Source organism: Idiomarina piscisalsi (assembly GCF_002211765.1).
In the GTDB taxonomy this organism is placed as follows: Bacteria; Pseudomonadota; Gammaproteobacteria; order Enterobacterales; family Alteromonadaceae; genus Idiomarina; species Idiomarina piscisalsi_A.
In genome coordinates this window covers 1-57,671 of sequence record NZ_CP022133.1, presented here as the reverse complement: position 1 = coordinate 57,671, position 57,671 = coordinate 1, and the positions used below count along the sequence as shown (strand labels likewise).

At 46.5% G+C, this 57,671-nt stretch carries 54 protein-coding genes (1 of these 54 running past the window's edge); 13 read left to right on the top strand and 41 right to left on the bottom strand.

The window, feature by feature from the left end:
- The 3 genes in view from CEW91_RS00270 to CEW91_RS00260 are tightly spaced (at most 27 nt apart) and all read right to left on the bottom strand, a layout consistent with a single transcriptional unit that may run on beyond the window.
- Positions 1 to 2,292: the 5' portion of an error-prone DNA polymerase gene (locus CEW91_RS00270; protein ID WP_088767147.1), read on the bottom strand. Its footprint begins 789 nt before the window's first position; only the first 2,292 of its 3,081 coding nucleotides appear in the window; it begins with the start codon at positions 2,290 to 2,292; its stop codon lies beyond the left edge, outside the window.
- Positions 2,293 to 2,319: 27 nt separating this feature from the next.
- Positions 2,320 to 3,729 (bottom strand): Y-family DNA polymerase, encoded by a 1,410-nt coding sequence (locus tag CEW91_RS00265; RefSeq protein WP_088767146.1) that lies wholly within the window; start codon positions 3,727 to 3,729, stop codon positions 2,320 to 2,322.
- On the bottom strand, positions 3,729 to 4,331 hold the full coding sequence (locus tag CEW91_RS00260) for an ImuA family protein (protein WP_088767145.1): 603 nt from the start codon (positions 4,329 to 4,331) through the stop codon (positions 3,729 to 3,731). The genes CEW91_RS00265 and CEW91_RS00260 overlap by 1 nt, the downstream gene beginning before the upstream one ends.
- A gap of 124 nt (positions 4,332 to 4,455) precedes the next feature.
- On the opposite strand from CEW91_RS00260, the gene CEW91_RS00255 reads away from it, so the two are divergent.
- Together CEW91_RS00255 and CEW91_RS00250 are read left to right on the top strand one after the other, a co-directional pair.
- Complete coding sequence (locus CEW91_RS00255; RefSeq protein WP_088767144.1) at positions 4,456 to 5,367, top strand: acyltransferase; 912 nt, start codon at positions 4,456 to 4,458, stop codon at positions 5,365 to 5,367.
- 11 nt (positions 5,368 to 5,378) lie between these two features.
- The gene (locus CEW91_RS00250) at positions 5,379 to 6,614 is read left to right on the top strand and encodes a mechanosensitive ion channel family protein (RefSeq protein WP_088767143.1); all 1,236 of its coding nucleotides are present in this window, start codon (positions 5,379 to 5,381) and stop codon (positions 6,612 to 6,614) included.
- 12 nt (positions 6,615 to 6,626) lie between these two features.
- On the opposite strand, the gene CEW91_RS00245 is transcribed toward CEW91_RS00250, so the two are convergent.
- The 6 genes from CEW91_RS00245 to CEW91_RS00220 all read right to left on the bottom strand — a co-directional run bounded on the left by CEW91_RS00245 (position 6,627) and on the right by CEW91_RS00220 (position 12,231).
- Complete coding sequence (locus tag CEW91_RS00245; protein ID WP_088767142.1) at positions 6,627 to 7,244, bottom strand: thiol:disulfide interchange protein DsbA/DsbL; 618 nt, start codon at positions 7,242 to 7,244, stop codon at positions 6,627 to 6,629.
- 38 nt (positions 7,245 to 7,282) lie between these two features.
- A complete protein-coding gene (locus CEW91_RS00240) occupies positions 7,283 to 8,287 on the bottom strand; it encodes a serine/threonine protein kinase (RefSeq protein ID WP_088767141.1) in 1,005 nt (334 codons plus the stop codon).
- Entirely contained in the window at positions 8,280 to 9,716 is a 1,437-nt protein-coding gene (ccoG, locus tag CEW91_RS00235; protein ID WP_088767140.1) for a cytochrome c oxidase accessory protein CcoG, read from the bottom strand. The genes CEW91_RS00240 and ccoG overlap by 8 nt, the downstream gene beginning before the upstream one ends.
- A 66-nt stretch (positions 9,717 to 9,782) precedes the next feature.
- Entirely contained in the window at positions 9,783 to 11,015 is a 1,233-nt protein-coding gene (locus tag CEW91_RS00230; protein WP_088767139.1) for a Zn-dependent hydrolase, read from the bottom strand.
- A 128-nt stretch (positions 11,016 to 11,143) separates the two neighbouring features.
- A complete protein-coding gene (locus CEW91_RS00225; RefSeq protein ID WP_088767138.1) occupies positions 11,144 to 11,671 on the bottom strand; it encodes a carboxymuconolactone decarboxylase family protein in 528 nt (175 codons plus the stop codon).
- A 14-nt stretch (positions 11,672 to 11,685) separates the two neighbouring features.
- The gene (locus CEW91_RS00220) at positions 11,686 to 12,231 is read right to left on the bottom strand and encodes a peroxiredoxin (RefSeq protein ID WP_053954553.1); all 546 of its coding nucleotides are present in this window, start codon (positions 12,229 to 12,231) and stop codon (positions 11,686 to 11,688) included.
- A gap of 147 nt (positions 12,232 to 12,378) precedes the next feature.
- Here CEW91_RS00220 and CEW91_RS00215 point away from each other — a divergent pair, with 147 nt between their 5' ends.
- Complete coding sequence (locus tag CEW91_RS00215) at positions 12,379 to 13,293, top strand: hydrogen peroxide-inducible genes activator (RefSeq protein ID WP_088767137.1); 915 nt, start codon at positions 12,379 to 12,381, stop codon at positions 13,291 to 13,293.
- 10 nt (positions 13,294 to 13,303) lie between these two features.
- Here CEW91_RS00215 and CEW91_RS00210 read toward each other — a convergent pair whose 3' ends face one another.
- Positions 13,304 to 14,815 (bottom strand): FMN-binding glutamate synthase family protein, encoded by a 1,512-nt coding sequence (locus tag CEW91_RS00210; RefSeq protein WP_088767136.1) that lies wholly within the window; start codon positions 14,813 to 14,815, stop codon positions 13,304 to 13,306.
- Positions 14,816 to 14,944: 129 nt separating this feature from the next.
- On the opposite strand from CEW91_RS00210, the gene CEW91_RS00205 reads away from it, so the two are divergent.
- Together CEW91_RS00205 and CEW91_RS00200 are read left to right on the top strand one after the other, a co-directional pair.
- Positions 14,945 to 16,078: a PQQ-dependent sugar dehydrogenase gene (locus tag CEW91_RS00205; protein WP_088767135.1), complete on the top strand. Its 1,134-nt coding sequence runs from the start codon at positions 14,945 to 14,947 to the stop codon at positions 16,076 to 16,078.
- Positions 16,079 to 16,080: 2 nt separating this feature from the next.
- On the top strand, positions 16,081 to 18,132 hold the full coding sequence (locus CEW91_RS00200) for a TonB-dependent receptor family protein (protein ID WP_088767134.1): 2,052 nt from the start codon (positions 16,081 to 16,083) through the stop codon (positions 18,130 to 18,132).
- A gap of 6 nt (positions 18,133 to 18,138) precedes the next feature.
- On the opposite strand, the gene CEW91_RS00195 is transcribed toward CEW91_RS00200, so the two are convergent.
- The 3 genes from CEW91_RS00195 to CEW91_RS00185 all read right to left on the bottom strand — a co-directional run bounded on the left by CEW91_RS00195 (position 18,139) and on the right by CEW91_RS00185 (position 21,727).
- On the bottom strand, positions 18,139 to 18,825 hold the full coding sequence (locus tag CEW91_RS00195; RefSeq protein WP_088767133.1) for a type 1 glutamine amidotransferase domain-containing protein: 687 nt from the start codon (positions 18,823 to 18,825) through the stop codon (positions 18,139 to 18,141).
- Between the two features lie 74 nt (positions 18,826 to 18,899).
- Positions 18,900 to 20,240 (bottom strand): sigma-54-dependent transcriptional regulator, encoded by a 1,341-nt coding sequence (locus CEW91_RS00190; protein ID WP_088767132.1) that lies wholly within the window; start codon positions 20,238 to 20,240, stop codon positions 18,900 to 18,902.
- On the bottom strand, positions 20,240 to 21,727 hold the full coding sequence (locus CEW91_RS00185; protein ID WP_232506988.1) for a sensor histidine kinase: 1,488 nt from the start codon (positions 21,725 to 21,727) through the stop codon (positions 20,240 to 20,242). The genes CEW91_RS00190 and CEW91_RS00185 overlap by 1 nt, the downstream gene beginning before the upstream one ends.
- 169 nt (positions 21,728 to 21,896) lie before the next feature.
- On the opposite strand from CEW91_RS00185, the gene CEW91_RS00180 reads away from it, so the two are divergent.
- The 3 genes from CEW91_RS00180 (at position 21,897) to CEW91_RS00170 (ending at position 26,846) form a co-directional block, all read left to right on the top strand.
- The gene (locus tag CEW91_RS00180) at positions 21,897 to 22,268 is read left to right on the top strand and encodes a DUF4168 domain-containing protein (protein WP_088767131.1); all 372 of its coding nucleotides are present in this window, start codon (positions 21,897 to 21,899) and stop codon (positions 22,266 to 22,268) included.
- Between the two features lie 223 nt (positions 22,269 to 22,491).
- Positions 22,492 to 25,059 (top strand): TonB-dependent receptor, encoded by a 2,568-nt coding sequence (locus CEW91_RS00175; RefSeq protein ID WP_088767130.1) that lies wholly within the window; start codon positions 22,492 to 22,494, stop codon positions 25,057 to 25,059.
- Between the two features lie 128 nt (positions 25,060 to 25,187).
- Entirely contained in the window at positions 25,188 to 26,846 is a 1,659-nt protein-coding gene (locus CEW91_RS00170; protein WP_088767129.1) for an acetolactate synthase large subunit, read from the top strand.
- Here CEW91_RS00170 and CEW91_RS00165 read toward each other — a convergent pair.
- Both CEW91_RS00165 and CEW91_RS00160 read right to left on the bottom strand, forming a co-directional pair.
- A complete protein-coding gene (locus tag CEW91_RS00165; RefSeq protein ID WP_088767128.1) occupies positions 26,843 to 27,415 on the bottom strand; it encodes a glutathione S-transferase family protein in 573 nt (190 codons plus the stop codon). The genes CEW91_RS00170 and CEW91_RS00165 overlap by 4 nt on opposite strands.
- Before the next feature lie 12 nt (positions 27,416 to 27,427).
- The gene (locus CEW91_RS00160; RefSeq protein ID WP_088767127.1) at positions 27,428 to 28,303 is read right to left on the bottom strand and encodes a cation diffusion facilitator family transporter; all 876 of its coding nucleotides are present in this window, start codon (positions 28,301 to 28,303) and stop codon (positions 27,428 to 27,430) included.
- A gap of 190 nt (positions 28,304 to 28,493) precedes the next feature.
- Between CEW91_RS00160 and CEW91_RS00155 the strand changes: the two genes are divergently transcribed.
- Positions 28,494 to 29,642, top strand: a complete 1,149-nt coding sequence (locus CEW91_RS00155; RefSeq protein WP_088767126.1) for a hypothetical protein — start codon at positions 28,494 to 28,496, stop codon at positions 29,640 to 29,642.
- A 6-nt stretch (positions 29,643 to 29,648) separates the two neighbouring features.
- Positions 29,649 to 30,047, top strand: coding sequence for a phosphate ABC transporter substrate-binding protein (locus CEW91_RS00150; protein ID WP_157803478.1), 399 nt, complete (start codon positions 29,649 to 29,651; stop codon positions 30,045 to 30,047).
- Between the two features lie 38 nt (positions 30,048 to 30,085).
- Here CEW91_RS00150 and CEW91_RS00145 read toward each other — a convergent pair whose 3' ends face one another.
- From CEW91_RS00145 to CEW91_RS00055, 19 genes are all read right to left on the bottom strand, one after another.
- Positions 30,086 to 31,087 carry a GGDEF domain-containing protein gene (locus CEW91_RS00145; RefSeq protein WP_088767124.1) on the bottom strand — a complete coding sequence of 334 codons (1,002 nt, stop codon included), beginning with the start codon at positions 31,085 to 31,087 and terminating at the stop codon, positions 30,086 to 30,088.
- Positions 31,020 to 32,012, bottom strand: coding sequence for a response regulator (locus CEW91_RS00140; RefSeq protein WP_088767123.1), 993 nt, complete (start codon positions 32,010 to 32,012; stop codon positions 31,020 to 31,022). Before CEW91_RS00140 ends, CEW91_RS00145 begins: the two co-directional genes overlap by 68 nt.
- A gap of 42 nt (positions 32,013 to 32,054) precedes the next feature.
- Positions 32,055 to 33,266, bottom strand: coding sequence for a permease (locus tag CEW91_RS00135; protein ID WP_088767122.1), 1,212 nt, complete (start codon positions 33,264 to 33,266; stop codon positions 32,055 to 32,057).
- 103 nt (positions 33,267 to 33,369) lie between these two features.
- The gene (gene glmS, locus CEW91_RS00130; protein WP_088767121.1) at positions 33,370 to 35,202 is read right to left on the bottom strand and encodes a glutamine--fructose-6-phosphate transaminase (isomerizing); all 1,833 of its coding nucleotides are present in this window, start codon (positions 35,200 to 35,202) and stop codon (positions 33,370 to 33,372) included.
- 3 nt (positions 35,203 to 35,205) lie between these two features.
- Complete coding sequence (gene glmU, locus CEW91_RS00125; protein ID WP_088767120.1) at positions 35,206 to 36,573, bottom strand: bifunctional UDP-N-acetylglucosamine diphosphorylase/glucosamine-1-phosphate N-acetyltransferase GlmU; 1,368 nt, start codon at positions 36,571 to 36,573, stop codon at positions 35,206 to 35,208.
- 102 nt (positions 36,574 to 36,675) lie between these two features.
- Positions 36,676 to 37,092 (bottom strand): F0F1 ATP synthase subunit epsilon, encoded by a 417-nt coding sequence (locus CEW91_RS00120; RefSeq protein WP_088767119.1) that lies wholly within the window; start codon positions 37,090 to 37,092, stop codon positions 36,676 to 36,678.
- Between the two features lie 17 nt (positions 37,093 to 37,109).
- A complete protein-coding gene (atpD, locus tag CEW91_RS00115; protein WP_088767118.1) occupies positions 37,110 to 38,495 on the bottom strand; it encodes a F0F1 ATP synthase subunit beta in 1,386 nt (461 codons plus the stop codon).
- A 42-nt stretch (positions 38,496 to 38,537) separates the two neighbouring features.
- A complete protein-coding gene (gene atpG / locus CEW91_RS00110) occupies positions 38,538 to 39,401 on the bottom strand; it encodes a F0F1 ATP synthase subunit gamma (protein WP_054488982.1) in 864 nt (287 codons plus the stop codon).
- A gap of 54 nt (positions 39,402 to 39,455) precedes the next feature.
- Positions 39,456 to 40,997, bottom strand: a complete 1,542-nt coding sequence (atpA, locus tag CEW91_RS00105; RefSeq protein ID WP_088767117.1) for a F0F1 ATP synthase subunit alpha — start codon at positions 40,995 to 40,997, stop codon at positions 39,456 to 39,458.
- Between the two features lie 14 nt (positions 40,998 to 41,011).
- Positions 41,012 to 41,545, bottom strand: coding sequence for a F0F1 ATP synthase subunit delta (atpH, locus tag CEW91_RS00100; protein ID WP_088767116.1), 534 nt, complete (start codon positions 41,543 to 41,545; stop codon positions 41,012 to 41,014).
- An 18-nt stretch (positions 41,546 to 41,563) separates the two neighbouring features.
- Positions 41,564 to 42,034 (bottom strand): F0F1 ATP synthase subunit B, encoded by a 471-nt coding sequence (atpF, locus tag CEW91_RS00095; protein ID WP_053954489.1) that lies wholly within the window; start codon positions 42,032 to 42,034, stop codon positions 41,564 to 41,566.
- 37 nt (positions 42,035 to 42,071) lie between these two features.
- Complete coding sequence (gene atpE / locus CEW91_RS00090; RefSeq protein WP_053954488.1) at positions 42,072 to 42,326, bottom strand: F0F1 ATP synthase subunit C; 255 nt, start codon at positions 42,324 to 42,326, stop codon at positions 42,072 to 42,074.
- A gap of 74 nt (positions 42,327 to 42,400) precedes the next feature.
- On the bottom strand, positions 42,401 to 43,198 hold the full coding sequence (atpB, locus tag CEW91_RS00085; protein WP_088767115.1) for a F0F1 ATP synthase subunit A: 798 nt from the start codon (positions 43,196 to 43,198) through the stop codon (positions 42,401 to 42,403).
- A 12-nt stretch (positions 43,199 to 43,210) separates the two neighbouring features.
- Positions 43,211 to 43,633 (bottom strand): ATP synthase subunit I, encoded by a 423-nt coding sequence (locus CEW91_RS00080; RefSeq protein ID WP_232506987.1) that lies wholly within the window; start codon positions 43,631 to 43,633, stop codon positions 43,211 to 43,213.
- Positions 43,634 to 43,767: 134 nt separating this feature from the next.
- Entirely contained in the window at positions 43,768 to 44,646 is an 879-nt protein-coding gene (locus tag CEW91_RS00075; RefSeq protein ID WP_088767113.1) for a ParB/RepB/Spo0J family partition protein, read from the bottom strand.
- An 18-nt stretch (positions 44,647 to 44,664) separates the two neighbouring features.
- Positions 44,665 to 45,459 (bottom strand): ParA family protein, encoded by a 795-nt coding sequence (locus CEW91_RS00070; protein ID WP_088767112.1) that lies wholly within the window; start codon positions 45,457 to 45,459, stop codon positions 44,665 to 44,667.
- Positions 45,460 to 45,504: 45 nt separating this feature from the next.
- Positions 45,505 to 46,125: a 16S rRNA (guanine(527)-N(7))-methyltransferase RsmG gene (rsmG, locus tag CEW91_RS00065; RefSeq protein ID WP_088767111.1), complete on the bottom strand. Its 621-nt coding sequence runs from the start codon at positions 46,123 to 46,125 to the stop codon at positions 45,505 to 45,507.
- Positions 46,126 to 46,134: 9 nt separating this feature from the next.
- Positions 46,135 to 48,030, bottom strand: coding sequence for a tRNA uridine-5-carboxymethylaminomethyl(34) synthesis enzyme MnmG (gene mnmG, locus CEW91_RS00060; RefSeq protein ID WP_088767110.1), 1,896 nt, complete (start codon positions 48,028 to 48,030; stop codon positions 46,135 to 46,137).
- Between the two features lie 389 nt (positions 48,031 to 48,419).
- Positions 48,420 to 48,869 (bottom strand): flavodoxin domain-containing protein, encoded by a 450-nt coding sequence (locus CEW91_RS00055; protein WP_088767109.1) that lies wholly within the window; start codon positions 48,867 to 48,869, stop codon positions 48,420 to 48,422.
- A 55-nt stretch (positions 48,870 to 48,924) separates the two neighbouring features.
- Between CEW91_RS00055 and CEW91_RS00050 the strand changes: the two genes are divergently transcribed.
- Entirely contained in the window at positions 48,925 to 49,419 is a 495-nt protein-coding gene (locus CEW91_RS00050; RefSeq protein WP_088767108.1) for a phosphatase domain-containing putative toxin, read from the top strand.
- Between the two features lie 60 nt (positions 49,420 to 49,479).
- Here the strand turns inward: CEW91_RS00050 and gloA are convergent, their stop codons facing one another.
- Positions 49,480 to 50,031, bottom strand: a complete 552-nt coding sequence (gloA, locus tag CEW91_RS00045) for a lactoylglutathione lyase (protein WP_058576464.1) — start codon at positions 50,029 to 50,031, stop codon at positions 49,480 to 49,482.
- A 76-nt stretch (positions 50,032 to 50,107) separates the two neighbouring features.
- Between gloA and CEW91_RS00040 the strand changes: the two genes are divergently transcribed.
- Complete coding sequence (locus CEW91_RS00040) at positions 50,108 to 50,359, top strand: GIY-YIG nuclease family protein (RefSeq protein WP_088767107.1); 252 nt, start codon at positions 50,108 to 50,110, stop codon at positions 50,357 to 50,359.
- Here CEW91_RS00040 and CEW91_RS00035 read toward each other — a convergent pair.
- From CEW91_RS00035 to rpmH, 6 genes are read right to left on the bottom strand one after another with little or no spacing between them, the layout of a single operon-like run.
- A complete protein-coding gene (locus CEW91_RS00035) occupies positions 50,342 to 52,021 on the bottom strand; it encodes an FUSC family protein (protein WP_088767106.1) in 1,680 nt (559 codons plus the stop codon). The genes CEW91_RS00040 and CEW91_RS00035 overlap by 18 nt on opposite strands.
- A 25-nt stretch (positions 52,022 to 52,046) precedes the next feature.
- Positions 52,047 to 53,420 carry a tRNA uridine-5-carboxymethylaminomethyl(34) synthesis GTPase MnmE gene (gene mnmE / locus CEW91_RS00030; RefSeq protein ID WP_088769316.1) on the bottom strand — a complete coding sequence of 458 codons (1,374 nt, stop codon included), beginning with the start codon at positions 53,418 to 53,420 and terminating at the stop codon, positions 52,047 to 52,049.
- 17 nt (positions 53,421 to 53,437) lie between these two features.
- A complete protein-coding gene (gene yidC / locus CEW91_RS00025; RefSeq protein WP_088767105.1) occupies positions 53,438 to 55,108 on the bottom strand; it encodes a membrane protein insertase YidC in 1,671 nt (556 codons plus the stop codon).
- Positions 55,105 to 55,416, bottom strand: a complete 312-nt coding sequence (yidD, locus tag CEW91_RS00020) for a membrane protein insertion efficiency factor YidD (RefSeq protein WP_088767104.1) — start codon at positions 55,414 to 55,416, stop codon at positions 55,105 to 55,107. The genes yidC and yidD overlap by 4 nt, the downstream gene beginning before the upstream one ends.
- Positions 55,371 to 55,745, bottom strand: a complete 375-nt coding sequence (rnpA, locus tag CEW91_RS00015; protein ID WP_088767103.1) for a ribonuclease P protein component — start codon at positions 55,743 to 55,745, stop codon at positions 55,371 to 55,373. Before rnpA ends, yidD begins: the two co-directional genes overlap by 46 nt.
- Positions 55,738 to 55,872, bottom strand: coding sequence for a 50S ribosomal protein L34 (gene rpmH, locus CEW91_RS00010; RefSeq protein ID WP_011235863.1), 135 nt, complete (start codon positions 55,870 to 55,872; stop codon positions 55,738 to 55,740). Before rpmH ends, rnpA begins: the two co-directional genes overlap by 8 nt.
- A 425-nt stretch (positions 55,873 to 56,297) precedes the next feature.
- Between rpmH and dnaA the strand changes: the two genes are divergently transcribed.
- Positions 56,298 to 57,671, top strand: a complete 1,374-nt coding sequence (dnaA, locus tag CEW91_RS00005; RefSeq protein WP_088767102.1) for a chromosomal replication initiator protein DnaA — start codon at positions 56,298 to 56,300, stop codon at positions 57,669 to 57,671.

The window sequence follows — 57,671 nt, the reverse complement described above, 5'->3', positions numbered from 1 at the left end:
CTGTACCAACTGCGATGCTGAATAGAAGCCCATCGGCAAGCTATTCAGTAAACCGACATAAAATGCGGCAGGATAATGCGTTTTAAACCAGGCTGACGCATAGGCAAGGTTGGCAAAACTGGCAGAATGGGACTCAGGGAAGCCGTACTGCCCGAAACCACAAATTTGCCGAAATAAGCGCTCTGCAAAGTCCCGCGTATAGCCTCGCTCCAGCATTCCTTTTATAAGCTTATGCTCGAAATGCGTCAGTTGCCCCCGCTTCCCCCAAGAGGCCATAGCCCGGCGCAGCTGATCAGCCTCTCCACCAGTAAAGCCCGCCGCAACCATAGCCAGTTTAATAACTTGCTCCTGAAAAATAGGAACGCCTAACGTGCGCTTTAATACCGACTTCACTTCTCTGCTCGGGTAATCGACTTGCTCAAGACCATCTCTACGTCGCAAATAAGGGTGAACCATATCGCCCTGAATAGGGCCCGGTCTGACGATAGCTATTTGAATCACCAAGTCGTAAAACGTTTTGGGCTTCAGCCTTGGCAACATCGTCATTTGAGCTCTCGACTCAATTTGGAAAATGCCCATAGAATCGGCTTGGTGCAGCTGCTGATAAACGCGTTGATCTTCTTGTGGGATACGAGCAAGTGTTAACGGCTGACTATCGATTAAGCCTTTTTCATTCACTAGCGCCAGCATCTTTCGTAAGGCAGTGAGCATACCCAGCGCCAGCACATCGACCTTTAAAAGACCCAGTGTTTCTAAGTCGGTCTTATCCCACTGAATAACAGTGCGCTCGGGCATGGACGCATTTTCCACCGGCACTAACCGGGCAACATCGTCAGAAGCTATAACAAAACCACCAACATGCTGAGACAAATGTCGTGGCGTCCCTTTTAGCTGTTCAACCAATGACAACAGTAGTGTGCCTTTTTTAGACCGAAACACACCTGGATGTTGCTGTATTAGCTGCTCCTGCCAACTGTCTTCTTTATCTCTGGTATCTAGGTTTTGGCTGTAAAACTGCAATTGTTGCTCAGAAAAGCCCAATGCTTTGCCTACATCACGGAAGGCGCTTTTAAACCGATAAGTAATCACTGTTGCCGCCAATGCAGCTCGCTTTCGAGTGTATTTCTGGTAAATATACTGAATGATTTCTTCCCGGCGCTCGTGTTCAAAGTCGACATCAATGTCCGGCGGTTCGTTACGCTCCTTAGAAATAAACCGCTCGAACAGCACTTCAATTTGCGATGGGTTAACTGCAGTAATGCCTAAACAAAAGCAAACTACCGAGTTAGCCGCTGAGCCTCGCCCCTGATATAAAATACCTTGGTTACTGGCAAACTGAACCAGGTCGTAGATGGTTAGAAAAAATGCTTCGTATTGCATTTCCCGTATAAGTGCCAGCTCTTTCTCATACTGTGCTTGAACGCTTTCAGGAATACCTTCCGGGTAACGTCGCCGAGCCCCATCTTCTGTTAGCTGTCGTAGGTAATGGGTCGCGGACATGCCTCTTGGGGTAAGCTCCGCAGGGTATTCATAACGAAGTTCGGACAAACAAAAGCGGCATTGCTCTGCAATATCCACAGACTCTTTCATCCATGCGGCGGGATAGCATTGTTTTAACTCTTGCAGGCTCCGCAGGTGACGTTCTGCATTGGCACTTGCGACCCCACTATTTTCGTATAGGTTTTGGCCACTACCTATGGCTCGCATAGTATCCAGCAGTGGCTGTTCGTGTTCTGCGGCCATCACCACACCGGTTGCACAGACCACTTTTGCATGCAGCGACTTCTTAAGTTCCACTAGTGCGCTGAATGTTTCACTGTCATCGGCCTGATAGTGACGTTCATACAATAGCCAAAACCGTGACGACCAGACGCTGCTAAGCTTTTTCCCAGTTGCCACTAATTGCGGTTGGCGAAGGTCAGGAAGCCATAATAATAGGCACTCACCAAAACCAGAGAAGAAATCATCTATGCTTGCCTGATAGTGACCCTTCTTTGAGCGCCCCCGAAACTCGGTAATTTTCTGACTCAACTCAGCATAGGCATCCCGGGTTGGCGCAATAACAACAAAAGTGCCGTAATCAGCAATACGAAACTCGCTGCCTATAATCAGTTTAATGTCTCGCTGCTGGGCTTCTTCGTAAGCTTTTACCACCCCAGCAACAGAGCACTCATCGGTAATGGCTATAGCGGCGTACTCCAATTCATCCGCCCGGCGCACTAAAGCTTCCGGCGCAGCGGATGAGCGCAGAAAACTGTAATGACTCAGTGCATGTAACTCTGCGAACGCCATAATTCAGCCTCACGTTTCACCGGCAGCTCAGCTAAACCAGCCCTGCAAATACCAATGCCCTGACTCATAGAAAAGCCAACCTTTGCGATGCTGTGTATCCATCGCTAACCAGTAATCCCGCTGTATAGGCTGAGAGTCCCACCAACCACAATGTTTTCTTTCTGGTCCCTCCTGTAAACGCCATTCATTCAAATTGACTGACTGTGGCTCTCGTTGTAACCAAAGAGGTCTCTTAATTGGCGTTATAGAGGGCGCTTGGGAACGGCAGGGTGGCTGTCGACATTCATTAAAACCGGGTCTGGGATCATCGCTAATGGCCGGGGTATAAACCGCACGCTCGCCCAGTTTCACCTGTAACTTGCCAATAAGCGGAAATAAGCTCTGGGTATCCTGAGCCTCATGAAAAAAGTGCTGACTTTTTGCACTCAGTTGCGAGAACTCGGATGCCTTTAAAGAAAGCTCCAAAACAGGAGCGGCTAAAGGCGAACGCTCCATTTTCAGTTGCAACAATGACCAAAAGCTTTGAGCGCGCCAACTGGCCGTAGCTGTTGATACACTCAACTCTGTACAGTGGTTATCCCGTTGGAAAAGTTGAAACGTGATATGTTGAACCGCCTTTTGGCGTTGGTATAAAAAGCTCTCCAAGTCATTAAGCAAGCGTTTCATAGGGAAACGCAAGCCTTGCCAATTAGAGACCTCTGAGACTAAATCGATTTGTTGAAAGAAGTATTCTGATGGCTCATAAAAGTGATTAGCCCGCTGAATGTTCAGGTCATCTCTTAACGCTTGCACATACACCAATGTTTCTTTTCCGAACTGACGGCCAATATCACTAGCGGGAATAGTCAGTAAATCACCAATGGAAAAAATACCCACCGATAAACAATTCCGAATTGTTTTATTCGGCAACCCGCTATTTTTTATGGATAAATCTTTTAACTGACGCTCGGCTTGCGCTTTATTAATAACCAGTGGTGTGTTTGCCTGAGCCAAAACTCTGGCTGCTAGTGTATTCTTCGCAACGGCTCGCTGGCACTGGAAACCCAACTGTTGAACGGCCAAGTTCAGTGTTCTGACCGTATTCGACAAACCTCCATACAGCTTTTCGATGCTCTTCAGCTCTAGGTATATTCCTTGTGGCGGATCCAAAATCAATTTCGCCGCCCATTGATAAAGGTGATCGGCGACCGCTGAAAGGAGCATTTCTTCTTTTTCTGCTTCATACTCTTTCAGTAACAACGCCTCATAAAGTGCTATTGCCATAACACTGGAAATGCCGCGACTGACACCGGCCTCTTGCGCAACCAAATTAGTTTGTTCAATAAGAGATTGTCCATTTTTCACCCGGTAAAGCGCTACCGCCTGTTTTGCAAATTCAGGCTGAGATATCAGTAAGTTATCCAGCTGTAATTGGGGGAAATGACAATATAACCACATTACTTCAACTCTATATTCTCAACAGGCCAACCCGACTTGCGCTTTAAAATATCCAGAGCGAAACCACCTTCCGTTAAACGTACTTTTAATCGGTTACTATAGGGACGAGCCTCAAGATTATGGCTAAATTCAGTAATGACTATGCCCGTTTGCCCGGATTCCGCCGCTTTATACCAACGCCGGACGTTTGAGGCCGTCGTCTCTTTTTGCGAAAGCCAGGCAAAAGCCATGGTGTTTTTGGTTCGCAATATCTGCTCAAGTGCCCAGCACGCATCACTCTGTTTGGCTTCAACCACGATATGCATCGCATTACCTAAGTCATGATAATGAAGGCCAGCCGCGGACAACTGCGCTGGTGGGTTCACCCAGAATACAGCGAGCCCCTGTTCAATAGCTTGTTGCGCCAACGGCAACAACAACCGCTGTTCAGAAAATGAGTCATTCAATTGCCACTCATGCAAACCGGGAGTTTGCCAGCCGCCACCTAACAGTTCATCAAGCTTTGAAAAACCTGTTTTTACATAGCCGGTCGTTTGCTCTGCTTTTGTCTGCCCTTGCCAAACAACCCCTTGTTCTATGAGTCGCTGTAGATTTGGCTGCATACTAACCCCTCAATACTGTACATATATACAGTATCATTATTTTTTACCCTTTCGCAACAGACATAAAGCACGGCTTAAGTTATTATTTCTGAAACTATTCACTTTTAGGAAGGCACCAGTAAATATGCTGACATCGTTACTTATTCCCTTCAGAGTCGTCGCTCACTTGCTGTGGGGAGTTATCACAACCGCTATTATTGGCGTTTCGATTATCGGTGTTGGTGTTTTCAAAATTCTTTTGCCTTTTCCTGTAACTCAGCGTTTGTGTTCAGCCGCTGCTAACGGTCTATTCCGCATCTGGGCTTACTGTATGTCAATGATGTTCCAACTGACTCAACGCATGGAATGGCATATAAAAGGCGACTTAGATCTTCACGAAAACGGCTGGTACATGGTCATGGCAAACCACCGCAGCTGGGTGGATGTGCTTGTGCTGATGCACCTCACTCGCCGCCATATGCCAACACCCCGCTTCTTCCTGAAATCTCAGCTTATGTGGATACCGGTTATCGGTTGGGGTTGCTGGGTCCTAGACATGCCTTTTATGAAGCGCTACTCAAAGGAACTGATAAAGAAAAAGCCTCATCTTAAAGGCAAAGATATCGCAACCACGACACGCTCGTGCGCTAAATTCCGACATATTCCGACAACCGTCGTTAATTTCTGCGAAGGTACTCGTTTCACACCAGAGAAACATAAGAAAAAGAACAGCCCGTTTAAAAATCTACTTCCTCCAAAAGCGGGCGGCACCGCTTTTTCTATGCAAATCATGGGCGAACAGTTTGAGGCCATTTTAGACGTCACTATTGTTTACCCGGGTAACGACTCGCGTCCCGTTGTTTGGCATTTACTGACCGGGCGACTCAAAAACGTTTATGTGGATATCAAAACGCTGCCGGTTACAGCAGACTTAATTGGCGACTACGCTAATGATCCAGAGTTTAAAGAGCACTTTCAAAACTGGCTTAACTTGCGTTGGCACGAGAAAGATCAAACCATTAGTGCTATCCGTAAAACCATCACGGAAAACCGATAAGGAACGTTGCAATGGACTTTAAGTTTATAAAGCAATGGCTGGAAAGTATGGGCATCGAGAACAATTTGCAGGGGCTCAGCCTGGTCATCGGTGTCACTATTATCTTGGTCGCAAGCTATATTACTTACACGATTGCTCGCTGGGTGTTTGATCATGCAATTGAACGCGCCTTACGAAAAGCGCCGGAACGCTGGTATCGCGCACTGGTCGATAGCGGATTCTTTAAGCGTTGTGCTAACTTAGCACCGGTCGTTATTATTAACAGCTTTATTCCGGTTCTGTTCACTGATGACTTCGAAAGCTGGCAGTCTCCGCTGCAAACCGCTGTTGGTATTTATCTTACCTGGGTTATCACTAGTATTCTGACCTCTATTGCTAACTTTGTGTCGATAGCTTACGACTACACGCCAAAAACACGAGATGTGCCAATAACAGGCGTTATCCAGGTTGTTAAATTGGTTCTGGTGCTAATGGCCATTATTATTACCGTGGCTATTATCATGAATAAGTCCCCCATGTACTTACTCAGCGGTTTCGGCGCCATGACTGCCATTCTCATGGTAGTGTTCAGAGACACACTGATGGGCTTTGTCGCTGGTGTACAGCTGGCTACGAACCGCATGGTCGCTATTGGAGACTGGATAGAACTGCCTGATCACAACGTGGATGGCACCATACAAGAAGTTGGCCTTATCACCCTGAAAGTAGAAAACTGGGATAAAACCATTGTTTACCTGCCAACCTATGTATTAATTCATCAGTCGTTTAAAAATTGGCAGGGCATGATCGAAACCGGCGGTCGCCGTATGAAACGATCATTGATGATTGACTTAGACAGCTCTAAGCTTCTTTCCGATGATGAACTCGACAACATTACTGATACGTATTTCGGAAAATCAGTCGATGAGTGGCTCAAAGAGAATGACTTAGAAAAGCCGATCAGTAACCTGACAGCGTTTCGAATCTTTGCCGATGGTTACTTGAAGAACCACCCGAAAGTGCGCGAAGACTTAACTTGCATGGCAAGGCTAATGCAGCCTACAGCCGCAGGGATTCCCTTAGAAATTTACGCCTTTTCAAAAGAAACGGCCTGGACAAAATACGAAGCGATTCAAAGCTCTATCATTGAGCATTTATACAGTGTGTTACCTGAATTTGGCTTAAGAAATTATCAGTATCTTAATAACCAAAACGCCTTCTCCAAAAATGAAGAAGGCGCTTATTGTAACTACAAGCCTAAAAGCTAATAACCAAGCGGTTTACTTTTCGAGTAAGTAACCCGCTAAGTCAGTAAAATCACCAACAAAATCATCGCTGTCGCGGAACCCCTGCGGCAGCATTTTGTACTTACCGTTGACGATAAAAGTTGGCGTCGCATTAACACCCAAATTAGTCGCTCGGCGATCCATTCTTGCGGCTGCTGTTCTTACCGTGAAGCTTTTCATTGCTTTATCAAACTCTTCGCCAGAAACACCGTTCACAATAAATACGTTACGAATGTCTTCTTTGCTGGTCAGCATATTATTCTTGTTGAAGTTGTAATCAAAAATAGCGGCTGACAATTCGTCGCTTTTACCCAGCTTTTCCGCTACCACAAACGCCTGAGTCATTTCCTCGCCGACATTACCGCGCGGGCTAATAAAGGACACATGCGCTTTTTGAAACGCATTTGGATATTCAGATTTCATCTCTTTCGCAATAGGTTCAAAGCGGAAGCAATGCACACAGTAAAAAGAGAAGAACTCTGTAATTTCAGGCTTGCTGGTCGCTTCGTCTGCAATCACTTCGTAGTGTACACCTTCCTCAAAGTCCTGAGCCTGAGCGACACCAACCACTAACAATAAAGAGCCAATAATACTGACTAACCAATTCTTCATTACATCTTCCTGTTATCTGTTAAAACTACTCGTTAAAATTATCCGTTAAAACCAAGGTTTAGCGGTGCATCGTCAAGCCCCGCCAGTTGTTCTTTGAGCGCAAGAATTTGCTGCTCCCAATAACGACTTTCCGCAAACCACGGAAATGCCCGCTGAAATGCACTGTCTTGCCAACGCCGCGACAACCATGCCATATATTGAATGATTCTGAAACTGCGCAAAGGTTCAATTAAAACCACTTGTTCGGTGTCAAAATCGCAAAAATCTTCATAACCACAGACTAACGCATCGAGTTGCAGCGTCTGCTCTTCTTTAGGTCCGCTCAGCATCATCCAGAGATCCTGCAACGCCGGGCCGGAGCGACAATCATCGAAGTCGACAAAAGTCAGTTTGTCATCGTATTGAAGAATGTTGCCGATATGGCAGTCTCCGTGCAAGCGTTGAAACTCGAATTGATTCAAAGGCGTGTCTTTCAGGCGCTCCGCTAAGGGGTCTAAAATGGCAAAGAAGGCCTCTTTAAGCTCCGCTGGCAACAATTCAGATTGCTTCAGTTCAACCACTGACTGCGCAACGAAGCCGTCATAAGTCATTGTCTCACGGCTTTCAAAACGGCCAGCTTTTGCTACCGCATGCATACGACCAATTTGGCGACCCAGGCGCTCTAACTCGTCTAAATCATTCGGCTCAAAAGCGCGTCCACCAACACTTGGGTAAACACAAAAGCGATAGCCATCGAATTCATGCAGGCGCTGACCTTGCAGCGCCAAAGCCGATACCGCCGGTACTTCCGCTTGCGCCAATTCTTCAGCAAAGTTTAGCTCTTCTTGTATTTGCTCTGTGGTCCAGCGACTGGGACGATAGAATTTCGCGACATAACGTTTGCGGTCGTCATCGGTGAATTGATACACACGGTTTTCATAACTGTTAAGCGCCAGCAATCCCGAAGCAGGATACAGTCCGACAGATTCCAGCGCATTAACAACAATATCTGGCGTCAGACCCTGAAATGCAAAGTCTGACGAATGATCCAGCAAATTACTCATATAAGAAACGGCTTTGGTGCTCAGTTGTGATGTCCGCATTATCAACGGCTGTCACCACAAAGTAAAACTCTGTCACCTGACCATCGAGTAACGTCGGAGGTACCGCCAATGTCACCGGCATTGTACCTACCTCACCAGCAGAAACGTCTTTCGTGGTTTCACCGATGAGCTCAAACTCTTCAAAGCCTTTTACTTCTATGCGATAGGTTTGATCCTGCTGAGATTTATTCACCAACTTCAACGTGAATACATTCTCAATCTGCCCTTCGATGTTCTCACGATACAACTGATTACGGTCACGCAGTACATCAACTTCCAAAGGTATACGCGTCGCCACATCCCAGATTAAAACGGCACTTACCGCCAGCAACATAATGAAGTAACCAATACTTTTCATGCGCCATGGATTGGTCTTCTGCTTTTTCTCTTTTGCCGCCAAGTTGCGCTCGGTGGTGAAGCGAATAAGCCCTCGTGGATAGTTCATTTTATCCATTACTTCATTACAGGCATCAATACAGGCTCCGCAGTCAATGCACTCGTACTGGAGCCCGTTACGGATATCAATGCCTGTGGGGCAAACCTGCACACACATATAACAGTCTATACAGTGACCTAACCCTTTCTCCTCCGGGTCTGCTTTACGAGAACGAGGTCCGCGCGGTTCGCCACGCTCTGCATCATAAGAGACCGTGTAGGTGTCTTTGTCGAACATGGCGGACTGGAAGCGCGCGTACGGGCACATGTGCGTACACATAATCTCGCGCATGTAACCGGCGTTTCCGTAGGTGCAAAAGGTGAAGAAAAGCACACTGAAGGTTGCCCAGAAGCCGGCATCTAATGTGAAGAAGTTAATAAAGAGTTCGCGAATATCGGTAAAGTAACCAACGAACGTCATGGATGTCAGCAAAGCGACCAACACCCAGCTTAGTTGCTTACCGGTTTTGCGCCACAGCTTGTCAAAATCCATTTTTCGTTCATCAAGCTTTATACGCTTATTTCGCGGACCTTCAAATTTCTTTTCAAACCACATAAAAATAAAGGTCCAGGTGGTTTGGGGGCACATAAAACCGCACCAAACTCGGCCAAATATCGTGGTCACAAAAAACAACGCAACGGCCGCGACAATGGCAAACCAGGCAACAACGGTGAAGTCCTGCGGCCACAGCGTCAGACCGTAAATACGGAAGCGTTGCTCCATAATGTCGAGCAAAATGGCTTGCTCGCCCTGATAAGTAAGCCAGGGCAGCAGCGCAAATACGCCCAGAAGAATAAAGCCAAAGCTACGCCTAAAGTACTCTAGAGCACCTTTTACGCTACGCACATAAATGCGACTACGGGGGGAGTAATTATTGTTGTGCTTTTGTCCGTCGGGACGCTGGATTTTGACTTTGTCCGCAGACTGAACCGTTATCTTTTGCTTTTGTTCCATGAACAATACCACTTAGTGTCACGGCGAGGTGCGCCTAGTATAACGGATCATACTGAGAAGCGCAGCTCACTGAGCTGAATCAATTATACAATCAAAAAGTATGTTACAACCTGCTTCCACATCGTGCCAGTGCGACCACTCGTCCGGCGCATGGCTGACACCATTAACAGACGGAATAAAAATAAGCCCGGCATCGGTTAATTCCGCCAAAAACTGTGTGTCGTGACCGGCACCGCTGGGCATTTTCAAACACGAATATTTACGTGCTTTCGCCTTATCCATAATTTTCTGAGTCAATGCCTTTGAACAATCTTTAGGATCAAGCCAACTGACTTCTTCATACTCAAACTTCAGCCGGTGTTTTCGCGCAATGGCTGACAGGGCTTTATTGCACGAGTCAGCCAGCTCTTTCATCACCTCATTGCTCATATCACGCCCGACAATGGTAAAAATGGCTTCCCCCGGCACGGTATGGGGACTGCCGGGTTTTAAGTCGACTTTACCCACGGTAATTCGGGTTTTATCGGTACCATCCTCGGCAATAATCCGGTCAATTTCATGGGCAAAGTCCGCCAGACCCATAAACGCATCACTGCGCATATTCATAGGCGCCGTACCGGCATGATCCGCTTTGCCTTTCAAGTGCACTATCCATTTAAACACACCGGAAATACCTTCCACGGCACCAATGGTTATTTCTTTTTGAAACAACACCGGGCCTTGCTCAATATGCAGCTCATAAAACGCTTTCAGTCGCTCCGGCGGCCAGGCGGCATCCAACACATCCATGACATTCATACTGTGCGCCGCCATCGCGTCTTTTAAATACACATTATCGGCATCGTGTGCTGACATTAGCCAGTCTGGATTGATAACACCAGCGATTGCCTGTGAGCCCATCATACCACCGAATCGGCCTTCTTCTTCGGCAGTACCAACGACCCATACAGGATGCTTCAATTTAATGTCGTTTTCTTTGATCGAGCGCAAAACTTCGAAGCCGGCCAGCACACCTAAAGCACCATCGAAAATACCACCAGCGGGAACCGTATCAAGGTGAGATCCGGTTAGCACTGCGGGCTTTTTAGTAAAATCACCAATACCGAAAAAAACATTACCGGCGCCATCCATAAAGGTTTCAAAACCCTCGGCTTTGGCTTGTTCCATCATCCATTGTCGAGCTTCCATATCGGCGTCGGTAAAACCCCACCGGTAAACACCGTGGTCATTGTCGTTATAGCCAATATTGGATAATTCCAGAACGGATTTTTTTAAGCGATCAGCATTAATGCCTTGCATAGTTCCTCCTTCGCCTTTGTTTTAAGCTTAGGACAAAACCTGCATAGCAACCAAACAAACATAAAAAAGCCCGCACCATGACAGTGCGGGCAAGCGTTGCATGGGGCAAAGGGGAGCCCCTAGAGGGTTTACGACAGTTTGCGTGCAGTTAAGGCTGCATTAAGTACCGCCGCCAACTTAATGGATGATTGAATCGCTTGTGCTGTTACGTCATGTTTCATTAACGTTTGCACGTGCGAGTCAATGCACATTCCACATCCGTTCAGTGCTGACACCGCCAGTGAGAAAAGCTCAAAGTCGGCTTTATCAACACCCGGGTTAGCCATTGCATTCATGCGCAGACCGGCTGGCATTTTGCCAAACTGCTTATCGCTAGATAAGTGCAGGAACCGGTAATACACGTTGTTCATGGCCATTAAAGACGCCGCAGTTTTTGCCGCTGTCTTCACATTGTCTTCGATTTTACCTTCGGCTTCTTCTTCCACAGCTTCGATAAGTTCGTTATCCGCCAAGCTGTACACCAAAGACAGTGCTGTACCGTAAAACTGGTCTGTTGTTAAACCTGATGCGTCTACGTTAGAGAACAGGCTCGACAAGTTCAGCTTGGTGTCTTTGCTGTGATCACCGAGTAACTGTTTATAATCGGCAATTGACATGAATTAACTCCTTATTAAAGCGTGTCACCACCAACGGCTCGGTTACATGGGCACAGTTCGTCTGTTTGTAAGCCGTCTAAAATACGCAGAATTTCTGCTGGATTACGACCCACGTTCAGGTTGTTTACCGATACGTGTTGAATCACGTTGTGTGGGTCAACAACGAAAGTTGCGCGCAAAGCGACGTTCTCTTCTTTGTCACGTACGCCCAGACCGTCGACTAAAGAGCCGTTGTCCGCGAAAGAGTACTGGTTCAAACGATCAAGATCCGGGTGCTCGCGGCGCCATGCTAATTTCACAAATTCGTTGTCTGTGCTGCCGCCCATAACAACCGCGTCACGATCTGCGAAGTCTTCGTTCAATTTTGCGAACTCAACAATCTCAGTTGGGCAAACGAACGTGAAGTCTTTTGGGTAGAAGAAAATAATTTTCCATTTACCGGCAAAGCTGCTGTTATCGATGGTTTCAAACGCGCTCTCGCCGTTTTCTTCAGGCATGTTGAACTTAGGTTTTGCTGCAACAACGCTGAATTCTGGTAACTTATCGCCTACTGTTAACATAAGGTGTCTCCTTAAATTGGGATTTAAATTTATTCGTTCCTTAACGAGTCGAGAGCTAGTGTACGGATGGGGGAATATTGGATAAAACGAATAAAACGGATTATGATAATCGGAAATACCAATTAAGTTCATTGCAAAGGGAAAACCATGAGCAAATTACCCAGTTTAAAAAACCTCAGTTATTTGCTGGCGTTGCATCAAGAGCAAAACTTTAATCGCGCGGCAGCTGAATGTAATGTCAGCCAGTCCACATTAAGCAGCGGTATTCAAAACTTAGAAGAGCAATTGGGCTGTCAGCTCATCGAGCGTGACCACAAGTCGTTTTTGTTTACGGCATTAGGTGAAGAAGTGGTTGAGCGTGCGCGGCAGATTCTCAGTGCAGCCGAAGAACTGAGCCATTACGCCCAGGGCCAGGGCAATGTGATGGAAGGTCCATTGCGCTTAGGGGTTATACCCACTATCGCACCTTTTATCATTGGCCAGTTAAGCAAGCAGTTGCAGGATTTATACCCTAAGTTGCTATTGCAGATTTCCGAAGACACAACTCAGAACTTATTGCTGCGACTGAAAAACGGTGAGCTCGATATTTTACTACTGGCACTCCCCATGGACATCCAGGGCAATCAAAAATGGGTACTCGGCCGCGACCCCTTTAAACTGGTTGTCCACAAAGACCTGGCGGACAACCTTGGTGAACCTGTCGACTACGACAAGCTTCCGGACAGAAGCATATTCCTGCTGGAAAAAGAGCATTGCATGACCGGTCACGCGGTAGCGGCGTGTCAGTTAACCGACTCGATAAAAATGAATCCATTTACCGCCACCAGCCTGCACAGCCTGGTGCAAATGGCAGACGCTCGTTTAGGGGCAACCTTTATTCCGCAAATGGCGATAGACCGGGGCATCCTCAGCAATACCGACTTAGTGCCGTTAAAACCGACCGGACAAGAGGCGTCTCGTGATATTGGCTTGGTATACCGGCCAACCACCAGTCGCCGTCAAACATTCCGCAAAGTTGCGGAAGAAATCGCTCAACTACTGCCAATTAATACCTTGCGCTAACCGCAAGCGGTTAGCGTCTTCTTGCCGGCGGCAGAGGGTATCTTTCTGCCAGACTGATACTCTCGCCGTCCGGTTTAATCACCCGGGCATGGCGTCGATTGAGCTGGCGTGGATCGGTCACGCCACAAGAGTGCGCAATGATGTTTACCCCGTATTCCATGTATTTATGATAGTTTGCGACGCGAACGCACTTGTCCGTTGGATCGAGCCCTTTCATCAGTTTAGGGTCGTCAGTTGTCACACCGGTGGGACAGGTGTTTTTATTGCATTGCATAGCTTGAATACAACCTAACGAGAACATAAAACCTCGGGCAGACGTAACAAAGTCAGCTCCCATCGCAATCGCCCAGGCCACATCAGCCGGCGTTATCATTTTACCGGAAACAACCACTCGAACCCGCCCATGCAAGCCCGCTTCCGTGAGCTTATCAACCAAAACCGGAAGGCTCTCAGATACTTTTAGTCCAACGTAGTCCATCAGCGGTTGTGGTGCCGCACCAGTGCCTCCGTCCGCGCTGTCGAGCGTAATGAAGTCAGGCGCGGATTCAACGCCCCGCGTTAGAATCGAGTCAATCAGTTCATCGATCCAGCTTGGGTCGCCCATAACAAATTTAAAACCCGTTGGTTTACCGGTAATGGTTCGAACCTTGTCAATAAAGTCGAGCAGCTCCTCGTTGTTGCTGATTTCCGGATGACGATTCGGACTAATCGCATCTTTACCAACTTCGATGCCACGAATTTGCGCGATTTCTTCATTCACTTTTATGCCAGGCAAAATACCGCCTTTGCCAGGCTTTGCCCCCTGACTGAGCTTAATTTCGAACATTTTGACGTTGTCGTGACGGCCAAGCTCTGCCAAACGATTTTCATCCAGGCGACCTTCCTTATCGCGAACACCGAACTTCGCGGTTCCCATTTGAAATACAATGTCGCAATGACCAACCAGGTGATAGGGCGACAAACCTCCTTCGCCGGTATTCATCCAGCACCCGGCCTTTTCAGCCCCTTGCGATAAAGATTTAACCGCCACCGGAGACAAAGCACCGTAACTCATTCCTGAAATGTGAAAATACGAAATGGGGGAATAGGGTGTTTCACAGTAAGGGCCTATAAGCACAGGTTCGGGCGCCGCTGCTTGTTCGGCAAGAGGTGGATAGGGCGCATTACTGAAAATAATGGTGCCGGTACGGGTTAAGTCTCGCGTTGAGCCAAAAGCAACGTTTCGGTCAGCGTTTTTAGCCGCCCGATACACCCAACTGCGTTGGGCACGGTTAAACGGCATTTCTTCGCGGTCCATGGCAAAGAAATATTGGCGCATAAATTCGCCCATACGCTCGAAAATATAACGAAAACGCCCCACAACAGGGTAGTTACGTCGAATCGTGTGTTTGTTCTGGGTTTTATCCACCACATACATCACACCAACAGACACAATCAGGGTAATAAAAAGAAGCACAAAAATAGCCGCTAGCCATTGCGCTAATACCAAAAGAGAGTCCGTACCAAAAAGCTTCTCGCTCATTCCATTCGCACTTTTTTATGGATTAATACGTCTATTAACGGCTAAAGCCATAAACAGATCAAGCGAAGAGTCATCAAAATTTCAACGAATGGCGTATACTGAAAATAATGACAAACAAAGGAGACCCTTATGTTTAATCGAAAACTCGTATTCACCGCATTGCTGGCAGCCTCTACAAGCATGACGGCGGTAGCAGACACGGTTGAAACGGAACGCCATAAAGTCACCGTATCCACTTTTGCTGACGGTTTCACCAACCCGTGGGGCATGACATTTTTGCCAGACAACAGTGTGTTAGTCACCGAACGTTCCGGGGATCTTTATTGGGTGTCTGAAAACGGTCAATACCGGGAGAAGATAAGTGGTACGCCTGAGGTTGTCGCAAAGAGTCAGGGAGGTCTGCTCGATGTAACGATCGATCCAGACTTTGAGAGTAATCAGTGGGTATATATTAGCTATTCAGAGCCGGCGCAAGACGGTGGCAAAGGTAACAGCACAGCCGTAATGAGAGCAAAGCTGGTCGACAAAGCCTTTACCGATAAAGAGGTGATTTTCCGCCAGGCTCCGAAATACGAAAGCAACGCACACTTTGGTTCGCGCTTAGTGTTCTCGCCTGAAGGACACCTGTTTGTTACTTTAGGTGACCGTTATTCACGCATGGATGACGCTCAAACACTGGATAACCACCATGGTAAAGTCGTACGCATTTGGCCCGACGGCAGTATTCCTGAAGATAACCCCTTTGTTGGCCAAGATAACGCTTTAGATGAGATTTGGTCTTATGGCCACCGCAATGTGCAAGGCGCTGACATTCATCCTGATACCGGTGAGCTCTGGACGGTAGAGCATGGTCCACAAGGCGGTGACGAAGTTAACATCCCTAAAGCCGGTAAGAATTATGGTTGGCCTGAAATCACTTACGGTGTTGACTATGGCGGAGCCATTATTAGTGAAGACGCGGTGAAAGAAGGCATGGAACAACCGTTTTATTACTGGGTACCGTCAATTGCTACCGCTGGCGCGACTTTTTATACCGGCGACGCTTTCCCTGACTGGAAAGGTGACTTTTTCGTGGCCGCTCTGAAAAGCTCGTTAGTGGCTCGACTGGACTTATACGAAGGGCGAATGATGCACGAAGAGCGCTTGTTTGAGGACACAATAGATGCACGTATTCGTGATATTAATCAAGGACCTGATGGCTTTCTTTATTTGCTGACCGACGAGTCCAATGGCTCAATTCTTCAAATTAAACCGGCAGATTAACAATGTTGTATTCAGCGGTATTTAAAAAACTAACTTACACGGGGCTGCCTTTACTGGCGGCCTCTTTCGTTGTGCAGTCCGCCGAAGTGGACGAAACCGTTGTCGTTACGGCAACAGAAAGCGAAACGCCCTGGCTGACAACCGCGGCGAGTATCGATCGGGTGAACATCGAGAATACACTGCCTTCAATGAACATTGATGCTGGCGACGCGTTAGCAGGTGTCGCAGGGATTCAGGCCGATAACCGTTACAACTACGCACAGGACGCCCGGTTAGTGGTTCGCGGTTTCGGTTCCAGAGCCGCTTTTGGTGTGCGTGGCTTGCAACTGAACGTCGATGGCATTCCTCTGTCCATGCCCGATGGACAGGCGCAAACCTCTAGCTTCATTCTCGACAATGTTGACTCATTAGAAGTGCTCCGTGGGCCTTTGGCCACGCTGTATGGTAACTCCGGGGGCGGGGTGGTTGAGTGGTTCAGTCGCCAACCCACCGAAACGGCGCTAGAGTGGGGCGGTCAGTTCAGTGAAAACGACACACAACGCTACCGTGTCAATGCGCAATGGGCAACGGACACCAAGCAGCTACAGCTTATGGCAACCGACTTTCAGACCGATGGCCCACGTCGCCACAATTCTGCAGAGCGCCAGCAACAGGCCGTACGCTGGTACCATCAATGGGACGATCATAACCGTTTTATTCTGCGCTACGACAATAATGACGCACCGCTGTTGCAAGACCCCAGCGCTTTAACGCCTGAGGCCTGGCGTGAGGATCCAACGCAAACCGTTCAGCGTGCTATCGACTTTAATACCCGCAAAGACATTCATCATCGACAAGGCTCTTTGAGCTGGTTTCACGAGCGAGACAATGGCGAAGGCTTAGTCTCTGTTTGGCAAGGTGACCGCGAGATTGAGCAGTTCCTGCCTTTCGCTGGCGATAGCGTTAACGACGACGGGATTTACACCAGCTCCGGTGCGGTCATTGATGTCTCTCGCCAATTTGAAGGCGCGCACGCACGCTGGCGTCATCGCGGGAATAACTGGTCTGCGACCTTTGGTGCACAACTTGAGCGACAGCAGGATCATCGCTTTGGCTATGTGAATGACAATGGTGAAAAGGGTGAGTTGCGCCGTGACGAATTTAATTGGATAGACAACGCATCCGCTTACCTGCGCTTTCAGTGGCAATTAAGTGCAGAGTGGTCAGCAACCGGTGGCGTGCGGTACAGCGATATCAGCTACGACGTTAAAGACTACTTTACGGAGCTTGATGGTGCCGATGACAGTGGCAGTAGCGAGTTTCAGGAAACCACCGCAGCAGCCTCTCTGACTTGGCAGTTTTTACCCACATCCGCCACTTATTTAAGCCTTGGTCAAGGCTTCGAAACACCGACGCTCACTGAGCTTGCTTATCGAAATCAAGGTTCCGGTTTAAACCGCGAACTCGGACCGTCCACCAATGACCAGTGGGAATGGGGCATTAAGCACCAGCTACCAAAAGGCTGGCGTTTGCATTTAGCCTTCTTTGGTATTGAAAGCGACAACGAGATATTGGTTGATCAGTCGAACGATGGCAGAACGACATATCGTAATGCCTCTGAGACCTCTCGCGAAGGTGCCGAGCTCACCATTAACGGCGCGTTGACACAGCAGTTAAACCTATTGGTTTCCTACAGCTATATAGATGCGGTATTTGGCGAAGGTCCGTTACAGGATAACCAACTGCCCGGTGTGGCCGAAAGTCAGGGGTATTTGCGTTTCAACTGGCAGCCAACCGAGCAGTGGTTGGTTCAAGTTTCAGGTCAGTATCGTGACGAAACCCCGGTTAATGATGCAAATGACACCTTTGCACCGTCTTACACCACTTGGAATTTTGCGGCGAGCCGGGAATGGCAATGGTCGAACAGCGAATTGAACGTATGGGTTCGGGTCGACAATATTACCGACAAAGATTACGTCAGTGCGGTGGTTGTGAATCAGGGAAGCGGGCGCTCGTTTGAACCCGGAATAGGACGACAAGCAAGCGTCGGCATTAGCTGGCGCCGACGCTTCTGAGTGGTTTTAGACCATCGCTCTCAGCACATCAAGCAGGCGCTGAGCCGTCTGCTCTGATGATGCTGGGTTCTGGCCGGTAATCAGCATACCGTCCTGAACCGCATAGGCTTGCCAGTCATCAACTTTACGATAATGGCCGCCTTTCGCGGTCAGTTCGTCTTCCAACAAGAAAGGCACGACGTCCGTCAATTCAACGGCCGCTTCTTCAGAGTTACTAAAGCCCGTTACCGTACGGCCCTGAACAATGGGGTCGCCACTTGGTGTTTTCGCATTCAACAGTACTGCCGGCGCATGGCACACCGCAGAAACCGGCTTTCCTTTACTCCAGAATTGCTCAATCAATTTAATCGACTTTTCGTTATTGGTTAAATCCCACAACGGTCCGTGACCACCCGGATAAAAAATAGCGTCAAAATCATCGGGGTCAACATCGTCCAATGTGCAGGTTGTTTCGAGCTTGTGTTGCGCCTTAGCGTCATTTTCCAAACGCTCCGTGGCTTCTGTTTGCGCATCTGGCGCTGTGCTGTTTGGATCCATCGGCGGCTTACCACCTTTTGGAGACGCCAGCGTGACCTCAACACCCGCATCCACAAACACGTAGTAAGGTGCAGCAAATTCCTCAACCCAAAAGCCGGTCTTATGATCGGTATCGCCGAGCTTGTCGTGTGAGGTTAAAACCATTAATACTTTCACTGGGTACTCCTTAAATTTCGTCTGAAATTTTCTATTAACTTACCGCCCTTCTACGAATACGGGCTCTTTTTTGATCATTCCGAGGCGTTATCAAGCCAGCGATATAACGTGCGCCGAGTCACCCCTAGTATCTGCGCCGCCTGCGACTTATTGCCGTCGGTATGCTCTAACACTTTTCTAATATATTGGCTTTGGTATTCATCCAGCGTTGGCCAGGCCGAGGTCGCCGCCGGCTGACTGGTATCACTTTTTTCAACGATACGCTGCGGAAAGTCATCGACTGACAAAGTGTCGTTACTGGAGAACGCAAATGCCCGCTCTATGGCGTTTTGAAGTTCCCTAACGTTGCCCGGAAACGGATACCGATACAATAAATCGAGAGCCTCCGCCGAAATTCCGCGTACCACTTTATCGCTACTTTTTTGCTGTTGCTGAAGAAAAAAGTTCGCCAGCCGCTCAATATCTTCACCTCGCTCACGCAAAGGAGGAACGCGCAAACTGAACGTTTCCAGACGATAAAATAAATCCTGCCGGAACTTACCCTCTTCAACCAAACGCTCTAAGTCCTGGTGCGTCGCAGCAAGAATGCGAACGTCCACTTGTTCTTCTTTATCGCTACCAACAGCTCTTATAGTACCTTCTTGTAAAACACGCAATAATTTGGCCTGGAGCGCCATCGGCATTTCGCCAATTTCATCGAGCAACAAGGTGCCGCCATCAGCTTGCTTTAAAAGACCCTGACGTTTATTCTGTGCGCCGGTAAAAGCCCCCGCAGCATGGCCAAAGAACTCACTTTCCATTAAGTCAGCAGGAATGCCCGCACAGTTAACGGCCTGAAATGGTTTGTCAGCTCTGTCGCTCAGTTCATGCAGGGCTTTAGCGACTAACTCCTTACCCGTGCCGCTTTCGCCGGTAATAAGGACACTGCCACCCGTTGGCGCAATGTGTTCAATTTGGTCATAAAGCTTACGCATGGCGGGACTTTGCCCTACCAAGCCACCGGGGCCTTTCTGTTGCTGCTTGTAACGTTTCAGTTCCCGCTGCAATGAACGATGCTCTAGTATCCGATCAACGCTCAATAGCAGGTGCTCAATATCCAGCGGTTTAGTCAGAAAGTCATCGGCGCCTTTTTTCAACGCATCAACCGCCTGGTCAACTGTGCCAAATGCTGTTATCAGCAGCAGCGCCGGTGGGTTCTCCTGCTGTTTTAAGCTTGCCAGCAAAGTGAGCCCTGACTTTCCCGGCAGTCGTATATCGCTGACAATTAAATCGGGACTTGCCTTACTGCATTGAAACTCTTCTAAGCTTCCCCATGCGTTCACTTGGTAGCCTTCTGCTTCAAGTTCTTCGACCAAAAGCTCCTGCAAAGCCGGGTCATCTTCAATCACACCAATGACAGCTTTAAGTACAGCCATTATTGTTCTCCTATCACTGACGTATCAGCCAGGCTTGAGGCTGGTAAGCTTAAAATAACGCGACAACCACCCTTGTCATTATTCGTTAGTGTCAGTTCACCCTGATGATCACTCAACACATGTTTCACTATCGTCAGCCCCAAACCGGTCCCTTTACCTTGTGGTTTATTGGTTTCAAAAGGGTGCAGGGCTTTCTCTTTCATGTTTTCCGGCAAGCCCGCACCATCATCATCGATAATAATTTTCAAGGTATTGCTGTTATCGAGCTCGGCATGCAAGTGCACGATATGTTTTGCTGCCTGTAACGCATTGCGCATGACATTCACCAACGCCAGTTCAAGCCGCTTACTATCCACTTTTAACGTGACAGCCGGTAACTCACCCAGCTCGACTTTGGCTGAGCCTTTATCTTGCTCAAACTGAATACTGGTTACTGCCGTTTCAACCAAAGACTGAAGCGATAAGGTTTCTCTCTGCTGAACCGGTGTTCTGGAGAATGCGAGAAGCTGATTCACCAACCCGGTTAGGCGTTGCACTTGACCACGCACCGCTTGCAGCTGACGCTGACTTTCTTCATCTTTGTGGGTTCTTAAAAGGCGACTGGCGCGACCATCTATTACGGTGAGTGGCGCCCCAAGTTCGTGTGCTACTCCACTAGCGACGCTACCGATAGCCGCCATTTTTTCCTGTTCGCGCAATGCCTGCTGAAGTGAGGTTTCATGCTGACGTCTCTGCTCTAGCTCCTTTTCGGCATTTTCAATACTGTCCAGCATTCGATTCAGCCCCTGGGCAACTTCCTGCAATTCGGAGGGACCTTCAGGTTCTACACGCGCGTTGCGGTTACCTTCCGCCACTTGCAGCATCGCATCTTTCAGTTTGACAACGTGTCGCCCCACACCTCGATAATGACCGAATACCAATACGGCGATGGTAATAACGGCAAAGGCGCCCCAGGTTAACCAGGCATATTGGCTAAGTTCTTCGAAAGACTCATCAAAGTCACTGGCTCGGCGGTTAATTTGCAATAACCCGATAATTCTGCCGCCTCTGTCCACTATAGGAAGGAACTGTGAGAAAACATCACGTCCCTCTACCCGCCGGTAGTCATCCTGTTTTATTCCGGTTTGCACCGTTTGTAACGCTAACTGACTATTACTTAAATCGGTTTCCGTTACCCCCGCCTCAGCAACTTGCTCGCCGTAAACGTTGTAAACCGATGCGCCGTAAACACGGCCGATACTAAAAACAGAGTCGAGGTTAGCTTGTACTGTATCTAAGTCATTATTAACCAACGCATCACTAATCGGTAAGCTGATAGCGCGCCCCAAAAGTTCTAAGTCGCTTTTTAAACGATCATTAGCTTCCTCTGAAGCCACCTGTAAGCCCACACTGATAGCTACGCCCGAAATAAGCAGCATGGGGAAAACGACGTAAGCAAGTAAGCGGCGTTGCAAACTAGAAAGCGGCCATCTGTATACTTTTGTCACACTTTCCTCCTTTGGCTGTGTACTCAGGATACACATTTTCCAAAGTGTCTGCCTTAAAGATTACTTATCAAACAAAAAGCACATTAATAACAGTATCTTATAGAGTTGGCACAGTCTTCGCTTTAAATAGTGCGTTAATCAATCTGGCAGAATCAACAAGGAGATTATCATGCAAAAGACAATCATTGCATTGGCTACGGTATTCGCACTGGGTAGCACTGCCGCTATGGCACAGCAGCAACAAGCGCAAGACACCATGACACAACAACAGCAAACCCAGGAAATTACCGAAGGTATGCTGGTTAAGTTTGTTTCAGCAATGGAAGAAGTACAGGGCGTTACTGAAAAATACCGTGCAAAATTCCAAAATGCAGAAAACCAGGAAGAAGCTCGTAATATTCAACAGTCTGCTCAGCAAGAAATGATTGCAGCGGTTGAAGAGGCGGGTCTGACGCCTCAGCAGTACAACATGATCATTCAACAAGCACAGAATGATGAAGAGTTACGCGCTCGCTTAGAAGAGTTAACGTCTGACTCTTAATTCGCGTTTTCGAGACTTTATTCTAAAGCGGCCAATTATTTAGTTGGTCGCTTTTTTATTTGTCTACAACTTTAGTCGTAGTGATCCCACCATAATGACGGCCTCCCCCCGAAATTTACAATGTAACGCTTGATCAATTGTTAATTTAGTGTAATAACAAATGAGTACTATCTTTGATAGTTACAATAAAAACAACATGTTATCCATCGCGGGGAGAACAACAATGAAAACAGCATTTAAGTATTCACTTTGTGCACTAGCGGTCGGCGCATTATTTCATTCGCCAACTAGCTTTGCGCAAGAAGACACTCAAGCAGAAGATGAGCGTTTAGAACGAATCCAAGTAACCGGTTCACGTATTTCAAGAACCGAGATGGAAGGCGCCTCTCCAGTCGAAGTTATCGACAGAGAAAGCATCGAAGCCTCTGGCTTTAACAACCTTCAACAACTTTTAGAGCGCCTACCCTCAGCCGGTGTAGGAACTTTTTCAACTCAAGGTAACAGCCAGGACACCACGGCAAACGGTGCCGCAGCAATTAGTTTGCGTGGTTTTGGTGCCGATTCAACCTTAGTTCTGTTAAATGGTCGCCGTGTTGCAGTGTCTTCATTCGCAGAAGGCGTTGCTAACTCTTTTGTCGACATTAACTCTATTCCTGTCGCTGCGATTGAGCGTATCGATATTCTTAAAGATGGTGCGTCCGCTATTTATGGCTCTGACGCTGTCGCTGGTGTTGTAAACATCATTCTACGTGATGATTTCGTCGGAACTGAACTAACAGCTAGTCACGGTGGTACAACTGGCGACGTAAACTACGAAGAAACCAGCATGAGTCTTGTTTGGGGTACAGGTAGTGATGACAGTAACACCACTATGATTCTCGACTACTGGAAAAACACCTCTATCATTGGTGCGGAGTTTGGTCGTAACGGCACAGCAAACCAGGCACCGTGGGGTGGTAACGATTTCCGTTCTTCTCGTGGCTTCCCGGGAAGCTTTATCGTAGACGGTGAGGAACTGCCAGATCCAGACTGCCCACCAAGCTCTGAAGTAGGCACTCGCTGTGTATTTGATTACGGTCCTTATGCTCAAATATTCCCTGAAGCAGAGCGTGTGGGTGCAATAATTCAGTCTCGCAAAGAGTTTACTCGTGATATTGAAGGTTACATTGAGATCGCAGCCCAACATAACCGCTCTAAAGCGGGTGGCGCGCCAACACCTTTAGATGCTGACGCGGGGCTTTATGTTCCAGCTGACCACCCTAACAACCCTTGGGGTGAGCGAGTCGATATTAACTTCTTCCGTACTGTAGATGCTGGGCCTCGTATCTGGGACGTTGAATCAGACACCCTACGCTTTATTGCCGGTTTACGTGGCGATTTAAACGGCTGGGGCTGGGATATTTCTTACCAAAAAGGGCGCAGTGAAGGTATGCAGACAGGCTCTCGTGAACAGGGCTGGGTACGCACTGACTTCCTACAAGAAGAAATTAACGCGGGCAACTACAATCCGTTCGGCGGTACGATTAACGACCCTGAAGTCATCAACGATATAACGACCTCTTTGGTTCGTCGTGGTGAGTCACACTTAACCGCAATTGACGCCAGCATAGCCGGCGAAGCGTTTCAGCTCGGCAACCATTACGTATCTATGGCGGCCGGTCTTGAGTATCGTGAAGAAGACGTATTTGACCAGCCAGATGATCAGTTCCAGCGTGGTTTAATTTTTGGTACCGAGTCAGTACAGGCTGAGTCAGAACGAGACCAGTGGGCTGCTTACATGGAATTCTTAATTCCAATTACAGACACATTAGAGCTAACCGCAGCAGGTCGCTATGATGACTACAGCGACTTTGGTTCAACCTTTAATCCTCAGTTTAAATTACAATGGCGCCCAACTACTGATGTAACGCTTCGTGCATCATACGGTGAGGGTTTCCGAGCGCCATCACTGGCTCAGATTGGTTTAGGTCCATCTCAGGTTTCAACTTTCTTCGTTGATGAATACCGCTGTGAAACAGATGGTGAAAGTTGCGTTCCACTTGACTACACCATCGTATTCTCAGGCTCAGATGACCTGCAGCCCGAAGAGTCATCAAACTATAACTTAGGTGCCGTTTGGCAAGTTAACGATGACTTTGATATTTCTGCGGATTACTGGTCAATTGAGCAAGACAATAAAATTGTTCAAAACGACTTCGAAACTGTCTATGACGAAAACTGTAATGACCAAAGCAGCGACGTCTGTGTTCGCCGCGCCCCTTTACCTGGCGATGAGCTAGGTGAACTGGCAACGCTTTACAACACATATGTAAACCTATCTAGCCAGGAAGCGGCTGGTCTTGATTTCTCAGCGAATTATAACTGGGATACTCAAGATATGGGTACGATCCGTTTCGGTCTTGATTGGTCATACATGAGTAAGTTCGAAAAAGATGGTATTGATTACGCAGGTGAATATGAGTACCCAGAGCACCGCTGGACTGCTCGTGCTGAGTGGAGTCAGGATGCATTGGGCGTAAACTTAAACCTCAACTACATTGGCGAGTTTGAAGATTACCAAGCACCTGCGTTAGTTGAGAGTGAGAAGGCGCGTATGGTTGATAAACAACTACTGGTTGATTTACAAGGATACTATGACGTGACTTCTCAGCTTCGCCTGACTATTGGTACCACCAACTTGTTTGACGAAGAGCCACCAGAAGCGTTTAACAACGACCTATACGGCTATGCACCAAGCGTTCATAACCCCCGTGGTCGCTTTGTTTACACCAAAGTGAGTTATTCATTTTAAAAACTAAGTTTTAGCAGACTGTAAAATCCGCAATCAGTTTGGTCTGATTGCGGATTTTTTTGATCATATCTCCTATGCTTTACGTAACTCATTAAACTAAAAAGAATTAAACGCAAGGAGACAGCGACGTGAAAGCATCCGATTTATTCGTAAAAGCTCTGGAGAACGAAGGTGTTGAATACGTTTTCGGTATTCCGGGCGAAGAAAATCTGGACCTATTAGAGTCTCTTTCAAAATCTAATATCGAGCTTATTCTAACACGCCACGAACAAGGTGCCGGCTTTATGGCTGCCACTTATGGCCGTTTAACGGGCAAACCCGGCGTTTGTTTATCGACGTTAGGTCCGGGCGCAACCAACCTGGTGACGCCAGTAGCCTATGCGCAACTGGGCGCTATGCCAATGGTGGTTATTACCGGCCAAAAACCGATTAAAGAACGTCATCAGGGTCAGTTTCAGATTATCGACGTTGTCGATATGATGACGCCAATTACCAAATACACACAGCCTATTATCAGCGCCAGCAGCATTCCGTCCCACGTTCGGGAAGCGTTTCGTCGTGCAGAAGACGAGCGGCCGGGTGCGTCTCACCTGGAGTTGTCTGACGACATTGCTCGCGAAGAAGTTAACGCTAACCCAATAACGCCGAGCTTCTCGCGCCGTCCCATTACTGAGCATAAAGCGGTTCGTCATGTTCTGCAGCTGTTAAAAGACGCGAAACACCCAGTGCTGCTCATTGGTGCTGCGGCAAACCGCAAAATTACCGCGAAAATGCTCAGAGCCTTTGTCGACAAAACCGGCATTCCTTTCATTACCACACAAATGGGTAAAGGGGTTATTAATGAAGATCACCCTCGCTGGTTAGGTAATGCTGCGGTATCTGACGGCGACTACCCGCACCGAGCAATAGAAAAAGCGGACTTAATTCTGAACGTTGGCCATGATGTTGTTGAGAAGCCTCCGTTTATGATGAAAACCGGCGTCAACGACGACAGAAAAGTGGTTCATATTAACTTCCAGGGCGCCCAGGTAGACTCAGTCTATTTCCCACACGCCAGCATGATTGGTGACATTGGTAATAGTATTTGGCAGCTAAAAGAAGGCATTGAACCGCAAGAGCACTGGGACTTTGACTTTATGCTGAAGGTTCGCGACCACATGCGCGATCATACCGATGAAGGCGCCGACGACAGCCGTTTCCCTATTTTACCTCAACGCTTAGTTGAAGACGTGCGGGAAGTCATGCCTGACGATGGCGTTATAGCGCTGGATAATGGCATTTATAAAATTTGGTTTGCCCGTAATTATCCGGCTCGCGAGCCCAATACCGTATTATTGGATAACGCATTAGCGTCGATGGGCGCGGGTTTACCATCGGCAATGGCTGCGAAACTGGTTAATCCAGAGAAAAAAGTCATGGCGATATGCGGTGACGGTGGCTTTATGATGAACTCTCAGGAGTTAGAAACCGCCGTGCGCATGAACCTGGACATTGTCATTGTTATTCTCAACGACAGTGGCTATGGCATGATTAAATGGAAGCAGCAGCACATGGGCTTAAGTGACTATGGTTTGGACTTCAATAACCCAGACTTTGTGAAATACGCTGAGTCTTATGGTGCCAAAGGGTATCGCGTGGACAGTATCGATAACCTGATACCAATGATGAAAGAGTGCCTGAACAAGCCGGGTGTACACCTGATTGATGTTCCCATGGACTATTCACAAAACGACCGGCTGCTGAACGAGGAAATTCCTGAACGCAGCCGGGCAATAAAAACTTACTAAACCTTAGATGGATCCGTGTCCGCGAAGTAGGGGTAGTCGTTGAGCTTATCAACGAACGCCTCTAGTCGTGGGTACTTATCCAAATTAAACCGTTTTCGGAACAATCCCCAACTCAAGAAGCATCCTAGCCTTAATTCTCCGTCACTAAACGGATGGGGGCCTTCATAGGCGACCGCGTGGTCTTTTTCTTCCATCAATTGAAGTATGTCGTTAATACGGTCTTGCTGGCGCTCTAAATAAGGTGCTTGCGTACTTTTTACGCCGTCTTTTTCCAATAGAAAAATATTAATGGCAGCGTCCATTGCGGTGTTAACCAGACAATATTGGTCAAAGTCCTTCGTATCAGCAAAAAACCGTTCACCCGCTTTTTCCCGCACATACTTCAAAATACTGGTGGAGTCGTGCAGTCTTAAATCGTTATGGTGCAAAAACGGCACTTTTTTCGCCGGACTAAGCTTTGCACTCGTATCGTAGTCTGTTTCTGTTAATGAAAACTTAGTATCTGTCTCTAACAGTGCAATACGGCAATGTCTTACATAAGGTGACGTGTAACTGCCAAACAATTCCATGGTAAACCTCCGTTAATGATCACGACAGGCTTCGTCGGGATACTCCAGCTCTATGGTTGTATGAGCTAATTCAAACTCGGCCAGTTGTTCTGATATTTTTTCTTTCAGCACCGCTCTCTCCGTGCTGGTTAATTCCTTTGATACCACAATATGAGCGGTTAATACATGGCGTTCGCCATCGAGCGACCAAAAGTGCAGATGGTGGGCGTTATCGACTAAGTCCAGCACCACCAACTTTTTATGAATTTGCTGATAGACTTCCGGGTCAGGGGAAGCTTGAACAAATAATTTAATCGTTGCGCCAAGATGACGTATCACATTCACCAGAATAAATAGCGTAAAAGCAATAGAAAGCAGAGGGTCAAGAATAGGCCAGTCGACAAACAGTAAAACAACAGAAACGATCAGTACGGCAACCCAGCCCAGAACGTCTTCCAGCAAATGCCAATTTAAAACCCGTTCGTTCAGGGACTGGCCTTTTGAGAGTTTAAATGCCGCGTAACCATTCACAATAACGCCAAACACGGCCAGTAATGCCATTCCCTCCGCCATTGGCATAACCGGATTCCACAGCCTCGGGATAGCTTCAAATAGAATCCAAATGGAACCTGCTGTAAGAATAACGGCGTTGATAAAAGCACCGACTAACGAAAGACGCCGGTAACCATAAGTGAAGGTATTGGTCGCGTCTTTCTTGCTGAATTTATCCAGCAACCAAGCCATACCAATGGATATGCTGTCGCCCAAATCGTGTACCGCATCTGCGAGTATTGCCGTACTGTTTGTCAGTATTCCACCAATAAACTCAATAACGGTAAAACACAGATTCAAGAAAAACGCCCAGCCAATGCGTTCAGACGCTGTGTCATGATGATGGTGGTGGTGCATATTATCCCTAATGTTAATAAAGGTTTGTTTTAATGACTGAAAAGCCGTTTAAAAAACGTAATTCTTGTTAATGTAACACTCATTTATAACGCAAATGAAGTATTGCTTACACACGTTGAACAGTCCAAAATTTCGCCAACTTTAGATATCGCTAAATTATAGTGTTGTAACCTTCCTTTAGGAGTTTTTCATGAAGTACTCTTTATTAGCTTCTATCAGTGCAAGCGCACTGGTTATGAGCTCTTCTGCGCTTGCCCAGGATCAAATTGAATGGAGTGGCTTTGGTAGTATTGCCGCCGGCATGACAACCGGCAGCGACGACCAGCTGTTCGGCTACGATAACGATTTGGACTTTAACCCAGGCAGTCTATTTGCACTGCAAGCAAAAGCGAATTTGTCCGACAAGCTTAGCGTCACCACACAAATTATGTCACGCGGCTCTGAAGATTTTGACCTTGGCGTTGAGTGGGCATACCTACAGTATCAGCTGACTGACTCCGCCAGTGTTAACGTCGGTAAACTGCGTTTACCTTTTTACATGTATTCAGATTACCTGGATGTCGGTTACAGCTACCACTGGCTGCGCACCCCTCAGAGCGTTTATCGCGTGCCTTTCGATAACTACACCGGCGTTAGCTTTCAGCATAATGCGTTCGTTGGTGACTTCACTTTTAACACGCAAATTGTTGCCGGCAATATGCAGGACGACATTAGTGTAATTGGTGGTGAAACGGCCGAAGCTGAATTGAACAACCTTATCGGCTTTAATACCAGCGCGATATACAGCAATCTGACGATGCGAGTCGCGTACTACCAAACCAATGACGCAAACATTCAGTTACGCGGTATTGACGGTGATGTAGACGCATTACTTACGCTATTAGAGCAAGTTGGAGCTGATCAAATCATCACTGAACTTGATGCGTCGGAAGACAAAGGCACTTTCGCTGGTGTCGGCGTTATGTACGACAATTTCGATTGGTTTGTTGGCGCTGAATATACGGAATTAGAGTTAGAAAATAGCTACGTTCCAAAACAACGTTCAGCTTACATTACCGCCGGAAAACGTTTCGATTCTTGGGCTCTGCATGCGACTTACGGCAAAACTGACGACAAAGTCATGAACCCTGAGCGCTTTGCTGTACCCGACCCGCAATTACAAGCCGTCGTGAATCAAGCAGCCAATATCGTGGTTACCGAAACGGCTTACAGCTCTATCGGCGTTAACGTCAACATTGCGCCAAGTGCGGTTTTGAAATTTGACGTTACTCACGCTGACAACAAGTTAACCGACGAATCTGATGTATTGGCATCAGCTGCCGTTCAATTTGTATTTTAAGGAAGTATGATGAAAAAGTTAGCCGTATTTCTCATCGTGTTGTTCGCCGGTATGCTGAGCTTCTCAGCGTCGGCAAACAACGGTGTTGTCGTGTCTCAGACTGAGATTAACGAAGAGTCCATCGCCCGAATTTATTTGGGGCAGTCGCGTGTTTTAACAGGCGTTAACCTGCCTGAAGATTCAGCCACTCGTACCGCTTTTGAAGAAGCGTTAGTCGGTCAAACCGGCAACCAGTTAAAGCGTCATTGGGCTAAATTAAAGTTCACTGGCCGGGCGACGCCACTTGAAACCTTAAACAACGACGATGCGGTCATCGAGTTTTTGAAGAGCAACCCGCAAGGTATTGGGTATGTTTCAGACAAAAGCAAAGTATCCGGTGATTTGAAAGTTATCGCGACGTTCTAAGCCACAGCACGAAAGCCTCCGGTTATTTGCCGGAGGTTTTACGTTGAAACCTGGTTTCGGCCATTTTCTTTTGATTCATATAAGGCTGCGTCCGCTTTTTCTAACCAGTTCTCAGCAATTGAAAATTCATTAGAAAATTCAGCAACGCCTGCGCTTACTGTCAGTTTTAGCTGCTCATCGTTATATTCTTTGCCTAACGGCAGGGGCGTTTCTTCTATCCGCTTTCTTAATCGATCGGCAACTAGCACACCGTCTTTTAACGACGTCTTAGGTAAGAGAATGACAAACTCTTCTCCGCCGTAACGACCACAAACATCCGTTTCTCGCTGGCTTTCTAAAATGATATCTGCAATCAATTGAATAGCTCGGTCACCAACTTGGTGCCCATACGTATCATTAACCTGCTTAAAGTGATCAATATCCATCATGATGACAGATGCGGTGTCTTCGTACCGTTTACAACGAAGAAACTCCTGCTCAAACAGCGTTTGCCAATGTCCGCGATTAACGAGTTGGGTTAAGGCATCCGTCTGGCTGATGGTTTTTAGCTTTAATAAGTTATTCGCTTCCTCACTGACATCATAAACCAGCGCACAAATATGATGGATTTGTTTGTCCGTAGAAAATAATGGAAATAACGTCACGTTCTGAAACATTAGTTCAGATTCTGCTGTAAACGGTCGGGTATTTTCAAAGTTCAGAATGTGGGGCTCTTGCTGCCAGTTACAGTGGGCCTGAATCCCCAACTTTAAAACGGACTCGGTTTTGTATTGAAACCAGCTTTTAGGTAACGTTGGCAACAGAGTGAACAAGTTTTTATCTCTAGCCGCAACGCTACTGATGCCACTGTGGTTTTCCATAAAACCGTTCCACACTTTAACCTCGTAATTGCGGTCAAAAACTATCAGTCCAACCTCAATATTCTGAAGAATTTGTAAAACCCAATGCAGGTTAGTAATGTCTAACTCATCTTTATTCATCGATAAAGTACCCGGCTCGTTCTTCAAGTGCTGCAATTGAAGCTTCAGTAAAAATAACATAGAGATCGCAATTCAAATGATAGTCAGGGATCTCATAGTCGATGGTAATGACTAAAACTTCTTTGTCTTTCACATCTTCTTTGAACACATTATTGACGGTTTCGCTCATTCCCAGAAAGGCTGGCTGACTGATGTTTAATTCTAAATCCAGTTGTGAGGAGAACCGCTTTAAAAAAGCGGCTATCAGCGTTGAGGCAACATCTAGCAATACACTTCGGCTGTCATCCTTAAATTCATAACCATGGTAGGCCGACAGCTTAGATGGTAAGTCGTTGAGCGTTCGATTATCAACGCAAAGAATGGCTTCTCCGGCTATTGCGTTACCAACAAAACCCTCAGACACCATGTTTACACGTACATTGTCATCGTGAAGTTCATGGATCAGCGCATTGTAAGGGCGCTTGGCCACCTCTGGAACAGGGAGCTGAATAAAGGAACCCAACATATCACCAAGCAGTTTTGCCGCATCGCCAAGCGCTATATTGCTGACCTCCTTTAAAATATCGGTAGGCTCAATAGGCTCAGTTTTTGCTTTCCGGCGCTGGTGGTTACCAGGCAATAACTCTCTTATAAGACCATAGCGCTCGAGTACATCGTGCAATTCTTCAGAAACAATAGGTTTCTTTATAAAACCCAAAGCACCGAGTTTTTCTACCCGGCGTTGTGACTCTTCCTGAATATCACCGGAGATGACTATTGTCAGGCAGTCTAACTGCTGTTCCCTAATACTTTTTAAAACCTCAAAACCATCCATTACTGGCATGGTTAAGTCAAGAAACAGCAGCTCTACAAGACCTTGTTTTATAAGATCTAACGCTTCTTGTCCATTTTCAGCGAAGCTCACCTCAATGTCCCAGTCCTTAGGTAAGGCAAGCTCAATGCTTTTTCGGGCGACTTTAGAGTCATCACATATTAGAACTTTCATAGACTAAACATGGCATAACTAAGCTTTATCGTTAAGTTCTTTTTACAGAATATAGACAATTAGCCCACCCATTAACCAAAGGACGCTCACAACACATAAAGTGTTCATCACTTTTTCGCCAACAGACGACCCGCCGTGATCATGGTGATGATGATGCTCATGCCCTTTTTGTTTCTTACGCCAAAGTACAATCATAACCACACTGAGCAGCAAGAAAACAATGTTGAGGACAAAACCATAGTTCAGTTTGAAATGCTCTTGTTCAGCCGGTGATGACCATTGAGAGGCGTCGGGTAGTGCGTCAAAAGCTAACAGGCCATAATGCATAGACAGCGACGCAGCGACCAGACAAACGAACAACATTAAAGCGATGTACAAGGCCATTTTCCAGCCGTAATAGCGCGCATTAATCTTTAATACCGGCAAGACAATTAAATCAGAGAAAATGAATGCCATAACACCCGCAAAAGCGACACCTTCACCAAAAAGCACCGCCGCCAATGGGATGTTCCCCATGGAACCTATGAATGTGAAAAATGCAGCGATAGGACCAACAACCGCTTGCTGTAATAATGACCAAAAGCCAGGCTCACCCTGAGTACCCACTCCAATAAACAGCCACTCGAAGAAAGCACTTGGCACGAAGGCGGAGATCACACCAGCGACAGTAAAGCCAATAAGGACATCCTGCCAGACCATCTGCCATTCCATCACATACTTCTGACCAACTTTTTGCCACGTATCGACACTGAGCAAATCGGAAAGCGTACTTTCATGATGATGTTCGTCGTCTTCATTTTCTTCTTTACGGGCACTTTTAATGAGGTTTTGGGGGTTGGTTAGGGTAATGAATAACCAGACAAAGAGAATAAGTAACAGTCCGCCGACATACTCGCCAACGACAAATTGCCAGCCTAGAAATATTGAAATAACAAAACCCAGTTCAATAACCAGGTTTGTAGAGGCCAGCATGAAAGCCATAGAGGCGCTAAACGCTGCGCCCTTATTAAATAAAGCTCGAGTCGTTGAGAGTGCAGCGAAGCTACATGAACTAGAGATAAATCCAAAGAAGGTGCCTAGCGACACGGATTTGAGGTCATTTCCCCCCATCGCCTTACGCATTCTCCGCTTAGTAATAAGCACTTGAATTAAGCTACTGATCAAATAACCTAATACAAACGCCCATAGCGCCATCCAGAAAAAACCGAGACTGGTGTACGCTGATTCGCCCCATAGGGAGAAAAAGTTTCCCATAACGACTCCTAAAAATAAAAAACCCAACCACCTCAAGGTAGTTGGGTTTTATTAAAAGGTCAAACTAGATTTTAATTTTTACCCAAAAAAATCAATCAGTTAGCTATTCTACTGTCACTGACTTAGCCAAGTTTCTGGGTTGGTCCACATCGGTACCTTTTATCAGTGCGACATAGTAAGACAGCAGCTGCAACGGAGCGGTGTAAACAATAGGCGCTATCACTTCGTCGCAGTGACAAACGTTCAACACGTTCATTGTGTCATCACTCTTGAAGTGGGCGTTTTTATCAGCAAAAACGTACATCAACCCGCCACGGGCTCGCACTTCTTCCACGTTCGACTTCAGCTTTTCCAATAAGTCATTGTTTGGAGCCACGACAATAACCGGCATTTCTTCGTCAATCAGTGCCAGTGGGCCGTGTTTTAACTCACCAGCAGCATAGGCTTCTGCATGAATGTACGAAATTTCTTTCAGTTTTAAAGCGCCTTCCATTGCTATGGGGTATTGGTTACCTCGACCCAGGAATAGGCTGTGGTCTTTGTTAGCAAAGTCCTGAGCCAACTCTTCAATTTCATCGGCTAATGCTACCGCTTCTTCCAGCTTGGTTGGTAAGGCTTGCAGTGCATGAACAACGGCCTCTTGCTGTTGCTCTGGCATACCGCGGTATTTACCAATACCTAAGGTCAGCATTAATAGACCGGTAAGCTGTGTTGTGAAAGCTTTGGTCGACGCCACGCCAATTTCCGCACCGGCGCGAGTTAAAAAGGCCAAGTCAGATTCGCGTACCATAGACGAAGAGCCGACGTTACAAATAGTCAGGCTACCTTTATAACCAAGCTCTTTCGATAAGCGCAGTGCTGCCAACGTATCCGCTGTTTCACCACTTTGAGAAATAGTGACTAATAAGCTGTTCGGATGAACATAGGACTTGCGATAACGGAACTCTGAGGCAATTTCGATATTACATGACACATTGGCCATAGATTCCAGCCAGTAGCGGGCAACCATACCGGCATGATAACTGGTGCCACAAGCGACAATTTGGACATGCTCAATATCCTTCAGAATTTCCGCTGCGTTCTCACCAAAGGCGTTATCCAACACCGTGGTTTCCGACAAACGGCCTTCCAGTGTATTACGAACCGCTATTGGCTGTTCATAAATTTCTTTCAACATGAAATGACGATACTGACCTTTACCGCCAGCGTCATAGCTGACATCAGATTCGACCACCTCTCGCTCTACCGAGTTGCCATCAGCATCGTAAATAGCAATATTTGTCCGGTTAATATCGGCGACATCACCTTCTTCCAGATAAATAAACTGGCGGGTAACCGGTAACAGTGCCAACTGATCAGAGGCGACAAAGTTCTCGCCAATTCCAACACCGATAACCAATGGGCTGCCAGAGCGAGCAACAACCAGACGTTCAGGATGCTTCGTGTCCATAACAACGGTGCCATAAGCGCCTTCCAACTGGCGAACAGCCGATTTAACTGCTTCTAACAAATCGCCCTTCGTTTTGCGCTCATGATGAATTAAGTGAGCAATGACTTCGGTGTCTGTTTGTGAATTGAACACATAGCCTTCGGCTTTTAACTCTTCGCGTAGACGTTCATGGTTTTCAATAATCCCGTTATGCACTACAGCAATTTCATCCTCAGAGCGGTGAGGGTGAGCATTCGCTTCGGTCACACCGCCGTGTGTTGCCCAACGAGTGTGTGCAATGCCAATAGTCCCGTCCAGTGGGTTCTGATCTATCGCGTCTTTCAATTCCTGGACTTTGCCGGTTCGTCTGACACTTTTTAATTCGTTGTTAGCATCAATGACGGCAACGCCTGCCGAGTCATACCCTCTGTATTCAAGGCGTTTTAGACCTTCCAACAAAATACCGGCGACACGGCGTTCTGATGTTGCACCTACTATACCGCACATAACTTAACTTCCTTTTTTCTGAGGGCGTTGCCAGCCACTGATATTACGCTGTTTACCACGCGCTACTGCAAGTTCTTGGTCTGCCACTTCACGAGTGACCACTGAGCCAGCACCAACGGTCGCATTATTGCCAATTTTTACCGGTGCGACCAATGAGCTGTTAGAGCCAATAAACGCACCATTACCTATTTCGGTCAAAAATTTATTCACGCCGTCGTAGTTACAGGTAATGGTTCCCGCACCAATGTTCGCATAGTCACCCACCTGAGCGTCGCCCAAATAAGTTAAGTGACTTGCTTTCGAGCCTTTACCTAAGCGGCTTTTCTTCATTTCAACAAAGTTTCCGACCTGCGCTTCATCAGCAAGTTCCGCACCGGGGCGCAAGCGAGCAAATGGACCCACTTTGCAATTTTGCGCTACTGTCGCACCTTCAATGTGTGAATTCGCACGAACCACCGTGTTGTCGCCGATTTTAGCGTCTTTAATGACACAGTTAGGCTCAATAGTGACGTTATTACCAATAGTGACATCACCTTCAATAACCACGTTAATATCGAAAGTCACATCGTTGCCTACGGTTAATTTACCACGACAATCGAAACGGGCAGGGTCAATTAAAGTGACGCCTTGAGTCATTAACTCATCGGCCTTTCGGCGCTGAAAAGCTCGTTCTAGTTGAGCTAACTGCTGGCGATTATTCGCCCCCTCAACTTCATAGGTTGCGTCGGGTTGTGCGGTGGCAATTGTCACACCCTGTTCAGCGGCCATCGCCACAATATCCGTCAAATAATATTCTTTCTGTGCATTGTTGTTGCTTAAATTTTCTAACCACGATTTTAGCTTGGCACCATCGGCAATCATAATACCGGTGTTCACTTCCTGAATCACTAGTTGCTCTGTGCTTGCGTCTTTTTGCTCCACAATCCCGGTAACTTGCTTGTCTGTGTTCCTAACAATACGACCATAACCGGTTGGGTCATCGAGCGTCATGGTAAGAAGACCCAGCTCAGTGGTTTGTGTGGCCGTTAATAGTTTGATTAGAGTGGACTCACTTAGTAACGGCACGTCACCGTATAAAATAACGACTTTTTCATCATCATTCAGGAAGGGAATAACTTGTTGAACCGCATGTCCGGTGCCGAGTTGTTCGCGTTGCTCTACCCAGGTTAAATCGTCGCCCTGAATACTTTGCTGTAATTGCTCACCGCCATGGCCATATATCAGGTTTACTGCCTCAGGCTTTAACGAACGCGCGGTATCAATCACGTGCTCAACCATTGGTTTATTCGCCACCTTATGCAGCACTTTGGGTAAGTCTGAGCGCATTCTGGTTCCTTTACCAGCCGCCAGAATCACAACGCGTAACTTCATAATTATCGAGTCCTTAATAAAACATTCATAACCGGCATTGTAACGACAAAAAAGGCCTTGTTGTACTCACAACAAGGCCTTTTACAGGTTATATACAAACTTTTAGCGCTTAAGCTTACGAATAACCTCAAGCTGAGCCAACGCACGTGATAATTCGGCAATAGCTTCCGCATAAGTGACATCAGCACTCGAGTCAGCAATCGCTTCTTCAGCACGTTTTTTCGCAGCTTCTGCGGCTTGCTCATCTAGCTCATCGCCACGTACTGCAACATCAGCAAGTACAATGACATGACCCGGCTGAACTTCTAGAACACCGCCAGCGACATACATAAGCTCTTCATCACCTGCTTCACTGACATAACGCACCATACCTGGCTTAATTTTTGTCAGTAGAGGTGCGTGACCTGGGTAAATACCCAGCTCACCTTCGCTACCAGAAACCTGAACCGTTTGTACGACGCCTGAGAACAGTTTCTCTTCAGCGCTAACAACGTCCAGATTTAATGTTTGTGTTGCCATTCAAACCTCCCGGTTGGTTACAGGTTTTTGGCTTTTTCTACCGCTTCTTCGATGGTACCAACCATGTAGAAGGCCTGCTCTGGCATATCGTCGTATTCGCCATCTAAAATGCCTTTAAAGCCGGCAATAGTGTCTTTCAACGATACGTATTTACCTGGCGCACCAGTAAATACTTCGGCTACGAAGAAAGGCTGCGACAAGAAGCGCTGGATTTTACGAGCACGAGATACAGACAGTTTGTCCTCTTCAGACAGCTCGTCCATACCCAGAATCGCAATGATGTCTTTCAGCTCTTTATAGCGTTGCAGTACTTCCTGAACACCCATTGCGGTGTCGTAGTGCTCATCACCGATAACCTGTGGGTCCAATTGACGTGACGTTGAATCCAATGGGTCAACTGCAGGGTAGATACCCAATGACGCGATGTCACGGTTCAATACAACAGTCGCATCCAAGTGAGCGAAGGTTGTTGCAGGTGATGGATCCGTTAAGTCATCCGCAGGTACGTAAACGGCCTGAACAGACGTGATTGAGCCTGTCTTAGTCGAAGTGATACGTTCCTGAAGAACACCCATTTCTTCGGCTAGAGTAGGCTGATAACCAACCGCTGAAGGCATACGGCCTAACAATGCTGATACCTCAGTACCGGCCAGTGTGTAACGGTAGATGTTATCAACGAAGAAAAGTACATCGCGACCTTCGTCACGGAATTTCTCAGCGATAGTCAAACCGGTTAAAGCAACACGTAAACGGTTACCTGGTGGCTCGTTCATCTGACCATAAACCAGTGATACTTTATCCAGAACGTTTGAATCGTTCATCTCGTGATAGAAGTCATTACCTTCACGAGTACGCTCACCAACACCAGCGAATACTGAGTAACCGCTGTGCTCGATAGCGATGTTACGGATAAGCTCCATCATGTTAACGGTTTTACCAACACCAGCACCACCGAACAGACCCACTTTACCGCCTTTAGCAAACGGGCAAATCAAGTCAATGACTTTGATACCGGTTTCTAACAGCTCGTTAGTGTTTGACTGTTCTTCGTAGCTTGGTGCTGCACGGTGAATCGACATTTTCTCGTCTTCACCGATAGGGCCCGCTTCATCAATTGGGTTACCCAATACATCCATAATACGGCCCAGGGTCTTCTTACCCACAGGAACCATGATTGATTCACCGGTATTTTTAGCGGTGATACCACGACGCAGACCGTCAGTTGTACCCATTGCGATGGCACGTACGATTCCGCCGCCCAGCTGCTGCTGAACTTCAAGAACCAAACCTTCTAAACCACCTTCGGTCACTTTCAGTGCGTCGTATACTTTTGGTACAGCGTCTTGTGGAAATTCTAAATCCACAACGGCGCCGATAATTTGTACGACCTTACCTTGACTCATGACGTTTCCTCTAACTCTTCAATTCTGTTAACCGTTGCCGCGTTATACCGCTTCGGCGCCGGACACGATTTCCGAAATTTCTTGCGTAATTGCTGCCTGACGCGCCTTGTTATACTGCAATTGCAGCTGATCGATAATATCTTCGGCGTTGTCAGTCGCAGCCTTCATCGCAATCATCCGAGCGGCTTGCTCACTAGCAAAGTTATCTACGACACCCTGATACACCTGCATTTCTACAAAGCGACGGATTAGCGTATCTAGAATACTTTCTGGATTCGGCTCATACAGGTAATCCCAGCTACCTGTTTGCACTTCTTCTTCCGATCCTGCTTGCGGCAATGGCAACAATTGATGAATGGTCGGCTCCTGGGTCATCGTATTCACAAATTTGTTGAATACGACGTACAAGCGATCAATTTTACCTTCTTCAAAGGCATCCAGCATAACCTGGATAGAACCGGTGATTTCTTTCAGCTCTGGCTTATCGCCCATACCTGAAACTTGCGCTTTCAACTTACCAAAACGCTTGAAGAAACCGGTTGCTTTGCTGCCTATTGCGGCAAAATCCGCTTCAACATCCTGCTCTTTCCATTCGTTAGCATGCTTAACGACTTTCTTGAACTCATTACCGTTCAAGCCGCCACACAAACCACGGTCGGTAGAAACAATGATGTAACCCACACGCTTAACCTGACGTTCTTCCATAAATGGATGACGATACTCAAGGTTACCGCGCGCCACATGACCAATCACCTTGCGAATGGTGTCCGCATAGGGGCGACTTGCCTCCATACGTTCCTGCGCCTTTTTCATTTTCGACGCAGCGACCATTTCCATAGCACTGGTGATCTTCTGAGTATTACCGATACTCGAGATCTGAGTTTTTATCTCTTTACCGCTGGCCATGACGATTCTCCTGTTAACTCAACGACAAATGGCCGCTACTGCGGCCAGGTGCGATTACCATGATTGCGTTTGCTTGAATTTCTCAAGCGCGGCTTTCAGTTGCGCATCGATGTCGTCGTTATAGTTGCCAGTTTTATCAATCTCAGCCATTAGCTCGGCGTATTCGCTCGCCATGAAAGATTGCAGCGACTCTTCAAAATCCATGATTTTGTCGATTTCGACGTCTTTCAAGAAGCCTTTTTCAACGGCATAAATTGATACAGCCATTTGAGACACGCTCATAGGCTTGTACTGTTTCTGTTTCATCAGTTCGGTTACACGCTGACCGTGTTCCAACTGTGAACGAGTCGATTCATCAAGGTCAGATGCGAACTGAGCGAATGCCGCCAATTCACGATACTGAGCCAAGGCAAGACGGATACCGCCACCCAGCTTCTTGATGATTTTGGTCTGTGCTGAACCACCAACACGAGAAACCGAAACACCAGCGTTAACCGCAGGACGAATACCTGAGTTAAACAAGTCAGTTTCTAAGAAGATCTGACCATCGGTGATTGAGATAACGTTAGTCGGTACGAACGCCGATACGTCACCTGCCTGAGTTTCAATGATAGGTAAGGCAGTTAAAGAACCCGTTTGGCCTTTGACTTTACCGTCAGTGAACTTTTCTACGTAGTCAGCGTTAACACGCGCTGCACGCTCAAGTAAGCGAGAGTGGAGGTAGAAAACGTCACCAGGGAATGCTTCACGACCTGGCGGACGACGCAGCAACAGTGAAATTTGACGATATGCAACAGCCTGCTTAGAGAGGTCATCGTATACGATCAAAGCGTCTTCACCGCGGTCACGGAAGTATTCACCCATAGTACAACCTGAGTAGGCTGCCAGGTATTGCAGTGCTGCAGACTCTGAAGCAGAAGCCGCAACCACAATGGTGTTTTCCAATGCGCCGTGCTCTTCCAGCTTACGTACAACAGCAGAGATGGTTGAGTTTTTCTGACCAATGGCTACGTAAACACACTTAATACCAGAGTTTTTCTGGTTAATGATGGCGTCAACAGCTAGGGCAGTTTTACCAGTTTGACGGTCACCGATGATAAGCTCACGCTGACCACGACCGACTGGGATCATCGAGTCAATTGATTTGTAACCCGTTTGAACTGGCTGATCAACTGATTGACGTTCGATAACACCTGGTGCGATTTTCTCAACTGGCTCATAGCCGTCCGCTTCAACAGGGCCTTTACCATCAATAGGTTGACCCAGCGTGTTAACCACACGGCCTAACAGTTTTTCACCAACCGGAACTTCTAAGATACGACCGGTAGATTTTACTTTGGTGCCTTCCTGCAAATCTGCATAAGGGCCCATAACAACCGCACCGACCGAATCACGTTCAAGGTTCAATGCGATAGCGTAACGATTACCAGGAAGCTCAATCATTTCACCTTGCAGACAGTCTGCAAGTCCGTGAACACGAATGATACCGTCTTGAACAGACATGATGGTACCTTCGTTACGAGCTTCGCTGGTGACTTCGAACTTCTCAATTCGCTGTTTGATAAGTTCTGCGATTTCATTTGAATTCAATTGCATGCTCAAGTCCCCAATTAGGATTGCAGTGCGGTGGCAAGTCTATCGAGCTTGCCACGCAAGGTGCCATCGATAACGGTGTCACCTGCTTCAATGACCAGCCCACCAATGATGGACTTATCAACACTGCAGTTCAGCTTAATTTTGCGTTGCAGACGTTTTTCCAGTGCTTTGCTTAACTCAGTTTGCTGTGCTTTCAGTAACCGAGTGGCTGATTTGACATCGACAGTAACTTCTTTGTCATATTCTGCACGAAACGCCTGATAAAGCTCACTTACTGCTGGTAAGGCCGGTAAACGTTCGTTTTCCGCCATAACCTTAAGGAAATTCTTCATGTTGTCGTCGATTTCATCGCCGCAAACACCAAGAAATACTTCCGTGGTTTTTCCAACAGTCGCAGAGCTGCTCAAGAAAGACGCTATAGCTTCATCCTGTGCTACCGAGGCAGCAAAAGAGAGCATTTCGTCCCACTTATCAAGCGCTCCTTGTTCCAAAGCAAAATCAAAAGCTGCTTTAGCGTAGGGGCGAGCGACCGTAGTCAATTCTGACATAAGCTCTAAACCCCTTTATTAAAGTTCAGCGACCAGTTTTTCAACAATGTCGCTGTGAGCGTCTTTATCAATTTCACGCTCGATGATTTTCTGAGCCCCTGTTACTGCAAGAACAGCAACTTGCTTGCGCAGCTCTTCGCGAGCGCGGTTACGCTCAGCAGTGACTTCTTCGTGACCCGACGCAACGATTTTTTCACGTTCTTCGTGACCACGTTGAGTTTCTTCCTCAACGATTTTAGCGCCACGTTTTTTCGCCTGTTCAACGATTTCAGCCGCCTGCTGTTTCGCTTCTTTTAGCTGCTCAGCAATTTCTTCCTGGGCTTTTTCTAAATCTTTTTGAGCGCGTTCGCCCGCATTTAGACCGTCAGCAATTTTCTTCTGACGCTCTTCGATAGCATTGATGATCGGTGGCCACACGAACTTCATGCAGAACCACACGAACACGATGAACGCGATCGTTTGTCCAATTAGAGTTGCGTTGATATCCACAACGGACCTCCTTTATCTGGTGACCGTCGAATCGCGCTTAGCCTAACTGAGTTAAGAACGGGTTAGCGAAAGTGAATAACAATGCAACCGCAACACCGATCATCGCGATAGCATCGATAAGACCCGCTACGATGAACATTTTAACTTGCAGCTGAGGCGCTAATTCAGGTTGACGAGCAGCAGCTTCCAGGAATTTACCACCCAGCATACCGAAGCCAAGTGCTGTACCTAGTGCAGCAAGACCGATCATGATTGATACAGCGATAGCAGTAAAAGCAACTACAGTTTCCATTGATTTCTCCAGTTTTTCAGTAGATTAAAGTTAAAAAGTAAAACAAAAACTTTTCAGTTAAAACGTATTAAAACTTAGTGTTCAGATGACGCCATGCTTAAGTAAACAATAGTCAGCATCATGAAAATAAACGCTTGCAATACAATGACCAGAATATGGAATACCGCCCAGGCAAAGTGCGCTGGCAGCTGCCAAAAACCAATCATAGCAATAAGAATGAAGATTAACTCACCCGCATAAAGGTTACCGAACAAACGTAGCGCCAGTGACGCTGGTTTTGCCAGTAAGGTAATGCTTTCAAGCACAAAGTTGACCGGAATAAGCGCCCAGTGATTGAACGGGTTTAGGGTCATTTCTTTGGTAAAACCTTTGATGCCTTTGTACTTGATTGAGTAGATAATAATTAGAGCAAAAACACTCAGACTCAATGCAAAGGTGGTGTTTAAATCGGTGGTTGGCACCACTTTGAAATAAACGTCGTGCGGATCATCCACGAAACCAAGACCATAGCCAATATACATAGCCGCTGTTGGCAGCCAGTCAACCGGCACAAGGTCCATTAAGTTCATCAGGAATATCCAGACGAAAATAGTTAACGCTAAAGGTGCAATGAGTTTATCTTTACCGTGAAAGGACTCTTTGACGCTATTATCGACGAATTCGACGATCATCTCGACAAAGCATTGCCACTTACCAGGTACCCCCGCAGAGGATTTTTTCGCTACTCTGCGGAAACTCCACAGAAACAGCGTACCCAGTAACACGGACCAAAAGATAGTATCGACATTAACCGCCCAGAATCCCTCACCGACCGTCCAGTTTTGAAGGTGGTGTTGAATATACTGAGTCGGAGTTTGCTCTCCACTTATCATGTTGTTTCCCAGTTACGTTGATTTTAAAAACAAAATTGGTGCAATCCACTGCATGATGACGGTAATGACAAAACCCGTTAACAACCACACAGGATTAAAATTTGTTACCAGCAACGCCAATACGAGCAGCACTGCCGTTAAAATTAACTTTACGCCTTCGCCCACAAAAAAGCTCTGGACGACCTTTTTATTCGCTCTTGCGCCTGCATGACGAAACGCTATGACGGCAAATAGAGCGTTGGGTATTACCGCTGACAGTCCGCCGGATAAAATACCAAGGCCCGACTGTAAGCTAGAAATTGTGATCGTGACTAATGATGCAACCAGCAACACCAAAAATTGTGTTGCAACGATTTTTCCTGCCAGTTGTTTACCTACCGCATTCAATGCCTGTGTCACGATGTAAAACCTTTTAACTGGCGGCTCTTGTTGCACAGCTTTTAGACAGCTGTAATGAAACTGGCGCTAGTATAAAGATCTACCCCGAAATTGCAAACAAATTTGGCTGTAGGCGTTGTTTTCTATGCCATTTAACAAAAGTTCTACACGTTTCAGTAAGATGCAGATTTTTACTTGATGTGGGTCAGTATCCCGTCCAGTTCATCAAGACTTGTATAGTTGATAACCAGTTTACCTTTGCCTTTTCGGCCGTGATTGATTTGCACTTTTGCACCGAGTGTTTCTGACAACTTAGTTTCCAAATGTTCAATATTAGCGTCAGGCTCTGGTTTTTCAGGTTGTTTAGGAGGGTCAATGGTACGGCGAACAAGTTTTTCTGCGTCACGTACGGTCATATCTTTTGCGACGATTTGCTGAGCAACGTCAGCTTGTTGCTCACCTTGCAAAGCTAGAAGTAATTTAGCATGACCCAGTTCGATGTCACCGCGCTCTAAAAGTACTTTAACGCCTTCTTCAAGGTTATTAAGACGCAATAAATTCGTCACAGTAGTACGCGATTTTCCCACGGCTTGAGCCACGTCCTGATGAGTCATTTGAAATTCATCAAGCAAACGTTGTAACGCGGTGGCTTCTTCCATGGCGTTTAAGTCTTCGCGCTGAATATTTTCAATGAGCGCAATTGCAACCGCCGCTTCATCAGGTACGTTTTTAACTAAGCAAGGCACCATATCAAGCTTAGCCAACTGCGCCGCACGCCACCGTCGTTCGCCTGCAATAATTTCGTATTCATCTTTACCGGTAGGGCGTACCACAATCGGCTGGATAATGCCTTGCGCTTTAACGGAAGCCGCTAAGTCTTCCAACGCTTCAGGCGACATGTCTTTACGAGGTTGATAACGGCCCGGTTTCAGCTGTTCAATAGGCAGTTTTTGAAGTTCGCCTTTTGCTTCTTCAGAAACTTGTTCTGATGATTGACGCTCAGAGTTTTGCTGGTTACTCGTTAAAAGCGCATCTAAACCGCGACCCAGTCCTCGTTTTTTTGCCGACATGCTGAATAAATTCCCTTGTTAAGATTCTTCTACAACGCTGTTATTTTTGCTTTCTGCTCGTCGAATCAGCTCACCGGCCAATGACAAGTAGGCTTTCGAGCCCGTTGACGATTTATCATAGTACATTGCCGGCGCACCAAACGAGGGCGCCTCGGCTAAGCGAACGTTACGGGGTATGACGGTACGATAAACCTTATCACCAAAGTGATTTTTTAACTGTTCAGAAACATCATTTGCCAGGCGATTGCGAGGGTCATACATGGTTCGCAGTATACCTTCAATCTCAAGCCCCGGGTTCACAACATCAGCAAGCTGACGAATCGTTTCCATTAATGCCGTTAAGCCTTCTAAGGCATAATATTCGCACTGCATTGGTACTAAAATAGAGTCAGCCGCCGCCATACCATTCACGGTCAACATATTCAGCGATGGCGGGCAGTCAATAAAGATAAAATCGTAACTATCCTGAACTGACTTCAATGCATTACGTAACCGCAGTTCGCGAGCAAATACTTCCATTAATTTTATTTCAGCGGCAGTAGCGTCTGCGTTAGCGGCAATAAGATGGTATTTTCCATTGGTGTCTGTGATAGCAACGTCTTTGACCGGCTTTTCTTCTATCAACAGTTCGTAAATGGTGTTTTCAACGTCGTACTTATCGACGCCGCTGCCCATAGTGGCATTACCCTGTGGATCTAAATCAATAAGCAGCACTTTACGGCGAGTAGCCGCCATAGAGGCCGCTAAATTCACCGCTGTTGTTGTTTTTCCAACGCCACCTTTTTGGTTTGCAATAGCAATGGTTGTAGCCACGGGTTTGGTAACCTCTTGTTGTTGTCGTCGACTCGACGCTCGGTTTTACGACCGTTTGCTTATAATGACGATATGTCGGCTCGCGTCAATGCCCGGAACGTTAATTTGCTGAATATCATCGACTTCAAATCCCTCAGTCAACTCGTCTAACTCATCTTGAGGGTATAAACCTTTCAATGCATAAAATTTACCGTTCTTTTTCGGTAAATGCTGACACCAACTCAGCATATCATTAAGCGAGGCAAAGGCTCTACTGATAACACCATCAAACTGAGCCTCATCCTGATATTCTTCAACGCGGGCCTGAACAGCGGTGACATTATCCAATTTTAGTTCGTGACAAACTTGGCGAATAAAACGAATTCGTTTACCCAAACTGTCCAGTAATACAAATTCTTTGTCCGGTTCAGCTATAGCCAGCGGCAGCCCCGGCAAACCAGGACCCGTTCCAACGTCAATGAAACGCTGCCCTTGTAAATAGGGTCGTACGGTTACACTGTCCATAATATGCCGAGTAAGCATATCATTTGGATTACGTACACTGGTCAAATTGTACGCTTTATTCCACTTATCTAATAAACCAACAAGCGCGACTTGTTGTTGAACTTGCTGGTCTGTCAGGGTTATGTCAGCTTGCTGTAAATACTGCTTTAACTGCTCTTCCACACTCAATCCTTAAGCACTTTTGCGCAACAACCCTTGTTTTTTAAGATGCACCAATAACATGGAAATTGCCGCCGGCGTTATACCTGATATGCGAGCTGCTTTACCCACAGTTTCCGGCTGATGATCATTCAGCTTCGCAATGACTTCGTTCGATAAACCCTTAATTTTAGCGTAATCGAACGGCGACGGCAGTAAGGTATTTTCATGACGTTGTTGTTTTGCAATTTCGTCCTGCTGACGCGAAATATAACCCGCGTATTTGATTTGAATTTCAACCTGCTCTGCAGCAGCAGGGTCAGCCAGCCCTGGCGAGAAAAATTCTGTTTTAGCCAAATCTTTGTAATGAATTTCCGGACGACGTAATAACTCTTCACCATTGACTTCTTTGGTGACAGGGCTTTTCACCAGTGCATTAATTTGATCAACGGCTGAGTGATCTTTATGAACCCAGGTCGCTTTCAAACGCTGTTTTTCCTGCTCAACAGCGTCCATTTTTTCATTAAATGCTGCCCAACGTTCGTCATCGACCAAACCAAGATTACGACCAATCTCGGTTAAGCGAATATCGGCATTATCTTCACGCAATAACAATCGGTATTCCGCCCGAGAGGTGAACATTCGATAGGGTTCTTGAGTTCCCAGAGTCGATAAATCATCGATCAATACGCCCATGTAGGCTTGATCGCGACGTGGTGACCAGGATTCTTTACCCTGAGCTTGTAGCGCAGCGTTTAAGCCTGCAATAAGACCTTGCGCACCGGCCTCTTCATAACCTGTTGTCCCGTTAATTTGTCCAGCAAAGAACAAACCATTAATGACTTTGGTTTCCAGTGATTGTTTTAGATCTCTTGGATCAAAGTAATCATATTCAATGGCGTAACCAGGACGCGTAATATGCGCGTTCTCGAAACCTTTAATTGAACGCACTAATTGTTGCTGTACGTCAAATGGCAAGCTGGTTGAGATACCATTCGGATACACTTCAAAAGTATCCAGCCCTTCAGGTTCAACAAAAATCTGATGCGACCCCTTATCAGCAAATCGCATAATTTTGTCTTCTATTGATGGACAATACCGTGGTCCTACGCCTTCAATAACGCCCGAATACATGGGCGAACGATCCAAGCCTGAACGAATAATATCGTGTGTATTTTCATTGGTATGAGTGATGTAGCACGGGATTTGCTCAGGATGATCAGCCTGCGACCCCATGTAAGAAAATACTGGGGTCGGGTTATCACCCGGTTGTTCCTGCATCACTGAGAAATCAATGCTATGACTGGCAATACGCGGGGGGGTACCGGTTTTCAGTCGCTCAACACGAAGTGGCAAAGAACGTAATCGTTTTGCCAGTGCATTGGCAGGAGGATCACCTGCACGACCACCTTGGTAATTATCCAAACCAATATGAATTTGACCGCCCAGGAAGGTTCCCACCGTTAATACAACGGTTTTAGCCGTGAATTTAAGCCTCATTTGGGTAACGACACCGGTGACTTGATCGTTTTCTACGATCAAATCATCGCACCCTTGCTGGAATATCGACAGGTTGGGTTGCGTTTCTAGTGCATAGCGTATGGCTTGCTTATAAAGCTGTCTGTCAGCTTGAGCGCGTGTTGCACGTACCGCCGGGCCTTTCGATGAATTCAATGTTCTGAATTGAATGCCTGCTTTGTCGGCGGCTTTAGCCATAACACCGCCCAAAGCATCAATCTCTTTAACTAAATGACCTTTCCCTATGCCGCCAATAGCGGGGTTACAAGACATTTGTCCTAAAGTATCAATATTGTGCGTAAGCAATAGGGTATTAACACCTGAACGTGCGGCAGCAAGCGCGGCTTCCGTTCCGGCGTGTCCTCCACCGACAACAATAACATCAAAGTGTTGTTGGCTCTGTTGTGACATTTAAATGACCTTTCGTTAAAGAAGAGAAAAATAGCCGATTATTTTAACGTGCTTTGACTCAGATCGAAACGGTTAAATTTCGTTCACTGGTTTTGATCTAAAAAAAGATCAATAAAGGATCTTATTTAGATCTTTTATTATTATTATTACTAGTCAGCGGTTTTCTGTGAATAGATCGCTGAATGCTTTTATATTCAATGCGTTCAGAGCGATCAAAAAGTGTAGATAACTGCATAATAACCCCGATCATAGATCGTGGATAACTAGGGTAGTTATACACAGATCGAATTGTCCCCACAGTTATACCCATTTCGTAGACAGTGCTTAAGCGATCTTATTCCTATCTTAATCACAGCTGAATAACGTTGTGCAAAAGCCTGTGGGTATGATCACAGAGCCTTTAATGCATCTGCCATTGACGGGATCCACTGCGACGCTTTTTGTTCTGGATCGTCTTGTAGCATATCGATTTCCATTCGCTCTAACATTCGGGTGCCACCGAGTTCCTGCAAACGTTCGTCACAATGACGACCTGCCTGGCAAAAGGTGTCATAAGACGATTCACCAATAGCAATAACGGCGTAATTAAGATCGCCTAAATCGGGCGTTTGCGGAGCGGTGATTTCATCGTAAAAATCGAGCATCGAATCGGCGTAGTCACCAGCGCCATGACTGGATAAAAGCACTAACCAGGGCTCTGAGGTTGGTAGGGCTTCTAATTCTGGCTCGTAATGAAGCTCGGTTTCAAACCCTTGCTCTATGAGTTCATCGCTTATGGTGTCTGCTAGAAATTCGGTATTGCCGGAGGTTGTGCCTACCAATATGTGTAAAACAGCCATATTTCGAGTTACCTTTGCTATATTAGAAAAATACGAATCATACAGGAGAACCATTATGGTAAAAGCTTTCGTTAATGTATTAGTACTGATGAGTACGGTTTTAGTTTCAATGAATGCTCATGCAGGCATAGAGTCACCTAAACAAGTCTCTGATAACCTTTGGGTTATGGGTACTCCGTCAGACGAACAATTGTCTGAGTTTGCAAACAATGGAAGTGAAGTGGTTATTAATTTGCTGTCTCATAAGGAAATGAAGGACAGCAACGAAGCGGCTATTGTGACTAAAAATGGCATGGCGTATTACCATGTTCCGGTTAATGGCGCTGACGGTGTGACGCTGGCAAATGCTCGTATGGTTGATCGCATATTACTGAAAAACAGTGACAAGAACGTTTTAGTCCATTGTGCGTCAAGTAATCGAGTGGGTGCATTAATGGCATTACGCGCAGGTTGGTTAGACGGTATGTCAGTTGATGATGCTATTGCTGTTGGTAAAAAACATGGTATGACGTCTTTGGAAGGTAAAGTGAAAGGTATGTTGTCTGAATAGACAAATGTCTTAAAAGAGCCAGTTCAAAAACGTGAGGGCGTTCTGAACTGGCTTTTTGTTTTATAAATGCTCTTTGAGTAACTCAGGCTGACGCTCTGGCGTAAATATCTCAATCCAGTAGCCGTCTGGGTCTTTAATGAAGGCAATGCCTTTCATATTACCGTCGTTTGGGCGCTTCTGAAATTCCACACCCATTTCTTCAAAACGCTCACAGGCGGCGTCAATATCGGGTACGGCGAAGCCGATATGGCCAAAGCCTTTAGGCTCTTCATTACCGCTGTGGTACGAAACAGAATCATCGTTTTCGTCGCCCCAGTTGTGAGTCAATTCCAACATGGCCGGGCGACCAAAGGTTTGCTCGATGCGCTTATCGTGGTCCGTTGACCAGTCACTGCGTTCCTCCGGGGACATAGATGCCATAAAATACAGCGTGAATTTCATTTCCGGGAAGTCCAGCCGTTTGACCAACGTCATACCCAACACATCGCTGTAGAATTTTAACGTGCGCTCCGGATCTTTAATGCGAAACATGGTTTGGTTGAACACAAAATCATGTGTCGCTGGGTCATGGTTTTCAGATAAACCTTTTGCTTCATCGAAATGTCTGCTCATGACGGAATCCTTTTAGGTTTAGAATGTTTCTCTTGATACACTATGATTTGAGGTTGATTACCAAAGAGTTCAAGTCATGTTTTGGTTTGTTTACATTCTTAAGTGCTCTGACAATACATACTACACCGGCGTTACAAAGGATCTAAAACGACGTGTTGAGGAGCATAATGGTGATGACAAAAAAGGCGCTAAATACACGAAAAGCCGTCGACCGGTTCGTTTATTTTGGTCCGAGCCACATGAATCACGTTCATCTGCCTGCCAAAGAGAAGCGGCGATAAAACGAATGAGGCGAACTGAAAAAGTCGCACTAGCCAGTCGCGTTTAACCGGTTCTGGCCTTCCAGTAATTGTTGAATAATAGGACTTTTGTCCTTTATTGCGAGCTTGTCCGCTAATTGAGTGAGCTTAAATATACGATGGTAAAATCGTGCTTTGCGGCGTTTGTATTGGCTCAATGTAAGTGACGTTTGGTTTAGTTCTTCGATTTCCTTTTCCAGTAAGTCAAACAGTTGGTTATAGCGCTTTTTCAAGCTGGTTGGATAAATAATTCGATAAGCGAACATTGCTAAAAGTGGCGCAGATATAACTGCTAATGCAATGGTTATTGAGTGGCTCAAATTGAATATATAGGGCACGCTCGGTTGCATGAGCAGTAAAAAAACTAAGTTGAAATCCATGCTGCCATTGGCCGTTTTTTGATGGGACATGGGGAAACCACCCAGTAGAATAATAGGCATAATCGCTATTAGCATCCAAAAAACAGAATGACTGAACTGCCAAATACCCACTTGAATCAGTATGGCGGTTAGTGCGCCGACACTTTGCCCGAAAAATACGTATTTCATAGTGAGTGCAGGGTTATCGGCGGTTGAAAACAGGGTCAACATAACCGACGCGCCCAGCATTAAATAAGCCATTTGAAACCAGTGGGTGTACCACCACAACGTACCAATTATGGCTAGTATAATGAAAGTTCTAATCGCAGAGTGACGTGCGCCGCGCCAATCTCTGTGCAACAGAGTTGTAGAGAGCAGTGTCGAATTTGCCGTTTTTCCGGTGTCTTTGAATGATAAACGCTCTTCGGTTGCGTCGATAAACTCTTTAAAGCGGCGTTTTACAGCACCGTTGGTCATCGTTTTGAAGGCATTATTTAATGCGCTTAAAATATCTTTTCGATGTACGGATGCTTTTATTTTATTTGACGCCTCATGTAAGTATGTACTTACTTCTATGTTTTTTTCAAAGCCTTGTATCTGCAGCTCGGCAATAAAACCGAGCTGGGCATTGATAACCTGACGAATGGTTTTGGCTGAATCGTGAGCACTGACGGAGCCCGTGCCGTGATCAAGCAGTTGTGATTCTAGGTGAGCAAGTTCTGACAGCTTTTTATCCAATTGAATTTGGGTCTTTTCTGGCGATGAGAACGCTTGGCTCAACTCATAGAGATTGGCTGCAGTATATCGACGTAATTCATTTATTATGGTCTGTTCTGCACGTTTATAAGTGAATAGAAAACCAATAATCAATGAACAGATAATTCCCACAAAAACGGTCAGCAGGCGGTCAATACCTAGCGGAATAAGGGCATCCGGGCTTTGGGTTAGAAGCACCACCATAGAGGCCGAGTAGCCCGCCAAAATCGTACCGTAGGAGATAAGCCCATGCAGAAGATTGCCCGTGTAAACACACAGCGTTACCCACAATGTGAGCCCTGTAACTAACCAAAGAATATCACCGCCTGAGGTAACCACTAGCACCATTCCAAATAATGTGCCGAGCAAAGTGCCTAATGCCCGGTATGCGGCTTTTTCTATAAGGAGCCCGCGGGTTGGTTGCGATACCGCCCAAACCGTCATAGCGGACCACTGAGGGTGCTCCAGGCCTAACGTCCAGGCAAAAAGAAGAGACAGACAGGCTGCAACGCCGGTTCGAAAGCCAAACCGTAAACGGACGTAGTCAAACCCCCATTGCGCTAACTTGTCTTTCAAACAGAGTCCTTAGTTGTCGGTGTGTTTATTTGCCGATACAGAACGATCCGAAAATTTGGCCCAATAGGTCATCAGAAGTGAATTCACCGGTTATTTCGTTCAGGTGTTGCTGCGTTAAACGTAGCTCTTCTGCGAGTATTTCACCGGCCATATTGGCTTCAAGCTGTTCCTGACCTTGTAGCAAATGGGCTTTCGCCTTGGCAAGTGCGTCTAAATGGCGGCGGCGTGCCATGAAGCTGCCTTCTGACGTTGCATTATAACCGACGCAATGTTTCAGGTGTTCGCGCAACAGCTCTATACCGTGCCCTGTTTTTGCTGACAAATGAACGACAGGAATGCCGTTATGTTCATCGATTCCGGTTGGCTCTTCTGACAAGTCGACTTTGTTACGAATAACGGTGTAAGGCATGTCGTCGGGTAGTTGCGCGAAAAATTCCGGCCAAATATCGTCTGGGTGTATTGCCGAGGTTTCCTGACTATCGACCATAAAGAGTACCCGGTCAGCTTGGCGAATTTCGTCCCAGGCTCGCTCAATACCGATTTGCTCAACTTGATCGGGGCTTTCGCGTAAACCCGCGGTATCAATAATGTGTAACGGCATGCCGTCTATTTGAATGTGTTCACGTAATACGTCGCGAGTGGTGCCTGCAATTTCCGTGACAATGGCCGACTCTCGTCCGGCGAGCGCATTCAGTAAGCTCGATTTACCGGCATTGGGACGACCGGCAATCACAATACGCATGCCTTCGCGCATGAGTGTGCCTTGCTTAGCTTCCTGTTCTATATGGAACAGCTGGTCGATAATGTCGGCTAAATCGTTTGCGACTTTGCCGTCACTCAAAAAGTCGATTTCTTCATCAGGGAAATCGATAGCGGCTTCGACATACATACGAAGATGAATAACCGCATCAACGAGCTGATCGACCCGGTGAGAAAATTCGCCTTTTAAGCTTTGTAGTGCGGCTTTTGCGGCTTGTTCCGAGTTGGTATCGATAAGGTCAGCAATGGCCTCTGCCTGCGTTAAATCGAGCTTGTCATTCATAAAAGCACGTTCGCTGAATTCGCCTGGGCGTGCAGGACGTATACCCGGCATTTCCAGTATGGCTTTTATGATCATGTCGATGAGTACCGGTCCGCCGTGACCCTGAAGTTCTAGGACATCTTCACCGGTAAAGGAGTTAGGACCTTTGAAAAATAGCGCGATACCTTCGTCCAGTAACTCGTTGTTACTGTCATAAAAAGGAAGGTATTCGGCTTTACGAGGTTTTGGGCAGTGGCCTAAGAGCTGTTCGGCGACCCGGGTGGCAGCTGAACCACTAACACGGACAATACCGACACCACCGCGACCGGGTGGTGTCGCTTGAGCGACTATGGTGTCATCGCTAAAGGTATCGTCCATGCTGCTGTCTATCATGCCTATTTCTTCTTATTACCTCTTACCATCATGCCTTTTTTCTCTAGCCCACGGTAGATAATCAGCATTTGTGCAATGGTAATTAAGTTACTGACTAACCAATACAGTACCAGACCTGATGGGAACCACAGGAAGAATACGGTAAAGATAACCGGCATATACTGGAACAGTTTCTGTTGCATAGGATCCGTTGCCGGCGTTGGCTGCAGACGTTGCATCAGGAACATACTCGCACCCATTAGTATAGGCAGTATGTAATAAGGGTCTTTTGTCGATAGGTCCTGAATCCAGAAAATGAATTCTGAATGACGCAATTCGACACTTTCCAGAAGTACCCAGTAAAGCGCAAGGAAGATAGGTAACTGCAACAGCATTGGCAAACAACCACCAAGTGGGTTTACTTTTTCTGTTTTGTACAGTTTCATCATTTCCTGAGACAGTTTTTGTCGGTCACCGCTGTAACGTTCCCGAAGCTCGGTCATTTTCGGCTGCAACATACGCATTTTTGCCATAGACACGTACTGTGCTTTGGTCAGCGGGAATAGCAGCGCTTTGACGATAACTGTCGTTAAGATAATAGCCAGACCCCAGTTAATGACAATGCTTTGTAAGAACTGAAGTAATTTGAAAATAGGCTGTGCTAGCCACCATAAGAAACCGTAGTCGACGGTTAAATCCAGGTGCTCGACTAACTGGGCCATTGAGTCCTGGTCTTTCGGACCTAAATAGACTTTTGATTCAATGGTTTCTGTGCTGTTTGGGTTTACTTGAGTGGCTGGGTAAACCACACCGATAATAGCTTGAGAACCATTCGCTACTCGCGAGAATAAACGATTGGTTTGTTGTTGCGTGGGTATCCAGGCAGAAACAAAGTAATGTTCCAGCATACCGACCCAGCCCGTTTGAGAGGTGACATCCAAGCGCTTATCTTGCATATCTTCGAAGTCATATTTCTCAAACTTGTCATCATCATGAGAATACGCCGCACCGAAATAAGTGGGCATTATCATGCTGCCACTTTCGCCAGTGCCCATTGAGCGTTTTAACTGACCATAAAACTGAGTGCTTAAGGTTTCTGCGGTGTTGTTTTCAATTTCGAAGCGAACATCAACGTCGTAGTGACCGGGTGTAAAAGTGAAGATTTTACGGTATACCACGCCATTTTCAGCGGTGTAGGTAAGGGGCACTTCGACTTTTTCAGATGTCGAGGAGTAATCCGTTTTTTCGTAGCTGTAAACAGCACGGCCATTTTTATTATCAATGCCATCCGCACCAATTAATCCTGACTGAGCCACGTAAACAGCATTTGATTTGTTTTGCAGTAACTGAAAACGCTCGTCAGAGTCGAGCTCTTTTGCAAACTCCAGCAATTTTGCAGAAACAATATCGCCGCCACGTGTATCGATTTGTACATCAAGCACATCGGTTTCTATGTGAATAGTGGTTGCGCTTGGTGTCTTCGAGACACTTTCGGTTTCGGGGACATCACTGGATGCAGCAACTGAACCACTTGGAACGTCGGTTGATCCTGCGCTGTCAGCGGATTGCTGCTGCGTAGGTTCAGAATTTGTTGGAGCCGTTGTACCTGGTGCCGATTCCACAACCCAATTTTGGTAAAGGAAAAATGACACCACTAAAAAGGCAATAAATAATATCGAACGTGGCGAATTCATAGTGATTTCGTCTCTGTTGGCTGTTTCGTTAATGATTGACTGTTATTTTCAGCGTTAGCTTTTTGTTCTTGCTCGCAAGGAGGGACGGGGTCGTAACCGCCCGGGTGACCGGGATGGCATTTACCGATTCGCTTGGTGGCAAGAAAAACTCCATGGATTGTACCGTGTTTTTCAATTGCCTCACAGGCGTAATGTGAACATGACGGATAAAATCGACAACGCGGTCCAAGTAACGGACTTATGACCCATTGATAGATTTTGATTAGCGCGATTGGTATTGCACGCAACGCTTTGCTAATTTTCGCCATAAATAATTCAACGTATCCCTTAAAGCCGCGTTATCTTGCTCAACGATACCTGGCTTAGCAATAATAACAATGTCGAAGCCCGGTAGTTTATGTTGGCTTAAGCGAAAAGTCTCGCGCATTTGGCGTTTGATGCGATTACGATCAACGGCGCGCTTGGCGCGTTTCTTACTAATAGTAACGCCGATGCGTGGATGGCCTTTCGTGTTGGGCGTTGCCAACATAGTAATGTGAGAGGTAACAGCTTTTACAGGAGGATTTGAGAAAACAGTCTGAAAGTCAGAGGGAGTTAGCAGACGTAACTCCCGTCCGTATGAGGTACTATTAAGCACTCAATACTTTACGACCACGAGCACGGCGGCGAGCCAATACTTTACGGCCGTTTTTAGTTGCCATGCGAGCACGGAAACCGTGAGAGCGCTTGCGCTTTAGTACGCTTGGTTGAAATGTTCTTTTCATAACTAATCTTCCATCGGTCAGTTTGCTAGTTCCCACGCTGGCCGAATAAGTTGAAACCAAACGTGACGGGAATTTTTTAGAGCGCGGATCTTACCGATCTTTTCTCGACGAGTCAACGACTATGCGTGTATTTATTGGTCTTTTTCGGTGGTTTTTTAGCGATTTTAGAAAGTTGGCATCATCCACAATTCTATCTGTATTTTTTTACAGTATGTGGATAATTTTTGACTTATGCACTTTTTGTTTTTTTAACTATTTTTAGAATAGATGCTTTCAAAGCAAAATATGAGCCAAATTTATGCTTTGCTGAAAAATAAAAAAGTCCTTTATTTATGCCGTTTTCGCGTGTTTTTGACTGGCGGAAAAAGAATGACTGAAGTACAATCGTTGGATACTATAATAAATAAACGATCCAGGAGAAGAGTGTGAATAATTCGCTTTGGCAACAATGTGCAGAGCGACTGCAATCGGAGCTTCCGTTACAGCAGTTCAACACGTGGATCAGACCACTTCAAGCCGAACAAAATGGCGACACGCTAACCTTATTTGCGCCGAACATCTATTCGGTTGACTGGGTGCGCGACAAGTACTTAAAAACCATTAACGACTATCTTTCAAACCTGTGCAATGGCGAAACAGCACCGAATGTGGTTTTGAAAGTAGGCGAAGTTTCCAACGGCCGCTCTTCTTCCGTAGCGTCGGTGCAAAAGCGTGCGGCGGCGGTTCGTAAAAAGGCAACTGGGTTTTCCGGCAGCAGTAACGAGTCATCAGAAGAATTCGAAAGCAATATCCATCCAGAGTACACCTTTGATAACTTCGTTGAAGGTAAGTCGAACCAGTTAGCGCGAGCAGCGGCAATACAGGTGGCTGAGAACCCTGGTGGTGTTTATAACCCGCTATTCGTTTATGGTGGTACGGGTCTTGGTAAGACGCACTTATTACATGCTGTTGGTAATGGCATTATGGCGCATAAAAAAGGCGCCAAAGTGTTCTATATTAGAGCAGAGCGTTTTGTTCAGGACATGGTTAACTCCATTAGAAACAGTTCAACGAACGAATTTAAGCGTTATTATCGGTCGGTCGATGCTTTGCTAATTGATGACATTCAGTTTTTTGCGAATAAGAAAGGGTCGCAGGAGGAGTTTTTCCACACCTTTAACGCTTTGTTGGAAGGTAATCAGCAAATCATCATGACCAGCGACCATTACCCGAAGGAAATCGAAGGGGTAGAAGATCGCTTAAAGTCGCGTTTTGGTTGGGGCTTGACCATTGCTATTGAACCACCGGAATTGGAGACGCGAGTCGCAATTCTGATGCGTAAAGCTGAAGAACGTGGTTTGAATATGCCGCACGAAGTGGCGTTTTTTATTGCTAAACGATTGCGTTCAAACGTTCGGGAACTTGAAGGTGCGTTGAACCGGGTGGTGGCTAACGTCCAACTTACTGGTCGTCCAATAACCATCGACTTTGTGCGTGAAGCCCTACGCGATTTGATAGCGGCGCAGGAAAAGCTCGTTACTATTGATAATATTCAAAAGACGGTAGCCGAGTATTACAACATCAAATTGGCTGATATTTTATCAAAGCGTCGCAGTCGCTCGGTGGCAAGACCACGGCAATTGGCAATGGCCTTAGCTAAAGAATTGACCAATCATAGTTTACCGGAAATAGGGGACGCGTTCGGTGGTCGGGATCACACAACGGTGCTCCATGCGTGTCGAAAAATACAAGAATTAAAAGATGCTCAGAACGACATAAAAGAAGATTATCGTAATTTAATACGGACGTTGTCGTCTTAA

Excerpts from the sequence above, each read along its gene's own strand:
- CEW91_RS00040 (WP_088767107.1), top strand. The coding sequence starts at position 50,108 with ATGTTTTGGTTTGTTTACATTCTTAAGTGCTCTGACAATACATACTAC.
- CEW91_RS00220 (WP_053954553.1), bottom strand. The coding sequence starts at position 12,231 with ATGTTAACAGTAGGCGATAAGTTACCAGAATTCAGCGTTGTTGCAGCA.
- gloA (WP_058576464.1), bottom strand. The coding sequence starts at position 50,031 with ATGAGCAGACATTTCGATGAAGCAAAAGGTTTATCTGAAAACCATGAC.
- CEW91_RS00180 (WP_088767131.1), top strand. The coding sequence starts at position 21,897 with ATGCAAAAGACAATCATTGCATTGGCTACGGTATTCGCACTGGGTAGC.
- CEW91_RS00145 (WP_088767124.1), bottom strand. The coding sequence starts at position 31,087 with ATGTTATTTTTACTGAAGCTTCAATTGCAGCACTTGAAGAACGAGCCG.
- mnmE (WP_088769316.1), bottom strand. The coding sequence starts at position 53,420 with ATGGACGATACCTTTAGCGATGACACCATAGTCGCTCAAGCGACACCA.
- CEW91_RS00140 (WP_088767123.1), bottom strand. The coding sequence starts at position 32,012 with ATGAAAGTTCTAATATGTGATGACTCTAAAGTCGCCCGAAAAAGCATT.
- atpD (WP_088767118.1), bottom strand. The coding sequence starts at position 38,495 with ATGAGTCAAGGTAAGGTCGTACAAATTATCGGCGCCGTTGTGGATTTA.
- CEW91_RS00190 (WP_088767132.1), bottom strand. The coding sequence starts at position 20,240 with ATGGCTGTACTTAAAGCTGTCATTGGTGTGATTGAAGATGACCCGGCT.
- CEW91_RS00120 (WP_088767119.1), bottom strand. The coding sequence starts at position 37,092 with ATGGCAACACAAACATTAAATCTGGACGTTGTTAGCGCTGAAGAGAAA.
- rpmH (WP_011235863.1), bottom strand. The coding sequence starts at position 55,872 with ATGAAAAGAACATTTCAACCAAGCGTACTAAAGCGCAAGCGCTCTCAC.
- CEW91_RS00250 (WP_088767143.1), top strand. The coding sequence starts at position 5,379 with ATGGACTTTAAGTTTATAAAGCAATGGCTGGAAAGTATGGGCATCGAG.
- atpE (WP_053954488.1), bottom strand. The coding sequence starts at position 42,326 with ATGGAAACTGTAGTTGCTTTTACTGCTATCGCTGTATCAATCATGATC.
- CEW91_RS00225 (WP_088767138.1), bottom strand. The coding sequence starts at position 11,671 with ATGTCAATTGCCGATTATAAACAGTTACTCGGTGATCACAGCAAAGAC.
- atpB (WP_088767115.1), bottom strand. The coding sequence starts at position 43,198 with ATGATAAGTGGAGAGCAAACTCCGACTCAGTATATTCAACACCACCTT.
- yidC (WP_088767105.1), bottom strand. The coding sequence starts at position 55,108 with ATGAATTCGCCACGTTCGATATTATTTATTGCCTTTTTAGTGGTGTCA.
- mnmG (WP_088767110.1), bottom strand. The coding sequence starts at position 48,030 with ATGTCACAACAGAGCCAACAACACTTTGATGTTATTGTTGTCGGTGGA.
- atpG (WP_054488982.1), bottom strand. The coding sequence starts at position 39,401 with ATGGCCAGCGGTAAAGAGATAAAAACTCAGATCTCGAGTATCGGTAAT.
- CEW91_RS00175 (WP_088767130.1), top strand. The coding sequence starts at position 22,492 with ATGAAAACAGCATTTAAGTATTCACTTTGTGCACTAGCGGTCGGCGCA.
- CEW91_RS00050 (WP_088767108.1), top strand. The coding sequence starts at position 48,925 with ATGGTAAAAGCTTTCGTTAATGTATTAGTACTGATGAGTACGGTTTTA.
- CEW91_RS00200 (WP_088767134.1), top strand. The coding sequence starts at position 16,081 with ATGTTGTATTCAGCGGTATTTAAAAAACTAACTTACACGGGGCTGCCT.
- CEW91_RS00245 (WP_088767142.1), bottom strand. The coding sequence starts at position 7,244 with ATGAAGAATTGGTTAGTCAGTATTATTGGCTCTTTATTGTTAGTGGTT.
- CEW91_RS00155 (WP_088767126.1), top strand. The coding sequence starts at position 28,494 with ATGAAGTACTCTTTATTAGCTTCTATCAGTGCAAGCGCACTGGTTATG.
- glmU (WP_088767120.1), bottom strand. The coding sequence starts at position 36,573 with ATGAAGTTACGCGTTGTGATTCTGGCGGCTGGTAAAGGAACCAGAATG.
- CEW91_RS00265 (WP_088767146.1), bottom strand. The coding sequence starts at position 3,729 with ATGTGGTTATATTGTCATTTCCCCCAATTACAGCTGGATAACTTACTG.
- CEW91_RS00160 (WP_088767127.1), bottom strand. The coding sequence starts at position 28,303 with ATGCACCACCACCATCATCATGACACAGCGTCTGAACGCATTGGCTGG.
- CEW91_RS00210 (WP_088767136.1), bottom strand. The coding sequence starts at position 14,815 with ATGAGCGAGAAGCTTTTTGGTACGGACTCTCTTTTGGTATTAGCGCAA.
- CEW91_RS00240 (WP_088767141.1), bottom strand. The coding sequence starts at position 8,287 with ATGAGTAATTTGCTGGATCATTCGTCAGACTTTGCATTTCAGGGTCTG.
- atpH (WP_088767116.1), bottom strand. The coding sequence starts at position 41,545 with ATGTCAGAATTGACTACGGTCGCTCGCCCCTACGCTAAAGCAGCTTTT.
- CEW91_RS00230 (WP_088767139.1), bottom strand. The coding sequence starts at position 11,015 with ATGCAAGGCATTAATGCTGATCGCTTAAAAAAATCCGTTCTGGAATTA.
- CEW91_RS00260 (WP_088767145.1), bottom strand. The coding sequence starts at position 4,331 with ATGCAGCCAAATCTACAGCGACTCATAGAACAAGGGGTTGTTTGGCAA.
- glmS (WP_088767121.1), bottom strand. The coding sequence starts at position 35,202 with ATGTGCGGTATAGTAGGTGCAACATCAGAACGCCGTGTCGCCGGTATT.
- CEW91_RS00135 (WP_088767122.1), bottom strand. The coding sequence starts at position 33,266 with ATGGGAAACTTTTTCTCCCTATGGGGCGAATCAGCGTACACCAGTCTC.
- CEW91_RS00075 (WP_088767113.1), bottom strand. The coding sequence starts at position 44,646 with ATGTCGGCAAAAAAACGAGGACTGGGTCGCGGTTTAGATGCGCTTTTA.
- CEW91_RS00205 (WP_088767135.1), top strand. The coding sequence starts at position 14,945 with ATGTTTAATCGAAAACTCGTATTCACCGCATTGCTGGCAGCCTCTACA.
- CEW91_RS00150 (WP_157803478.1), top strand. The coding sequence starts at position 29,649 with ATGATGAAAAAGTTAGCCGTATTTCTCATCGTGTTGTTCGCCGGTATG.
- CEW91_RS00255 (WP_088767144.1), top strand. The coding sequence starts at position 4,456 with ATGCTGACATCGTTACTTATTCCCTTCAGAGTCGTCGCTCACTTGCTG.
- CEW91_RS00165 (WP_088767128.1), bottom strand. The coding sequence starts at position 27,415 with ATGGAATTGTTTGGCAGTTACACGTCACCTTATGTAAGACATTGCCGT.
- atpA (WP_088767117.1), bottom strand. The coding sequence starts at position 40,997 with ATGCAATTGAATTCAAATGAAATCGCAGAACTTATCAAACAGCGAATT.
- CEW91_RS00055 (WP_088767109.1), bottom strand. The coding sequence starts at position 48,869 with ATGGCTGTTTTACACATATTGGTAGGCACAACCTCCGGCAATACCGAA.
- ccoG (WP_088767140.1), bottom strand. The coding sequence starts at position 9,716 with ATGGAACAAAAGCAAAAGATAACGGTTCAGTCTGCGGACAAAGTCAAA.
- CEW91_RS00215 (WP_088767137.1), top strand. The coding sequence starts at position 12,379 with ATGAGCAAATTACCCAGTTTAAAAAACCTCAGTTATTTGCTGGCGTTG.
- yidD (WP_088767104.1), bottom strand. The coding sequence starts at position 55,416 with ATGGCGAAAATTAGCAAAGCGTTGCGTGCAATACCAATCGCGCTAATC.